Origin of the sequence: Oceanospirillum linum (assembly GCF_001995095.2) — a bacterium.
GTDB lineage: Bacteria > Pseudomonadota > Gammaproteobacteria > Pseudomonadales > Halomonadaceae > Oceanospirillum > Oceanospirillum linum.
Genome location: NZ_MTSD02000006.1, coordinates 1 through 57,330 on the forward strand (window position 1 = coordinate 1; position 57,330 = coordinate 57,330).

Annotated in this window: 53 protein-coding genes and 2 pseudogenes; 35 read left to right on the forward strand and 20 right to left on the reverse strand. The window is 49.2% G+C overall.

Features of this window, described 5'->3' with window-relative positions:
* Positions 1-238: 238 nt before the first annotated feature.
* Positions 239-1,279, reverse strand: a complete 1,041-nt coding sequence (gene epmB / locus BTA35_RS12715; RefSeq protein WP_078320198.1) for an EF-P beta-lysylation protein EpmB — start codon at positions 1,277-1,279, stop codon at positions 239-241.
* 74 nt (positions 1,280-1,353) lie between these two features.
* On the opposite strand from epmB, the gene efp reads away from it, so the two are divergent.
* Positions 1,354-1,920: an elongation factor P gene (gene efp, locus BTA35_RS12720; RefSeq protein ID WP_078320199.1), complete on the forward strand. Its 567-nt coding sequence runs from the start codon at positions 1,354-1,356 to the stop codon at positions 1,918-1,920.
* Positions 1,921-2,002: 82 nt separating this feature from the next.
* Positions 2,003-2,983 carry an elongation factor P--(R)-beta-lysine ligase gene (epmA, locus tag BTA35_RS12725; protein ID WP_078320200.1) on the forward strand — a complete coding sequence of 327 codons (981 nt, stop codon included), beginning with the start codon at positions 2,003-2,005 and terminating at the stop codon, positions 2,981-2,983.
* 85 nt (positions 2,984-3,068) lie between these two features.
* Here the strand turns inward: epmA and asd are convergent, their stop codons facing one another.
* Together asd and BTA35_RS12735 are read right to left on the reverse strand one after the other, a co-directional pair.
* A complete protein-coding gene (asd, locus tag BTA35_RS12730; protein WP_078320201.1) occupies positions 3,069-3,983 on the reverse strand; it encodes an archaetidylserine decarboxylase in 915 nt (304 codons plus the stop codon).
* A gap of 9 nt (positions 3,984-3,992) precedes the next feature.
* Complete coding sequence (locus BTA35_RS12735; RefSeq protein WP_078320202.1) at positions 3,993-4,823, reverse strand: sulfurtransferase; 831 nt, start codon at positions 4,821-4,823, stop codon at positions 3,993-3,995.
* Positions 4,824-5,114: 291 nt separating this feature from the next.
* Between BTA35_RS12735 and motA the strand changes: the two genes are divergently transcribed.
* Together motA and motB are read left to right on the forward strand one after the other, a co-directional pair.
* Positions 5,115-5,966: a flagellar motor stator protein MotA gene (motA, locus tag BTA35_RS12740; protein WP_078320203.1), complete on the forward strand. Its 852-nt coding sequence runs from the start codon at positions 5,115-5,117 to the stop codon at positions 5,964-5,966.
* 11 nt (positions 5,967-5,977) lie between these two features.
* Positions 5,978-7,153: a flagellar motor protein MotB gene (gene motB / locus BTA35_RS12745; protein WP_078320204.1), complete on the forward strand. Its 1,176-nt coding sequence runs from the start codon at positions 5,978-5,980 to the stop codon at positions 7,151-7,153.
* 138 nt (positions 7,154-7,291) lie between these two features.
* Here motB and BTA35_RS12750 read toward each other — a convergent pair whose 3' ends face one another.
* Together BTA35_RS12750 and rsgA are read right to left on the reverse strand one after the other, a co-directional pair.
* Entirely contained in the window at positions 7,292-8,218 is a 927-nt protein-coding gene (locus tag BTA35_RS12750; RefSeq protein WP_078320205.1) for an NAD-dependent protein deacetylase, read from the reverse strand.
* Entirely contained in the window at positions 8,139-9,179 is a 1,041-nt protein-coding gene (gene rsgA / locus BTA35_RS12755; RefSeq protein WP_078320206.1) for a small ribosomal subunit biogenesis GTPase RsgA, read from the reverse strand. Before rsgA ends, BTA35_RS12750 begins: the two co-directional genes overlap by 80 nt.
* Before the next feature lie 325 nt (positions 9,180-9,504).
* Here rsgA and orn point away from each other — a divergent pair, with 325 nt between their 5' ends.
* Positions 9,505-10,062 carry an oligoribonuclease gene (gene orn / locus BTA35_RS12760; protein WP_078320207.1) on the forward strand — a complete coding sequence of 186 codons (558 nt, stop codon included), beginning with the start codon at positions 9,505-9,507 and terminating at the stop codon, positions 10,060-10,062.
* Positions 10,063-10,381: 319 nt separating this feature from the next.
* Here the strand turns inward: orn and BTA35_RS12765 are convergent, their stop codons facing one another.
* The 5 genes from BTA35_RS12765 to BTA35_RS12785 form a co-directional block, all read right to left on the reverse strand.
* Entirely contained in the window at positions 10,382-10,729 is a 348-nt protein-coding gene (locus BTA35_RS12765; RefSeq protein ID WP_078320208.1) for a EutQ-related cupin domain-containing protein, read from the reverse strand.
* A gap of 72 nt (positions 10,730-10,801) precedes the next feature.
* A complete protein-coding gene (locus BTA35_RS12770) occupies positions 10,802-12,091 on the reverse strand; it encodes a TRAP transporter large permease (protein WP_078320209.1) in 1,290 nt (429 codons plus the stop codon).
* Positions 12,092-12,093: 2 nt separating this feature from the next.
* A complete protein-coding gene (locus BTA35_RS12775) occupies positions 12,094-12,603 on the reverse strand; it encodes a TRAP transporter small permease (protein WP_078320210.1) in 510 nt (169 codons plus the stop codon).
* A 78-nt stretch (positions 12,604-12,681) separates the two neighbouring features.
* Positions 12,682-13,692 carry a TRAP transporter substrate-binding protein DctP gene (gene dctP / locus BTA35_RS12780; RefSeq protein ID WP_078320211.1) on the reverse strand — a complete coding sequence of 337 codons (1,011 nt, stop codon included), beginning with the start codon at positions 13,690-13,692 and terminating at the stop codon, positions 12,682-12,684.
* Positions 13,693-13,789: 97 nt separating this feature from the next.
* Positions 13,790-15,097 (reverse strand): NAD(P)/FAD-dependent oxidoreductase, encoded by a 1,308-nt coding sequence (locus BTA35_RS12785; protein ID WP_078320212.1) that lies wholly within the window; start codon positions 15,095-15,097, stop codon positions 13,790-13,792.
* Between the two features lie 157 nt (positions 15,098-15,254).
* On the opposite strand from BTA35_RS12785, the gene BTA35_RS12790 reads away from it, so the two are divergent.
* Both BTA35_RS12790 and trhO read left to right on the forward strand, forming a co-directional pair.
* Complete coding sequence (locus BTA35_RS12790; RefSeq protein ID WP_078320213.1) at positions 15,255-16,235, forward strand: LysR family transcriptional regulator; 981 nt, start codon at positions 15,255-15,257, stop codon at positions 16,233-16,235.
* 241 nt (positions 16,236-16,476) lie between these two features.
* Positions 16,477-17,457, forward strand: a complete 981-nt coding sequence (gene trhO / locus BTA35_RS12795) for an oxygen-dependent tRNA uridine(34) hydroxylase TrhO (RefSeq protein WP_078320214.1) — start codon at positions 16,477-16,479, stop codon at positions 17,455-17,457.
* A 92-nt stretch (positions 17,458-17,549) separates the two neighbouring features.
* Here trhO and BTA35_RS12800 read toward each other — a convergent pair whose 3' ends face one another.
* The 4 genes from BTA35_RS12800 to queG all read right to left on the reverse strand — a co-directional run bounded on the left by BTA35_RS12800 (position 17,550) and on the right by queG (position 20,302).
* Positions 17,550-17,834: a type II toxin-antitoxin system RelE family toxin gene (locus tag BTA35_RS12800; RefSeq protein WP_078320215.1), complete on the reverse strand. Its 285-nt coding sequence runs from the start codon at positions 17,832-17,834 to the stop codon at positions 17,550-17,552.
* Positions 17,824-18,078 (reverse strand): type II toxin-antitoxin system Phd/YefM family antitoxin, encoded by a 255-nt coding sequence (locus BTA35_RS12805; RefSeq protein WP_078320216.1) that lies wholly within the window; start codon positions 18,076-18,078, stop codon positions 17,824-17,826. The genes BTA35_RS12800 and BTA35_RS12805 overlap by 11 nt, the downstream gene beginning before the upstream one ends.
* Positions 18,079-18,230: 152 nt before the next feature.
* Complete coding sequence (locus BTA35_RS12810) at positions 18,231-18,866, reverse strand: DNA-3-methyladenine glycosylase I (RefSeq protein WP_078320217.1); 636 nt, start codon at positions 18,864-18,866, stop codon at positions 18,231-18,233.
* Between the two features lie 323 nt (positions 18,867-19,189).
* Complete coding sequence (gene queG / locus BTA35_RS12815) at positions 19,190-20,302, reverse strand: tRNA epoxyqueuosine(34) reductase QueG (protein WP_103989740.1); 1,113 nt, start codon at positions 20,300-20,302, stop codon at positions 19,190-19,192.
* A gap of 284 nt (positions 20,303-20,586) precedes the next feature.
* Between queG and BTA35_RS12820 the strand changes: the two genes are divergently transcribed.
* The 14 genes and pseudogenes from BTA35_RS12820 to BTA35_RS12885 all read left to right on the forward strand — a co-directional run bounded on the left by BTA35_RS12820 (position 20,587) and on the right by BTA35_RS12885 (position 36,266).
* Positions 20,587-22,107, forward strand: coding sequence for an NAD(P)H-hydrate dehydratase (locus BTA35_RS12820; RefSeq protein ID WP_078320218.1), 1,521 nt, complete (start codon positions 20,587-20,589; stop codon positions 22,105-22,107).
* Complete coding sequence (tsaE, locus tag BTA35_RS12825) at positions 22,097-22,570, forward strand: tRNA (adenosine(37)-N6)-threonylcarbamoyltransferase complex ATPase subunit type 1 TsaE (RefSeq protein ID WP_202931258.1); 474 nt, start codon at positions 22,097-22,099, stop codon at positions 22,568-22,570. The genes BTA35_RS12820 and tsaE overlap by 11 nt, the downstream gene beginning before the upstream one ends.
* 54 nt (positions 22,571-22,624) lie before the next feature.
* On the forward strand, positions 22,625-23,998 hold the full coding sequence (locus BTA35_RS12830; RefSeq protein ID WP_202931259.1) for an N-acetylmuramoyl-L-alanine amidase: 1,374 nt from the start codon (positions 22,625-22,627) through the stop codon (positions 23,996-23,998).
* Between the two features lie 105 nt (positions 23,999-24,103).
* A pseudogene (gene mutL, locus BTA35_RS12835) lies at positions 24,104-26,045 on the forward strand (DNA mismatch repair endonuclease MutL).
* A 56-nt stretch (positions 26,046-26,101) separates the two neighbouring features.
* Positions 26,102-27,070 carry a tRNA (adenosine(37)-N6)-dimethylallyltransferase MiaA gene (gene miaA, locus BTA35_RS12840; RefSeq protein ID WP_078320220.1) on the forward strand — a complete coding sequence of 323 codons (969 nt, stop codon included), beginning with the start codon at positions 26,102-26,104 and terminating at the stop codon, positions 27,068-27,070.
* 165 nt (positions 27,071-27,235) lie between these two features.
* Entirely contained in the window at positions 27,236-27,487 is a 252-nt protein-coding gene (hfq, locus tag BTA35_RS12845) for an RNA chaperone Hfq (protein WP_078320221.1), read from the forward strand.
* A gap of 15 nt (positions 27,488-27,502) precedes the next feature.
* Positions 27,503-28,837 (forward strand): ribosome rescue GTPase HflX, encoded by a 1,335-nt coding sequence (gene hflX, locus BTA35_RS12850; RefSeq protein WP_078320222.1) that lies wholly within the window; start codon positions 27,503-27,505, stop codon positions 28,835-28,837.
* Between the two features lie 134 nt (positions 28,838-28,971).
* Positions 28,972-30,225 (forward strand): FtsH protease activity modulator HflK, encoded by a 1,254-nt coding sequence (gene hflK / locus BTA35_RS12855; RefSeq protein WP_078320223.1) that lies wholly within the window; start codon positions 28,972-28,974, stop codon positions 30,223-30,225.
* The gene (gene hflC, locus BTA35_RS12860) at positions 30,225-31,091 is read left to right on the forward strand and encodes a protease modulator HflC (RefSeq protein WP_078320224.1); all 867 of its coding nucleotides are present in this window, start codon (positions 30,225-30,227) and stop codon (positions 31,089-31,091) included. The genes hflK and hflC overlap by 1 nt, the downstream gene beginning before the upstream one ends.
* Before the next feature lie 249 nt (positions 31,092-31,340).
* The gene (locus BTA35_RS12865; protein ID WP_078320364.1) at positions 31,341-31,532 is read left to right on the forward strand and encodes a DUF2065 domain-containing protein; all 192 of its coding nucleotides are present in this window, start codon (positions 31,341-31,343) and stop codon (positions 31,530-31,532) included.
* A 147-nt stretch (positions 31,533-31,679) separates the two neighbouring features.
* Entirely contained in the window at positions 31,680-32,879 is a 1,200-nt protein-coding gene (locus BTA35_RS12870; protein WP_078320225.1) for an ATP phosphoribosyltransferase regulatory subunit, read from the forward strand.
* A 58-nt stretch (positions 32,880-32,937) separates the two neighbouring features.
* Entirely contained in the window at positions 32,938-34,233 is a 1,296-nt protein-coding gene (locus tag BTA35_RS12875) for an adenylosuccinate synthase (protein ID WP_078320226.1), read from the forward strand.
* Between the two features lie 118 nt (positions 34,234-34,351).
* Positions 34,352-35,284 (forward strand): LysR substrate-binding domain-containing protein, encoded by a 933-nt coding sequence (locus BTA35_RS12880; protein WP_078320227.1) that lies wholly within the window; start codon positions 34,352-34,354, stop codon positions 35,282-35,284.
* Between the two features lie 169 nt (positions 35,285-35,453).
* Complete coding sequence (locus BTA35_RS12885) at positions 35,454-36,266, forward strand: DUF1338 domain-containing protein (RefSeq protein WP_078320228.1); 813 nt, start codon at positions 35,454-35,456, stop codon at positions 36,264-36,266.
* Positions 36,267-36,390: 124 nt separating this feature from the next.
* Here BTA35_RS12885 and BTA35_RS12890 read toward each other — a convergent pair whose 3' ends face one another.
* Positions 36,391-36,783 carry a hypothetical protein gene (locus BTA35_RS12890; protein WP_139363664.1) on the reverse strand — a complete coding sequence of 131 codons (393 nt, stop codon included), beginning with the start codon at positions 36,781-36,783 and terminating at the stop codon, positions 36,391-36,393.
* Between the two features lie 228 nt (positions 36,784-37,011).
* On the opposite strand from BTA35_RS12890, the gene BTA35_RS12895 reads away from it, so the two are divergent.
* Positions 37,012-38,631, forward strand: a complete 1,620-nt coding sequence (locus tag BTA35_RS12895; RefSeq protein ID WP_078320230.1) for a GMC family oxidoreductase — start codon at positions 37,012-37,014, stop codon at positions 38,629-38,631.
* Positions 38,632-38,672: 41 nt separating this feature from the next.
* Here the strand turns inward: BTA35_RS12895 and BTA35_RS12900 are convergent, their stop codons facing one another.
* Both BTA35_RS12900 and BTA35_RS12905 read right to left on the reverse strand, forming a co-directional pair.
* On the reverse strand, positions 38,673-40,322 hold the full coding sequence (locus BTA35_RS12900; RefSeq protein WP_078320231.1) for a leucine-rich repeat domain-containing protein: 1,650 nt from the start codon (positions 40,320-40,322) through the stop codon (positions 38,673-38,675).
* Between the two features lie 126 nt (positions 40,323-40,448).
* Positions 40,449-41,498 carry a GlxA family transcriptional regulator gene (locus tag BTA35_RS12905; RefSeq protein ID WP_238377593.1) on the reverse strand — a complete coding sequence of 350 codons (1,050 nt, stop codon included), beginning with the start codon at positions 41,496-41,498 and terminating at the stop codon, positions 40,449-40,451.
* Between the two features lie 392 nt (positions 41,499-41,890).
* Between BTA35_RS12905 and BTA35_RS12910 the strand changes: the two genes are divergently transcribed.
* The 12 genes and pseudogenes from BTA35_RS12910 to BTA35_RS12960 all read left to right on the forward strand — a co-directional run bounded on the left by BTA35_RS12910 (position 41,891) and on the right by BTA35_RS12960 (position 52,492).
* Entirely contained in the window at positions 41,891-43,114 is a 1,224-nt protein-coding gene (locus BTA35_RS12910) for an aspartate aminotransferase family protein (protein ID WP_078320365.1), read from the forward strand.
* Positions 43,115-43,269: 155 nt separating this feature from the next.
* Positions 43,270-43,914: a hypothetical protein gene (locus tag BTA35_RS12915; protein WP_078320366.1), complete on the forward strand. Its 645-nt coding sequence runs from the start codon at positions 43,270-43,272 to the stop codon at positions 43,912-43,914.
* Positions 43,911-44,618: a hypothetical protein gene (locus BTA35_RS12920; protein ID WP_078320233.1), complete on the forward strand. Its 708-nt coding sequence runs from the start codon at positions 43,911-43,913 to the stop codon at positions 44,616-44,618. The genes BTA35_RS12915 and BTA35_RS12920 overlap by 4 nt, the downstream gene beginning before the upstream one ends.
* Before the next feature lie 2 nt (positions 44,619-44,620).
* Entirely contained in the window at positions 44,621-45,310 is a 690-nt protein-coding gene (locus BTA35_RS12925) for a protein phosphatase 2C domain-containing protein (RefSeq protein ID WP_078320234.1), read from the forward strand.
* A 149-nt stretch (positions 45,311-45,459) separates the two neighbouring features.
* On the forward strand, positions 45,460-46,701 hold the full coding sequence (locus BTA35_RS12930) for a hydrolase (protein WP_078320235.1): 1,242 nt from the start codon (positions 45,460-45,462) through the stop codon (positions 46,699-46,701).
* Positions 46,701-47,507 (forward strand): annotated as a pseudogene (locus BTA35_RS12935) (arginine N-succinyltransferase); the annotation flags it as partial. The gene BTA35_RS12930 and the pseudogene BTA35_RS12935, both read left to right, overlap by 1 nt.
* Positions 47,508-47,540: 33 nt before the next feature.
* Positions 47,541-47,732, forward strand: a complete 192-nt coding sequence (locus tag BTA35_RS19015) for a hypothetical protein (RefSeq protein ID WP_488175227.1) — start codon at positions 47,541-47,543, stop codon at positions 47,730-47,732.
* Between the two features lie 148 nt (positions 47,733-47,880).
* Positions 47,881-48,921: an arginine N-succinyltransferase gene (gene astA, locus BTA35_RS12940; protein ID WP_078320236.1), complete on the forward strand. Its 1,041-nt coding sequence runs from the start codon at positions 47,881-47,883 to the stop codon at positions 48,919-48,921.
* A gap of 1 nt (position 48,922) precedes the next feature.
* On the forward strand, positions 48,923-50,425 hold the full coding sequence (astD, locus tag BTA35_RS12945) for a succinylglutamate-semialdehyde dehydrogenase (protein ID WP_078320237.1): 1,503 nt from the start codon (positions 48,923-48,925) through the stop codon (positions 50,423-50,425).
* A 24-nt stretch (positions 50,426-50,449) separates the two neighbouring features.
* Positions 50,450-51,823 (forward strand): N-succinylarginine dihydrolase, encoded by a 1,374-nt coding sequence (astB, locus tag BTA35_RS12950; RefSeq protein ID WP_078320238.1) that lies wholly within the window; start codon positions 50,450-50,452, stop codon positions 51,821-51,823.
* 155 nt (positions 51,824-51,978) lie between these two features.
* A complete protein-coding gene (locus tag BTA35_RS12955; protein ID WP_078320239.1) occupies positions 51,979-52,218 on the forward strand; it encodes a type II toxin-antitoxin system RelB/DinJ family antitoxin in 240 nt (79 codons plus the stop codon).
* On the forward strand, positions 52,208-52,492 hold the full coding sequence (locus tag BTA35_RS12960) for a type II toxin-antitoxin system RelE family toxin (protein WP_078320240.1): 285 nt from the start codon (positions 52,208-52,210) through the stop codon (positions 52,490-52,492). Before BTA35_RS12955 ends, BTA35_RS12960 begins: the two co-directional genes overlap by 11 nt.
* Before the next feature lie 36 nt (positions 52,493-52,528).
* Here the strand turns inward: BTA35_RS12960 and BTA35_RS12965 are convergent, their stop codons facing one another.
* Together BTA35_RS12965 and BTA35_RS12970 are read right to left on the reverse strand one after the other, a co-directional pair.
* Positions 52,529-52,891 carry an FKBP-type peptidyl-prolyl cis-trans isomerase gene (locus BTA35_RS12965; protein WP_238377594.1) on the reverse strand — a complete coding sequence of 121 codons (363 nt, stop codon included), beginning with the start codon at positions 52,889-52,891 and terminating at the stop codon, positions 52,529-52,531.
* A 92-nt stretch (positions 52,892-52,983) separates the two neighbouring features.
* Positions 52,984-53,466, reverse strand: a complete 483-nt coding sequence (locus tag BTA35_RS12970; protein ID WP_078320241.1) for an Lrp/AsnC family transcriptional regulator — start codon at positions 53,464-53,466, stop codon at positions 52,984-52,986.
* 348 nt (positions 53,467-53,814) lie between these two features.
* On the opposite strand from BTA35_RS12970, the gene BTA35_RS12975 reads away from it, so the two are divergent.
* Positions 53,815-54,882, forward strand: a complete 1,068-nt coding sequence (locus BTA35_RS12975; RefSeq protein ID WP_078320242.1) for an arginine N-succinyltransferase — start codon at positions 53,815-53,817, stop codon at positions 54,880-54,882.
* 231 nt (positions 54,883-55,113) lie between these two features.
* On the opposite strand, the gene BTA35_RS12980 is transcribed toward BTA35_RS12975, so the two are convergent.
* Positions 55,114-57,189 (reverse strand): TonB-dependent receptor family protein, encoded by a 2,076-nt coding sequence (locus BTA35_RS12980; protein WP_103989744.1) that lies wholly within the window; start codon positions 57,187-57,189, stop codon positions 55,114-55,116.
* Between the last annotated feature and the right edge of the window lie 141 nt (positions 57,190-57,330).

Here is a 57,330-nt window from a genome sequence, read left to right on the forward strand (position 1 = left end):
GGGGTCTCCCCATGTGAGAGTAGGACATCGTCAAGCGCCTTATACTGGCTGACTGTGTAAATAGTACACAGACAGCCCAAAAGAACCCCGCTTCATTGAAGCGGGGTTTTTTTATGCCCGGGATTTAGGTCTTGGCATGGGCCGGATATGTCTGGATAAGGGTTGTATGGAGGAGTAAAGAAAGAGTGGGTAAGTAAGGTGGCGGGGCAATGACGCCCCGTGGTAACGGGTGCTGAGCTCAGAACAGCAATGTTTTGGATGCTTTCCCGGGCTCTTCCCGGGTTAGCTTAGGAACGAGAAATCCGGGCAACTCGCTCTGGAGTTCGCGCCAAAGCTTTATAAGCTGATGATCCGGCACGTCAAAGTGACTGGCTCCCTGTACAGGGTCAAACGCATGCAGATAGTAGGGCAAAATACCGGCATCAAAGAGCGACTCGCTCAGGTCAGTGAGAGCCCGGACACTGTCATTGACCCCTTTAAGAATGACGGATTGATTAAGGACACTCATCCGGTTATCCGTGAGTTTTCTGACCGCTGACACCACCTGGTGGTCAATTTCATTACTGTGATTGATATGCAGAACCCAGATGACTTTCAGTCGGCTCTGGCTGAGCAGGCTGACAAGCTGGTCCGTGATACGCTGAGGAATAACGACGGGTAGCCTGGTATGAATTCTGAGTCGTTTAATGTGAGGAACAGCTGATAGCTGCTCTACCAGCTTTTGTAAGCGTCGGTCCGGCGTCGCCAGAGGGTCGCCTCCACTGAGGATTACTTCGTTCACATCCTTTTGATCCAGCAGATACCGGACAACCTGGTCAATGCGTTCATTCGACAGTCCATTATCCTGATAGGGGAAGTGTCGGCGGAAGCAGTAACGGCAATTGATGGCGCAAGCCCCTGACCCTATCAGCAGTACCCGGCTTTTATATTTATGAATAAGGCCCGGAATTGGGTTGCTAACCTTCTCTTCCAGAGGGTCTGTTATGTAGCCAGAAACCTGAAGGGACTCCTGCTGCAGAGGAAGTATTTGGCGTAATAGGGGGTCATCGGGGTTCCCTTTTTCAATACGATCAAGGTAAGGCTTAGGTGCACGGAGTTCAAATAACTGATGACCGTTCTCGGCACCGGGTAAATATGTTTTAGGCAGCTCCAGGTATGAGATCAGCTCGGCCACAGGAATGAGGCTCTCTTTCATAAGAGTCTGCCAATCGCTTTCCGCGGGCTTTTCATGTGTTTTCTTGGCAGGAAACTGCACAGAGGATTCAGAAACAGGTATCATTGGCAACCAGATTTTGTTGATCAGGAAAGGTCGTCTGCCTTTCCGACTAAATTAAGAGATATTGGTGATATTTTATGGCGAACTATTCTACCAACGAATTCAAGTCGGGTCTTAAGGTAATGCTTGAGGGCGACCCCTGCTCCATCCTGGAGAATGAATATGTTAAACCAGGTAAAGGGCAAGCCTTTAACCGTGTGAAGCTGCGTAACCTGAATACTGGTCGCGTATGGGAGCGTACCTTTAAATCAGGGGAAAGCCTGGAAGGTGCGGATGTTATGGAGTACGACATGGAGTACCTCTACACCGATGGTGAGTTTTGGTATTTCATGGCGACTGATGGTTCTTTTGACCAACACCCGGCGGATGAAAAAGCGGTTGGTGAAACGGTTAAATGGTTGAAAGAGCAAGAAAAGTATACAGTAACTCTGTTTAATGGCGCTCCGATCTCAGTAACGCCACCAAACTTTATTGTTCTTGAGGTGACGGAGACTGACCCAGGCCTGAAGGGAGATACGGCTCAGGGTGGCTCTAAACCGGCTACTTTGGTAACCGGAGCGGTTGTCCGTGTCCCGCTTTTTGTTAACATCGGCGATAACCTTAAGATTGATACCCGTACCGGTGATTATGTTAGTCGTGCGTAACGGCTAAGTCGCTTGGCGAGTAAAAGTAAAGAACCGGCTATGGCCGGTTTTTTTGTTTCTGTTATGGGAAACGGGAGACGTTATGTCTATTGATGCTAGCCTCTGGCAGCCTTCAGCAAAGATCAGAAATTTACGCCTGCGGGCTGAGGTTTTAAAGCAGGTTCGGGACTTTTTTGCAGAGTGTAATGTGTTGGAGGTTCAGACGCCGGTACTTGGCCGTGCTGGAAGCACAGATGCTTATCTGAGCTCTATGCAGAGTCGCTGCTCAGGTGGTGGCTTAAGTGAGCCGTTGGATCTTTATCTGCAAACATCCCCTGAGTTCCATATGAAGCGATTATTGGCTGCCGGCAGTGGTGCTATCTGGCAGTTGGCGACCAGCTTCCGTAACGGTGAAGTCAGTGAACGACATAATCCTGAGTTTGCCATGCTGGAGTGGTATCAGCCGGGCTATGATCTGAATGATCTGATGGCGGAGGTCCAGGCGCTGATTTCAGAAGTACTTGAGGTCGACCGCTTTAGCTGCCAAAGCTATCGGTCACTGTTTCGTCAACATCTTGAGGTTGATCCGTTTACCTCTGAGCTGTCTCAATTACAGCGGTTGTCCCATGATAAAACAGGGATCACTGCGGAAGAGCTGGATCGGGATGCTTGCTGTGATCTTTTAATGAGCAGTTGTATTGAGCCTTTGCTGGGACGTGATGAAATAACCTTTGTTATCGATTACCCTGCCTCTCAGGCAGCACTTGCCAAGGTGAAAACCGATGATGAAGGTGATCAGGTGGCGGCCAGATTTGAGTGCTATTACCGGGGTATCGAGTTGGCTAATGGTTATCATGAGCTGACGGATGCTGCAGAACAGGCTCAGCGTTTTGCAGAAGATAACAGGCAGCGCAAGGTACTGGGTTTGCCTGAAGTAACAGTGGATCAGTATCTGGTTGCTGCTCTGGATTCGGGAATACCGGAGTGTGCCGGTGTAGCACTTGGCTTTGACCGGTTGCTTATGCTGAAAGCAGGTGCTGATCGCCTGTCAGATGTGATTAGCTTTAGTATTGATCGGGCTTAGGCCTCAGTTTTGAGCTGCTATTCGGGCATAAAAAAGCGTAGCCAGCAGAGCTACGCTTTTTATTTTAGGCTTGTAAAGCTAAAGACTACTCTGTTTCAGAGGTTCTTGCTTCAGGGGATGGGCTTTCAGGTTTATCTGACTCTGTCAGAAACTGGCCGAAGTACTCGCCCATAAGGGTTGGTGAGCCGGCCTGAAACTGATCCAGAAACTCGACCATTTCCGGGCCATAGAGCATGACAATGGTTGAGCCCAGTTTAAAGCGACCCAGCTCAGCACCTTTCTCCAGGGTGATTGCCTGGGGCTTGTCCGTATAATGAGTGACGGCTACATCGCGATTCAGAGGCGTTACCTGACCGCTCCAGACGGTTTCAATACTGGCAACGATCATGGCCCCAACCAGTACCATCGCCATTGGGCCATACTCGGTATCAAAAATTGCAACAACACGTTCATTACGGGCAAACAACCCATCAACATTTTCAGTTGTTGCAGGGTTAACCGAAAAAAGACGCCCCGGAACATGGACCATCTGGCGCAGCGTGCCTGTTACCGGCATGTGAATGCGGTGATAATCTTTTGGTGACAGGTAGATCGTTGCAAACTGTCCGCCCATGAAAGGTGCGGCACGCTCTACATCTCCACCGAGCAGTTCCAGTACGGAATAGCTGTGTCCCTTCGCCTGAAAAATACGGCCATAATCAATGTCTCCCAGCTGACTTACCGTGCCGTCAACGGGGCAGGCCATGCTGTTCTCCAGAGCAACAAGTGGGCGGACGCCTGTTTTCAGCGGGCGCGTAAAAAATTCATTAAAGCTCCCGTAAGCTTTTGGATTTGGCTGTTCAGCCTCTTCCATATCCACCTTAAATGTTTTTATAAACTGGCGGATCAGGATATTCTTCAGCCAGCCGATACGGCTCTGGGCCAGAAACCCTACCAGCCGGGAGATAAGGTGGTGAGGAAGTGGGTACTGAATTGCTGCAAACAACGTCTTTTTATTCACGTATGAGCCTTAGGTTTCAATCGGTGTATCGGAGCGGTTGCCCCATTCATTCCAGGAACCGTCATAAGCGCGAACCTGCTTAAAGCCCAGTATTTTACCTAATAACCAGGTAAAACCCGAGCGGTGATGAGATTGGCAGTAGGTGGCAATTTCCTGATCTATGGTGAGCCCCTTAGTTTGCAGCTCTGTGATGATCTCAGCCATATCGCGAATGCGGAGTTCGTTCTCCTTATCCATCGCTTCTGTCCACTCATAGTGAACCGCCGTTGGAATATGCCCTGCCCGCTCTGCTTTAGATGATGTTCCCTCATACTCACCGCGGGAACGGGAGTCCCAAACTGCAAAATTTTCGGTACCGATTTTAGATTTCAGTTCATCCAGCTCTATACGTTCATGCAGATTGATATGCTCTGCCTGATAGTGACTGGCTTGCGGTAAAGTTTGCTCTTGTTCCTGGGCTTTGTCATCAGCACGCCAGGCAAGGATGCCACCATTAAGATAGGAGTAACGGGCGTGACCTATAACATCAAGAGTCCAGAGTAAGCGTCCTGCCCAGCCACCACCTTCATCATCATAGGCGACAACATGTGTATCCCGGCTCAGTCCCAGCTCAGAGAAAAGAAGACTGAGTTGTTCCTGCGTTGGTAATTTGTTCGGGACAGGACTATGACCATTGAAAAGGCGTCGATAGTCCAGAAAAACTGCACCGGGGATATGTCCATTATCATAGCTCTCACGGGAGCAGGACACATCAATAACCAGCAGGTTTGTATTACCTAAATTTGCCTCCAGCTGATCGGAGTCAATCAGAAGGCTTAACAGGTTGTCTTCAGAGCTCATTTTCTTCTCTCATTAGAACGTAGTATTAGTGAATTGATACCATTGTGCTTACAAAAAATAAAGTTTCATGAATAATGTTACTTTCTTCGATAGCTTAGAGGGTGCACAATGAAGCAGGGGTATTCAAGGGTTGGCTACCACTTTTAAAAGTGTTTTACAGAGAGTCAAACCCTGTTGCGTTTATTACCTGACCAGACTATTAAAGATATTGTTCTTTTGGACGATAATTGTTCTTCCGGGTGAGAGTGTAAAGCAGATTGCAGCTGTCTTGACAGAGTTAAGGATCCTGACATGTTATTGATTATTGGTACATTAATTGTTCTGGCCAGTGTAGGTGGTGGTTATGTGCTGTCTCATGGTTACCTGCCGATGCTCTGGCAGCCGTATGAGATGATTATTATTTGTGGTGCGGCCTTCGGTGCTTTTGTGATAGCCAACAGCAAGCATACTATCGTCGAAGTGATGAAGAGTGTGCCTAAGCTCATTATGGGTTCCGGTTTTAACCGGGATTTTTATATGGATCTTCTGAGCTTAATGCATGACCTTTTTGCCAAGATTCGCAAAGAGGGCATTATCGCAATTGAAGAGGATATTGAAGACCCTGACAGTAGTGCGGTCTTTAATGGTTATCCCGCAATTATAAAGCATAAAGAATTGGTTGAGTTTGTTTGTGATTATGTACGCCTTATCAGTTCCGGCAATATGCAGCCCCATGAACTGGAAAGTTTAATGGATGCAGAGATCGAAACTCTGCAACATGAAATGTCTGAGCCTGCACATGCAGTAACAAGTGTTGGTGATGCCTTGCCTGGCTTTGGTATTGTGGCGGCGGTTTTAGGTATCACAATTACGATGAAGGACATTGCTGCCCCGCCTGAGGTTCTTGGCTTACACATCGCCGCAGCTCTGGTGGGTACCTTTCTTGGTATTTTGCTTTCTTATGGCTTCGTTAGCCCTATGGCTGCTGCTATGAACAATGAAGTTCATGAAAAGATCAAAGCATTCGAATGTGTAAAGGCTTGCCTGATCGCGAATATGACCGGTCTGGCACCTCAGATGTCTATCGAATTTGGTCGTAAGATGTTGTTCTCCAGTGTTCGTCCCAGCTTTAATGAGCTGGAAGAACATGTACGTTCCCGCTAACGGAGTCCGGCATGGAAGAACAAAATAATATTGTTATTAAGCGTGTTAAGAAAGTTGCTGCCGGCCACCATGGTGGCTCCTGGAAGATTGCCATGGCGGATTTTGCCATTGCGATGATGGCTTTCTTTCTTCTGATGTGGTTATTGGCAAATACGACTGAAGACCAGAAAATTGAATTGGAGCAGTTTTTCTCTGATCCTGTGGGTTATATGGATAAGGTTGGGCGGTTGAATCCCATCGACCTGGGTGGCTCACCTTCAATTATTAAGCAGATTAACACCAGTGCCGATCAGGACCAGATCGAGCAGGCGCAGATGCTGAATAAGGATGACCCGGAACAGCTTGCTGCGAGTATCGAGACCAATACTGAGGTGATGGATTCTCTGCAAAGTGTGTTGATTAAAACAGTCAGTGAAAGTGAGACACTGCAGAAGTTTAAAGATCAGCTTTCTATTGATATACGCCCGGATGGTCTGCATATCCAGATTGTGGATAATAAGCTGCGACCGATGTTTGACCCTGGTAGCGACAAGATCAAAAACTATTTTGCTGAGATTCTGTTGCAGCTGGCACCTGTGATTTCTCAGGTAAACAATAAGATCAGTGTCAGTGGGCACACGGATGCGGCTGCTTTTGGTGATACTGATTACTACAGTAACTGGGAGCTTTCCTCTGAGCGAGCCAACGCCGCCCGTCGTATGCTCATTGAAGGTGGACTGCCTCAGAATAATGTCGCCCAGGTGGTAGGTTGCGCCAGTTCACAGCTCTATAAGCCGGATGATCCTTTAGATCCGATAAACCGGCGTATTGAGATTGTTGTAATGAATAAGCCTGTAGAACGTGAGCTGAGCCCGGATACTATCCCGGAAGGTAATGGAGTAGAGGCTGGCGGTGAAAGTGAGCTGGATGAGGCAGAGCGCTTGTTAAACGAATCGCCCTTTGAAGAGAGCCCGCGCTATAACCCACTGGATACAAATACCGTTATCCGTCCTAACCGGGCAGAAAGTAGTTATGGTACGGAACGGCTTGGGCCTGGTGGAGAACCTCTAGAACAAGCGAGACCGAGCGCATCATCTCAACCTGAGGCAACGCCTGAGCAGATTGCCCCCGAAGAGGTTCTTAATTCTCTGAATGGTCTGCTATCTCAGCCTGACTCCCCTTACATTCCTCCTCCGGAAGTGGAGTAGTCACTAAGGCGGCAGGGACTTGCATATGGGCTAAAAGTGGTCCGTCAAGTCTCTGCCTGCTTTGAAATAAACACCATCAATAGTTGATACCCTGTATTGATAGCATATCAGTCTGGGCTTTTTGGACTCAGAAATGGCTTATAACGACAGGCTGAGCTGCCGCGTCAGGCCTTTTAATGTTGGGCCAATAGCCGCATCTACTTTTAACTGAAGAATATCATCAGCCCGGGTTTTCCCCAGCGTCAGAGCTGCCATAGGTTTATTGCGTTCTTCGGCATAGCGGCAGAAGCGAAAGCCGGAAAACACCATTAATGATGATCCTATGATCAGTAGTCCATCGGCCCGATTCAGTGTCTCTGAAACCTGATTTACCCGCTCTCTGGGTACATTATCGCCAAAGAATACGACATCGGGTTTAAGAATGCCGGAGCATTGCGGGCAGGCGGGAACTTTAAAACCAGAGAAATCCACTTCAAGGTCGGCATCGCCATCCGGTGCCGTATCGGCGGAGTAACCGGTAAATTCAGGATTGAGCTGGGCGCTCTGGCTATGAATCTGGTCTCTTTTAGCTCTGTAATTACAGTCCATACAGATGACTTCATCGGAGCGCCCGTGAAGGTCTATCACATTCTGACTTCCTGCCTGCTGGTGCAACCGGTCAACATTTTGTGTGACCAGGAGCTCAACATGTCCCATGGTTTCCAGCATAGCTAATGCGTTGTGTGCTGCATTTGGCTGGGCATCTCTGATAACAGGCCAGCCAATCAGGCTACGTCCCCAATATCGCTGACGAACCGACTCACTTTTCATAAAGTCGCCATGTTGCACAGGTTGTTTGCGTTTCCATTGGCCTTTCTGATCCCGGTAATCGGGAATACCGGAATCGGTGCTGATTCCGGCTCCGGTAAGAATTAACAGGCGAGGATGCTTCTGTATAAACTCAAACAATGGTTCATAAGACATGGTGTTATCCGTTTTAGCCTGATTAGAATTCGTCCAGAGATGCAATAATGCGGTGATAGCTTTCAAAGCGTTCAGGGCTGATTTTACCGGCCTCCAAAGCATCCCGGAGAGCACAACCCGGTTCCTGGCGGTGAGTGCAATCACGGAACTTACAGCCCCCCAACAGGCCATCGAACTCTCTGAAACCTTCCGCGACCTGGCGCTCATCAATGTGCCAAAGACCAAACTCACGAATTCCCGGTGAGTCGATCAGGTCGCCTCCATCCGGTAAATGGAACAGCATAGCCGTCGTTGTGGTATGCATTCCTTTGCGGGTTTGCTCTGAGAGTTCACCAACACGCAGATTGATGCCGGGTAGCAGAACATTCACCAGCGACGATTTACCCACACCGGACTGGCCAACGAAAACACTGACGCGATTATCCAGTAATTGATTCAGTACCGTCAGGCCATCTTCGTCGACAGTGGATGCTGTCAGTACCTTATAACCGATATTCTGATAACGCTCGGCCATCTCAAGTAGGCGAGGTGCATTATCAGCATTTAAAAGATCCGTTTTATTTAACAGCAGAACGGGCTCAATACCGGTACTTTCAGCGGCGACAATATAACGGTCGATCAGGTTCGCATGGGCATAAGGCTCAGGGGCAAATACAATGACGATGTAATCTATATTGGCTGCTACGGGTTTTAGCTGACCACGGGTGTCCGGTCGCATCAGAGCATTCTCTCGCTCAAGACGTGCCACAACAACGCCATCGCCATCAGGCCCTGGTCGCCAGACAACTTTATCGCCGGTCACCAGTGCATCGATATTGGCACGCATGTAGCAGCGGTGAACCTTCCCCTGATACTGCTTATCATGGTCTGCGCCGGTTGTGCCTTCAACATCAACCTGGCGGCCATAATGAGCGATGATCTGGCCTTCCTGTTCCGTACCCAGCTCTCCGGCACTCAGCTTCTCATCAATCTCCTGATCTTTACGACTGACCCGGGATGCCCGCTCTTTTTGGATTTTCTCAACACGCCATTGCTGACGGCGGTTTAATTTACGTTTACTCATGGATGTGGGTTATCACTATTTGATAAGGCGCTGCTGAATGAGATTCTGATTCTAACATAATCGACAAAAACCCCCTTATTTTTAGCCTAAGCTAAAAGCGCTACCGGAAGGATGGTACCCGGTGGCAGGTCCCAACAGTGAAGGATAAGGATTAACACTGAAAATAATGGGCGCAACATTGGGTTTGTCTGATAAATATCCTTATACTTTGCAACAACATAAACATTAACGCTAAATTGACTAATATTCTCTCTGATCGACGAGCCAGGCTCAGGTGTTGCCTGTGGTGTCGGTTGACCGTTAAGAGAAAGGAGCCCCGGGCACTATGGCACAGGCAGCAGAATCGAAAAAGAACAGCAATCTGATCTGGATTGACCTGGAGATGACAGGCCTTGAGCCAGAACGCGATACTATTATTGAGATCGCCACCGTTGTCACCGACCCTGAATTAAATATCATCGCCGAAGGCCCGACTTTTGCGATTGCCAAACCAAAGGCTGTCATGGATGAAATGGGCGAGTGGTGCACTAAACAGCATGGTTCTTCAGGGCTTACTCAGCGAGTGCTTGAAAGTACAACCAGCATGCAGGAAGCAGAGCAGAAAACGATAGAGTTTCTGCTGCAGTATGTTGAGCCTGGTAAATCCCCCATGTGTGGCAACAGCATTCAGCAAGATCGCCGTTTTCTTGTGAAAGAGATGCCGCGTCTGGAGAAGTTGTTTAACTACCGGCATCTGGATGTAAGCTCTTTAAAAGTTCTCGCGAAGAACTGGTATCCGGAGGTAGCAAAAAGTGTTCAGAAAGGCGGCTCTCATTTGGCGATGGACGATATAAAAGACTCTATCAATGAGCTTAAGCATTACCGTGAGCATATGCTGAAATAAGTTAACCGCTTACTTTGATATAAAAAAAGCGAGCCCGACACGGGACTCGCTTTGTTGCCATAGACAACCGTTTACCAACACTTTTTAAACTGTGGCGAAAGCCGTTAGGGCTATCTTAGTGGGTAAAAAATGGCATGACATGATATATCAGAAGGCTTATAAACCCTGCTCATCTGCCATTTTTCGGGCGATCTGAGAGGCAGTCCAAAGTGAGGGCTGTAATACTAGACTGCGTGAGATGGCCCGGATTTTTAGAAGAATCCAGGCCTTTGGGTCATTAGGAGGCTGAGCTGTCTTTTTCAGTCATGGTAGATGATAGCTACTGCTCTAACAGTTCTTTCCAGTTGCCCGGATATACAGCATAGAAAATCTCAGCATTGTCGCCCTGATATTCAAGCTCTGTGCCATTGGGAATCCAAAGTACGTCTCCAGCCTTACCCTCAAATACACCTTCGGGCGTTTTTAGGCGGAAGATGCCACTGACCACATACACAATTTCATCGTAAAGAACGGTCCACGCAATAGAGCACTGATCAAAACGGGCGACACCGGCAGCCATCGATCGGCTGATATCGGTGCTGACTGCGCGAGCTACCTCGCCATGGCCTGGAGGCCCACCGCGGTGGTTAAACTGAAGGCTTGCTGATTTAATGAGTTTTACAGGCATAACAACCTCGTCAGAAAAAAAGCCAGGCAGGGCCTGGCTAAATAGTAAGTAGGAGTTACTGGAAGGAAAGAGTCAGAGCACGCCGAGCAGTCTTGGTATGTAAAGGGAAAGCTCGGGGATGAACGTTACCATCAGCATTACGGGTATACCTACGAAGCCAATCAGATAGAGTGCTGGCATGATGGATTTATGAATTGAAACTTTTCCGATACGACAGGCCATGTAGAGAATAGGTGCCACTGGAGGACTGTTTGCGCCGATCACTACAGAGCAGGCCACAATAGATGCAAAGTGCACCGGATCAACACCAACTTCAATCATCAGTGGCATAAATAAAGGGGCTATCACCACGGTCACTGAAAGGTCATCCATTATGGCTCCGGCAAATATTAGAAAGACATTGACCAGTAGCAGGATCATCATCGGATTCTGAACCAGAGTCGTCATTGCTTCGGTAAGCTCCTGAGGAACTCGCTCAGCGGTCAGGATCCGGCCAATCATAAATGAGAAGAGCAGAATCAGAATAATAGTGCCTGTTGTTTCTGCTGCATTAACCACACTCTCTTTCAGGTTAGACAGAGTCAGGTCTTTATAAATAAAGAAACCGATAATAATGGCAGCGACAACGGCAACTGATGCGGCTTCTGTCGGAGTAAATATGCCGCCATAGATCCCTCCCAGGATAATGAAGGGCATAGATAGTGCCGGTAATGCTGACAGCGTGATACTTCGCGCACTACGGCCTTTACCGGTCTTAAAGTTTGCCATCTCCTCTTTGAACAGTCGGCCGGCACAGATACGGTTAAATAGAATCAGGCCGATAATGAGTAATAACCCCGGGCCAATTGTGGCAGCAAAAAGCGCGGTGATTGATTGGCGTGTTACTACGCCAAACAGTATCAGAGTAATTGAGGGTGGGATCAGAATTCCCAGCAGTGAAGACATACCTAAAAGTGCACTGGAGTAGCCGCGGGGGTAACCACGCTTTGCCAGCGGGCCGATCATAATGGTGCCAATGGAGGCTACAGCTGCTGTAGCTGTGCCTGAAATGGCACCAAAAACACCTGAGGCCAGAACCATAGATGCGCCCATACCGCCTTTGCGTCCCATCACAATCAACTCGATAAAATCTACCAGCCGCCGGGCGATACCTCCACTTTTCATCAGGTAGCCGGTTAGCACGAACAGAGGGAGCGCCAGCAAAATAATATGATCCAGGGAGCGGAAACCCTGAAGAAGGAGTGTTGTGGTGCGTACATCAAACACCATAACCAGGTAACCTAAAACAGCGGCAAAAGACCAAGCGATGGGTACACCGATCGCCATCAACAGAATTAAGAGAAAAACTGCAAGAAGTGCCATGATTAATCTTCCTCTTTTTCTTTGGGATTATGGCAGGGGTTACCGGTAATCAGGTCGCGGACGACATAGAGTGTACAGCCTACTGCAGCAACGAGAATGGCGCTTTGTGACGCCAGCTGTGGCATATCCAGGCCCTCCGTATATTGAGGGAGCCGCAGTGCAAATTTGAGTAATTTCCAGCCTAAGAAAAGAAAGAATAAAGTCGTACCCAACATAATAAGAGCTATTACGCGCTGATGAATTTTCAGCAAAAGTGGTGACCGCAGTTTCTGAGGCAGAAAATCAACCACAAGATGTTCTGAACGACGGCTGGCGATCAGGGCTCCAGCCATGTAGAGCCACATGGCGGCGAGCAGAGATAGCTCATCAAGTCCTATGATTGACCATTCAAATACATAGCGACTGATAACCTGAAAAAAGACCAACCCTGCGACTGCGATACTGGCGACAATCACAATCAGGTGGAGCAGCCGGGCTGTCCAGTTATCGATTGCTTGAAAAAAGTTTTGCATATTGATACTCCAAAAAGAAGCGCCCGTTGTCGGGCGCTCATTACCATGAACCGTAAGTAGGTGGTTCAGTAGTAAGGTTTACAGTTTTGGGGCTTTTTGCTTGATCTGATCAACGATCTCTTTACCTAGTTCGGATTCCATTTTAGGCCAAACTTGCTCCCGGGCTGCTTGTGCTAACGCTTTCAGTTCTTCTTTGCTGGGCTCTATATATTGCATACCAGAATCAATCGCTTTTTGAACATAAGATTGATCCAGTTTTCGCGCTTCTTTGAATTGTTGGTTCATTACGGATTGTGCTGCATCTGCGACAATTGCTTGCTGCTGAGTCGAAAGACTGTCCCAGCTTTCCATGTTCATAGAAAGAGAACCGGTTACAAAGGTGTGTTTAGTACGCACATAGTAGTCCAGTACATCACGGAAGTACTCGTAATCCCAATAGATGATATTCCCGGCATCACCATCGACAACCCCTGTCTGGATAGAGGTATAAACTTCGCCCCAGGTGATGGCTGTTGCCTGATAACCGAGTGCCTGCATTGTTTGTGGGTTTGGAAAGTTTGATGGCACACGCACTTTCATACCTTTGGCATCTTCGATGGTTGTAGCATAACGGCCACGGGTTGCTACACCAGAGAAGCCTTCAGGCCAGGCACCAAAATATTTGAGGCCAAGGTTTCCATGAATGTCAGAATAGATGGTATTTAGCCAGCCGCCTGGTTTATATGCGTCATAGGCTTGCTCCCAGGAGAGGAAAAGATAAGGAGTATTACGCAATCCCATTTTTTTATCATATGAAGTCAGAGGCCAGTTCAGCATCAGGTCAACTTCACCAACGACCAGAAGGTCAAAGACTTCTTTTTGATCTCCTAACTCATCCTGATAAAAGATATCGACCTCAATCTCATCACCAATAAAGGCCGATTTTTCCTCTATCGCCTTAGCCCAGCTTTCGATAGCAGCCCCCGCAGGTGAGCCTTTGGCGCCAGAGTCGGTTGCAATTCTCAATTCTGTTGCTGCTATTGTGCTGGCGGAAGCGGCAATCAAAGCTGTAGTCAGCAGAGTCTGTTTACAGAAACGGGAAAAAGTCATGGGAGTTCCTCAATTGTTGTTATATAGGTTGTTAGTTTTTATGAATAAAAAGCCTGGCTGGGTAATGCACGCGTGAGCCCGCCAGGGATCGAACAGGTTAGAATTCAGAGCGGCTGATAAAGCGCTCAAACTCCAGGCGTAACGGCACACCAATTCTCAGCAGTGGTTTTGGTGGCAGCCAGGATGGTCGTCCGGAAACGGCTTCCATCATTTTCAGCTCTTCTGACAGATGACTGGCGACCTTGTCAGCAAGCATCATTCCTGAGATGGTCCCCCGGGCTGCCCCAACACTTTGATCACAGTTGGAGGAAAAAATACCCGGCTCCAGTTCGCCAAAATAAGTTTCAAAGTTACGGGACAGTGCACTGGCACCACCCCATGTATATTCAAACTCTACGCCCTTAAGGTCGGGGTACCGGGCTGAAAAACTTTTCCGGTGACGCTCTTTTACCACTGGAATCATCGCGTCCGGGGTGTTGTAGTCATGGGCATAACGATATGAATTCCGGACGATCAAACGACGATCCTGAGTCATTCTTAGGGTTGTGCCACCATGGTCAGCAGGTGTGATGCCCCAATCCAGCTGACCGCCAAAGTGCTTCATTTCGGCCTCATTCAGAGGCCGGGTCATACTGGCAAAGGTCATAATCGGTAGGATACGATCTTTCAGGTAACCAAACTCTGAGGTGAAAATATTGGTCGCAAGAATAATGTTCTGGCAGTAAATATTGGCATTGCCGGCCCGAACAACAAAACCTTCACTGTCTCGGACCAGAGACTTAACGGGTGTTTTTTCATATACGCTAACATTTTCTGGCAAGTTATCTGCTAATCCCTGCATTAAGGCTGCAGGCTGCATTAGCGTGCCTCCGGGTGTGAAAATCGCAGCATTATAATAGCTTGTGCCAAAGACATCTTGCCGTTCCTGCTCGCTCAGGCGCAGATAGTGCTCACCGGATGCTTTGAGTAGTTCTTCATAGTGGTTTAAGAAACCTTCACCTCGGGCTCCTACGGCGGCCTGATACTTACCTGCGTGGGACCACTGACACTGGATGCTGTATTGATCTATCTGTTTTTCCAGATAATTTATAGCTGTGCGGTTAAGGTGAACTAATTGCCGTTTCCTTTCTTCTGATGCAAGCTCAAGATCACGTTTATGGGGCTGGTCAATGACGAACCCCGAGTTTCTGCCGGAGGCGCCCTGGCCTATCTTCAGAGCGTCAAGAAGAACAAAGGATTTGTCCGGCAGGTTTTCCGCCAGGCGACGGGCAGCAGCCATACCAACAAAACCACCACCTACAATAGCTGTATGTACATGGATATCATTTGTCAGGCTTGGAAATTCTGAGACGCTGGGTAGCATTTCATACCATCCGCACCGCCCATCGTATTGTGGAAAGATCATAAATTCCTCTGTCACTCACTTTGCTCGTTGAAATATCACTTGTTATGAACGTGAGCATGTCATGCTTAATTGAGGATTCTTGATCTTAACTTTAGTAAAATCTATAAAATCATGTATTTTTTAGCAAATCTAATTATCAGTATAAGTTGAACTTATTATGAGATGGCGATTACCTGATACTTCTGCTTTGGAGACCTTTGTAGCTCTGGCGGAATCCGACTCAATGACAGATGTTGCTCAGCGCCTGGGTGTGACGCAATCCGCTATTTCACAGTGTTTACAACAGCTGGAGAAACACATGGGGGTTGTGCTGGTGATCCGACGTAAGAAGCCGGTACAACTGACACCTGCTGGCCGGGTTCTAAAACAAAGAGCGGATATGATCCTTGGGGAGTTACGCAGACTGAAAAGTAGTGTCAGAGAGGCTGCAAACCAAGGTGCGATCCAATGCCGCTTAGGTCTTGTGACATCCTGCTCTGAAGTTTTTGGCAGTCGTTTAATTGGCCGATTGGAGCAGTCCACAGAACATGTTTCTTTGAAAAGTGGTCTGACACCCGGCTTAGTTGAGCTTTTTATGCACCGTGAGATTGACCTGTTGATTTCAGATAACCCTATGCAGGAAGTGCCTGGGGTTGAGGTGTTTGAGTTGTTTCATGATCCTATAGTTGTTGCTATTCCAGAGCATTTTTTAGGTGGGCAAGGTATGCAAAGCCGAGATACTCTGGATCTGGCGGAGCTTTCTGAGCACTTTTCGCTGATCAAATATGGACGCAACACGAATATTGGTACTTACAGCGAGGTTGTGATGCGTCGTCTTAAGCTACTACCTCAGGTTCGCTATGAAACAGATGATAGTCATACACTGATGAACTTTGTTTGCGATGGTCTTGGTTGGGGGATGCTCAGCGCGCTTTGTGCGGCACAATGCATTCATAGGCTGGATAAAGTAAGCATCTTTGAACTCGACAAGAGCCGGCATTATCGTAGTATTTATTTGGTCGCCCGCGCTGGAGAGCTGGGCGATATACCTGAGAGAGTTGCGGAAACAATTCGACAGATTATGCAGGAAGATGTTGTTCCCAGGTTGAAGTTTAAAGCTCCCTGGATAAAAAAATCCTTTTTTGAGCTGAAACCATAAAGTTTGGTTCGGATGCCAGTTTTAGTAAACGGGCAATCTTTGACCTGATTTATCTTCAATGGGTGACGATGACGGAGGCTGGGAAGCCTGCTAACGGATTAAACTCAGGGCTTCCAGTTTTAGTGCAGATCATTACAATGGCTCCCTGTTAATATACCTGACTAAAGCCATAGGTTTTTAGTGGGTATTGCCTGATCAATATGATGCGGCGGATTTACGATTCGTTTAGCAGGAGAAATCGATGATTACTGTTTGTGCGCTCTATAAGTTTGTTCGTCTCGACCACTTTGAATCCTTGCGAGAACCTCTGCATCAGGTGATGTTGGATCATGAGGTAAAAGGCACTTTGCTGCTGGCAGCTGAGGGCATTAACGGCACGATTGCCGGTCCAGCTGAAGGTATCAAAGCGGTTCTGAACTGGCTGGCGCAACAACCTGATCTGGCCGATATTGTCACGAAAGAATCCTTCCATGAAGAGAACCCATTTAATCGTACTAAGGTGAAACTCAAAAAAGAGATCGTCACCATGGGTGTTGAAGGTATTGATCCTCGCCACGTAGTAGGTACTTACGTTAAGCCGAAAGACTGGAACGCGCTAATCTCTGATCCTGAGGTTTTACTGGTGGACACCCGTAATGACTATGAGGTTGAGATCGGGACATTTAAGGATGCGCTGAATCCGGATACTGAGACCTTCCGTGAGTTTCCGGATTATGTCAGAGAGAACCTGGATCCCGGGAAACATAAAAAGGTCGCCATGTTCTGTACCGGTGGCATCCGTTGTGAAAAATCCACGGCTTATATGAAAGAACAGGGCTTTGATGAGGTCTATCATCTGGAAGGCGGTATCCTGAAGTATCTGGAAGAGGTACCGGAAGAAGAGTCACTTTGGCAGGGTGAGTGTTATGTTTTTGACGGTCGCGTATCGGTGAATCATCAGCTGGAGAAAGGCCAGTACGATATGTGCAATGCCTGCCGTCTGCCGATTACCGAAGAAGACAAAGTGTCTGATAAATATGAGGCCGGTGTTAGCTGTCCAAAATGTTATGGCACCCATACTGAAGAGCAGCTGAAACGTTTCCGTGATCGAGAAAAGCAGATCCAGCTGGCCCGAGCCCGCGGCATTGAACATGTGGGGGGCGAAGCGAAAACCCATGCCGAGCTGAACCGGGAACTGAAGCTGAAACAAAAGCAGCAGCAAAAAGCAGCTCAGCGTCGTTAGGTATAGAGTTGAGTAGCATCATTCGCTTTTTTAAAAGGCGAATGGTGGTTCTTCATGATAGAGGTGCTAGTGGGCTGTATCTGTCTGCTTGCTCAAACACGTTTCAATGCGATGTTGTACACTTGATTTCGTTCACGCTTTCCTACGGCTACAACTGACACGACGATTTCTTCATCACGCACCTGGTACACCAGTCGATAGCCTGCACTTCGGAGTTTGATCTTGTAGCAGTCTTTCATGCCATTCAGGCGGGCAGCTTCAATCCTGGGTTCTTTCAATCTATCAATAAGTTTTTTCTTAAACTGCAGGCGTATTGTTGCGTCTAATTTTCTCCACTCTTTTTCTGCGTCACGTTTAAAGACAAGCTTATAGGTCATCAATGCTGATCTCTATTTCTTCCTGACACTCACGATCTTGTACGATTTGAGCAAGCTCCATATCTTCTAATTTATCCATCAGAGCTTCGTATGCTTCTGCTGGGATACAGTAGAATGCTGGTTGGTTACGATTTAGCACTGCAACCGGAAAGCCGTCAGCTTCGTTAACGACAGCCATAGGATTCTTTTTTAATTCAGAAATACTGGTCGTGTTGTCGGCCAGTATTGGGCGAATGGTGTTCATGGATTGAGCCCCTTAGATGCCTTAAAACTAATTTTTATCTTAGGTCATTCGCTTTAATTTAGCTATCAATATGACCTTTTAAGAGTGCTGTAATTAGGTTTTATGGTGAAGCGTAGCAGTTTGAGTCGATATAGGTGGTTCTGACTCATAGTTTATGATGGTTTTTTTAGTTTGGCGCGCGCCGCAAGTACCGCTTCCCGTTTAAAACAACCCTCTAAGTGATCATTTACTAAGCCCATAGCCTGCATAAAAGCGTAACAGGTCGTCGGGCCGACAAATTTCCAGCCACGTTTTTTCAGATCTTTACTCATCTGTTTGGAGAGATCCGTCTGAGCTATCTGGCTTAGTGTGCTGTAGTCCAGTTGATCCGGGCGCTGTTCAGGGCCAGGTTCGAAGTGCCAGAAATAAGCCGCCAGTGATCCCCATTCCTTTTGCAGCTCGATTGCCCGTTTGGCGTTATTAATTGTTGCCTCAATTTTACCGCGATGGCGAATAATCCCTGCATCCAACAGTAAGTTATCCACATCCAGCTCCGTGAATTGAGCGACTTTATGGAAATCAAAGCCTGCAAACGCGGCCCGGAAATTCTCCCGTTTACGCAGAATCGTAATCCAGCTTAAACCGGCCTGAAAACCCTCCAGGCAGATCTTCTCAAACAGGCGGATATCATCTGTGACCGGAAAGCCCCATTCGGTGTCGTGGTAGTTGCGGTAGAGTTCATCATCTTCGCCGCACCACCAGCAGCGCTTCACGCCTTGGGTATCCGTTATGAGCCCTGTGTTTGCCATCTTGAATTCTCTGTATGGATTAATCAGACAAGAGAATGCATCGGAATGGATGAGTTATCCAGCGAAACAGAGCCTTTTACCACTTAGCAGGCCTGAGTATGAGAAAAATCATGTGCACCTCTTGCTCTCTTCTTTCTTCTGATATGAGTAGAAGAGGAAGAGAGAAGAGACAACATGGACTCAGGCTTTTTTGAGGCGCACAGATGCTCTCCAGCAGGCTTTTAGCGTCGGATACAGGCTTTCTTAGGTCTCTATCGCAGGAGTCGTGCCAGCGATTACTGAGCGGAGGGCGCTGATTAAAAATACGGAACAGAAGCTGATGGTTATTCCACTGTGTGTTGACGCAAGGCCCACGTCACATGCTCACAGACCATCTCGGAGGGGGCATTTTCCCGATGCTTCAACGCCGCGATCACCGCGGGGGTTGTCGGAGCGTTGCCCAGGGCAACGGCGATGTTTCTCAGCCAGCGCTCGTAGCCGGCGCGGCGGATAGGCGTGCCTTCGGTTTTACTGAGGAAGGTGCTTTCATCCCACAAAAAGAGATCCACTAAATCTGCGCTGTCGAGACTGTGTCTGGGTGTGAAGTCGGATTCCTGAGTGGGTTTGGTAAAGCGGTTCCAGGGGCAGACCAACTGGCAGTCATCGCAACCGAAAATACGGTTGCCAATACCGGGGCGGAGCGCTTCAGGGATGGAACCTTTCAGCTCGATGGTCAGATAGGAGATGCAGCGGCGACCATCGACAATTTTGTCGCCGACAATGGCCTGGGTGGGGCAGGCAACCTGACAGGCGTTGCAGGAGCCGCAGTGATCCTTTGGGTAGGCGGGGTCTTTAGGCAGATCCAGTTCGACCATGACCTCCCCCAGAAAGAAGAAGGACCCGGCTTTGGGGTGAATCACCATGGTATTTTTACCAACCCAACCAAGGCCCGAGCGCATTGCCAGCGCCCGCTCCAGAACCGGAGCGCTGTCGACAAAAGCCCGGTAGCCGTAGGCACCGATTTCCGCTTCGATCTTTTTCGCCAGTTGAGTCAGACGCTTGCGAATAAGCTTGTGGTAATCACGCCCCAGGGCGTAGCGGGAGATATAGGCTTTCTCTCCCTGGCTCAGCAATCGTGTGGTTTCCACATCGGCGGGCAGATAATCCATACGGGCGGTGATCACGGTGCGGGTGCCCTCCACCAGCTCCTCCGGTCGACTGCGCTTGGTGCCGTGGCTCGCCATATAGTCCATCTCACCGTGATAACCAGCGTCCAGCCAGTCCTGCAGATGTTGCTCATGCTCACCCAGATCCGGATCGGCAAAGCCAATCTGCTGAAAGCCGAGTTCACGACCCCAGACCTTAATCTGCTCTCTGAGTTGCTGGCGCACTGGAGATGGTAGCGCACTGTTTGTGGGCAATAATTTAAGATCGGATTGAGAGATTGGATCGGACATGAGGGAACCGTTTGGTGCTATCTGCAGTGTGAGGCCTTGTAAGCTTCCCCTGAGAAAAATATCTTAATATGAACCGGGAAACGACTATGGCAGAGATTGCGCTCAGGCTATAATTTAATCATTATTCAGGGCGTCTTTTTCGGCGCTAAGCTTAACGTATCCCCCCGGCAAAACAAGCCGGCACTCTGATATCGAAGAAACCGGAATTCTGACATCGCAGAAATAAACCAGATGTTGGCGCTAATATCTGAAACCACTCACCAACGTTACAGGAATATCGCTAAATGATCGTTTGGCCCTCCCATGAACGTCTTTATCGTGCAGAACAGGTTCGTGAACTGGATCGTTTAACCATTGCTGCCGGAACCACGGGATTCGATCTGATGCAGCAAGCAGGGCGAACCGCTTTTCGTCACTTGACCCGCCAGTGGCCTGATACCCGTACCATTACGGTGGTTTGTGGTGGAGGTAATAATGGTGGGGATGGCTATGTGATCGCAGCTCTCGCACAGCGCACGATGCGGGTTCAGGTGTTGGCGGTAACGGACCCGGAAACCTTATCCGGTGAAGCTGAGGAGGCCTACCAGTGGGCGCTTCAACGTGGTGTGGTGGTTACACGCTGGCAGCCTGAATCAGTGATAACCGGCCAGGTTGTTGTTGATGCACTGTTGGGTATTGGCCTGTCCGGTGAGGTTAAGGCACCTTTTGATACGGTCATTGATCAGATCAACAGCTCCGGAAAGCCGGTGCTGTCGGTGGATGTACCCTCTGGCCTGTGTGCGGATCGGGGAATCCCTCTGGGCTGTGCGGTTCAGGCAGATCTGACGGTAACCTTTATCGGCAAAAAGATCGGGCTTTGGACCGGAGAGGGGCCTGCTCTGGCGGGCATCCGTCGTTTTGAACCGCTTCTGGTTCCTGAGTTGGTGCGAGCCCAGGTCAGCGAAACAGCTGAGATGATCTCACAGGAAGATATTGCCCGATTGATCAAGCCCCGGCATCGCACGGCCCATAAAGGTGATTGCGGACGTATTCTTTTGGTGGGCGGTGACCTGGGGTTTGCCGGTGCCATTATGCTGGCATCACAGACTGCAGCCCGATCCGGGGCCGGGCTGGTCAAGGTGATGACGCGCCCGGAGCATGTTGCTGCGCTGATCAGCCGTCAGCCAGAATTGATGGTGAGCGGTTTAACGTCAATGCACCAGCTGGATGAGTGGCTTGAGTGGTGTGATGTGGTTGTGTTGGGCCCGGGGCTTGGTCAGGGGGGCTGGGGGCAGCAACTGTGGCAGAAAGTGATGTTGGCGACATGTGCCAAAATTATTGATGCAGATGCTCTGAATCTGATGGCAACTAAGCCTGCTTTTATGCAGCAACTGTCTGAAAGCGCTAAAAACTGGGTGCTGACACCTCATCCCGGCGAGGCTGCCCGACTTCTGGAGTGCTCTGTGGCTGAGGTTGAACAGGATCGTCCGGGTGCTGTGCGAAGGATTCAGCAAAAATTTGGCGGGTCTGTTCTGTTAAAGGGTGCGGGTACTCTGATCTTTGATGGCAATCTACTGTCGGTAAACAATAGTGGTAACCCAGGCATGGCAAGTGGCGGTATGGGTGATGTTCTGGCGGGGTTGATTGGTGCACTTCGGGCTCAGGGACTATCCGGTTATGATGCGGCTTGTGTGGGGACCCAGGTTCATGGGTTGGCAGCGGATCAGTTAGCGACTCAGTTTGGTGAACGGGGGCTGCTGGCTGCAGATCTGATCCGTCCAATACGGGTGTTACTGAATCCGGAGTGTACAAAAAATGAGTTCTGATATGCTTGATATTCTGCTGCCGAATGAGCAGGCACAGGTGATGTTTGGTGAAAAGCTTGGCCAGGCATGCGCCGGGAGTGGTGTTATCTTTTTGCAAGGAACTCTGGGTATGGGAAAGACCACCATGACCCGGGGGATTTTAGCGGCCTACGGCCATCAGGGAGCGGTAAAAAGCCCTACCTACACTCTGGTGGAACCTTACGAGACTGACATGGCTCAGGTTTACCATTTTGATCTTTACCGCCTTGCGGACCCCGAAGAGCTTGAATATATGGGGATTCGCGACTATTTCGATGAGCAGGCATTGTGTGTCATCGAGTGGCCGGATAAAGGAGAAGGCATACTGCCTGTACCTGATATTGAGTTGACACTGACAAAGGAGGGTGATGGCAGAGCTGGGGCACTTGAAGCCTATACGGCAAAAGGGGCTGAAATTTTGGCTCAGCTCCGTACAATGCTGTAATCATCTTTCCGATAGAGACTCTATGAAACCATCATCACTGCCTGGCAAATATTTATGACTGCTTGGAAAAACAGCCCGATACTACTAAAAAACAGCCAGATACTACTCAGAGTGCAGACCTTTATTTTGCTACTGGTCTGCATGATGACGACTGTCTTCGCCCATGCCGCGAAGATTGAAAATGTGCGTATTTGGCCAGCCCCTGATCATACGCGTATTGTTTTTGATTTGGATCAGCCTGTCGGACATAAAGTTTTTAGCCTCAGTGGGCCTGATCGTTTGGTGGTAGATCTGGATAATGTATCCACAAAGGCGAATCTTGAGACGCTATCACTTAAAGATACGCCGATTGGAAAAATTCGCACTGCAGTAAAAAACCGTACCGGCATGCGGGTGGTTCTGGATCTGAATAGCAAGGTTCAGCCACGAAGTTTTCTGCTTAAACCTAACAAGCAATATGGCGACCGTTTGGTAATTGACCTGGTTCACAGGAAAAAGGTTAAACGAACTAAAGTCGTTCGTCAGCTCGCGGAAAACCCTTCTGGTGGCCGCGATATTATTATCGCCATTGATGCTGGCCACGGCGGTGAAGATCCCGGAGCAATAGGTCCTGGCCGGGTGCGTGAAAAAACGGTTGTTTTGGCCATTTCGAAAAAAGTTGAATCTCTACTGAAAAAAGAGCGTGGTTATACGCCGGCTATGATTCGAACTGGGGACTATTATGTAGGCTTGCGTGCCCGTACAGAGAGGGCACGTAAATTCCGCTCGGACCTTCTTGTTTCTATACATGCAGATGCCTTTAAAGATCACCGTCCCCGGGGGTCTTCTGTTTTTGCGCTGTCGCAGCGGGGAGCGACTTCGGAAACCGCTCGTTGGTTGGCGGACTCTGAAAACAGTGCTGACCTGATCGGCGGTGTTGAAGGTTCTCTGAAGCTGGATGATAAAGACAAAGTGTTGGCCGAGGTGCTACTTGACCTGACCATGACCGCGACCTTATCCGATAGCCTGAAGGTTGGCCAAAGTGTACTGCGCTCCATGGGGACTGTTAATAAACTTCATAAACGGGATGTTGAGCAAGCTGGCTTTGTGGTGCTGAAGTCACCGGATATCCCCTCTATTCTGATTGAAACCGGCTTTATCTCTAACCCCAGTGAAGCGAAGAAACTGCAAAGTTCCAGTTATCAGTGGAAAATGGCACGCTCAATCGTTAAGGGTGTAAAAGAACACTTCAGTAAGAACCCGCCACCGGGAACATTACTGGCCCATGAAAAAAGCAAACGGGATCGCCTTTATGTTGTCAGCCGAGGCGATACACTCTCCGGGATTGCGTCCCGGAACAAGATTTCAGTAGGTAGTTTGCGCAAAGCCAATAAGCTGAGCTCGGACACCTTATATGTAGGGCAACGATTGCAGATTCCACGCTCCTGATAGCCCGAGACACAAGCCGAGTATACCTGGCCTGAACCGAATCCTGGTTCAGGCTGTTTTTTTATAGCCCCGGCATGTTGGATCAGCAGATAGAAAAGAGTTTATATGAGTAAAATCCATGTCCTGAGCCCTCGGCTTGCGAACCAGATTGCAGCAGGTGAAGTTGTTGAGCGCCCTTCATCCGTTATCAAAGAGTTAGTGGAGAATGCCATTGATGCGGGTGCAACCCGTATTGATATTGATGTGGAAAAAGGGGGCAGTAAGCTTATTCGGATTCGGGATAACGGCTCGGGTATTGCACCGGATGATCTGCCGCTGGCTTTGAGCCGGCATGCCACCAGCAAAATTATTACGCTTGATGATCTTGAAGGTGTTCACAGTCTGGGGTTTCGTGGTGAAGCTCTGGCGTCCATCAGCTCAGTTTCCCGGCTGGATCTGACGTCAAGCACTCAGGATACCGGTGAAGGGTGGCGTGTTATTGCTGAGGGGCGTGACATGGCGACCCAGGTAACCCCGGCTCCGCATCCAAAAGGAACCAGTGTTCAGGTTAAGGATCTGTTTTTTAATACACCGGCCCGTCGCAAATTCATGCGTACCGAAAAAACTGAGTTTGGCCATATCGAAGAGACGTTCCGGCGTTTAGCCTTAAGCCGACCGGATATAGCCCTGAGTTTGCGGCACAATCAGAAAGCGATTCACCAGCTGCCAGCGGGAACCCGTCAGGCGGAGCAGGAGAAGCGTCTGGCTTCTCTGCTGGGTAAGAATCTGATGAATCAGTCGTTATATATTGATGTCGAAGCGACCGGGCTTAGACTCTGGGGCTGGGTTGGGTTACCAACGCACTCCAGAAGCCAGGCAGATCAGCAGTACTTTTTTGTAAACCGCCGTGTGGTCAAGGATCGCCTGGTGGTTCACGCGATTCGTCAGGCGTACCGGGATGTATTGTTCCATGGCCGTCATCCGGTGTTTGTGCTTTATCTTGAACTGGACCCGGCGGTAGTGGATGTGAATGTGCATCCGACCAAGCATGAAGTTCGTTTTCGTGATGGCCGGTTGGTGCATGACTTTTTGTTCCGCACTCTGCACCGGGCTCTGGCGGAGGTTCGTCCGGAAGCGGATGGTTCAACCGCGCCTACGAATATGACCCATGCCGGAGTGGCCGGTCAGGAGGCCGCGACAGAACAGCCGATGCAGGATCAGACTGCTATCGCTTTTAGTGACGGTTCAGCTTCCGGCAGTTCTGATCGAAGTGGCGTTTCAGATGAGCACTCTGTTTTGCCGTATCGCTCTCAGGCTCAGAGTAGCCCTGGTGGTATTTCAGATTACCTGAACAGCTATCAGCAGATCTCTCGTCAGGCTGGCGCGATGCAGACTGAGAGCGTGGCGGATTCAGGTGCAGCTATTGAGCCCTGGAATACAGGCGCTGCTCCACAGGGACTACCGGAAGATGACCCCACCGGTGCCCCGCCTCTTGGTTTTGCGGTCGCACAACTGCATGGTGTGTATATCCTGTCTGAAGCGAAAGATGGCCTGATTCTGGTGGATATGCATGCTGCCCATGAGCGCATCATCTATGAGCGCCTGAAAACCTCTTATCAGGAAGGGGGGGCTGAAATCTCAACCGATGCTGGTTCCTCTGTCGATGGCCGTGAGTCGTAAAGAAACGGATTGCGCGGAACAGCATCAGCATGTTTTTCAGCAACTTGGCGTTGAGCTACAGGTGATGGGGCCTGAGTCCCTGGTGGTTCGTCAGCTGCCTGTCATGCTGATGGAATCGGATGTGGAACCTTTACTGCGGGATATGCTGTCGGATCTTTTGCAATATGGTTCCAGTGACCGGATTCAGGCGCATATTAATGAAATATTTGCGACGATGGCCTGCCATGGCTCCGTACGTGCCAACCGTAAACTAACCTTACCTGAAATGAACGCATTACTGCGTGATATGGAGCGAACGGAGCGGAGCGGTCAATGTAATCATGGGCGTCCAACCTGGACTCGCCTGACCATGAATGAGCTGGATAAGCTGTTTTTGCGCGGTCAATAAAGACCTTTGCGCCCGACGGACCTGTCCCCGAATAACTCATAATAAGTAGAGTTTTTATGCAACACGATTCTGATACCTCGTCGTTTAGGCAAAAGCCATTGGCCGTATTTCTGATGGGGCCAACAGCCGCAGGGAAAACAGACTTAGCTGTGCATCTGAGTGAAGAACATAATTGCGATATTATCAGTGTCGATTCTGCACTTATTTATCAGGGGATGGATATCGGCACAGCAAAACCGGATGCTGAAACACTGGCCCGGGCCCCTCATCGACTGATTGATATTAGAGACCCTGCTGAGTCTTACTCGGCAGCAGAGTTCCGGGAGGATGCTTTACGGGAAATGTCTGACATTCAGGCGTCAGGAAAAATTCCGTTGTTAACCGGCGGAACTATGATGTATTACAAGCGTCTATACGATGGCGTTGCAGACCTGCCCTCTGCTGATGCAGAGATTCGGGCACAGCTGGATGCCTGGGCAGAAAAAGATGGTCTCAAAGCACTGCATGATCGCCTTAAAGAGATTGACCCGGTTTCTGCTGAACGGATTCATCCCAATGACCCTCAACGCCTGCAGCGCGCTTTAGAGGTGTATGAGCTTAGTGGTAAGAGTCTGACTCAGCATTGGCAGGAGCAAAAGCAAAACCGGGATAGTTTCCCGTTTCGGGTGTTATCCCTGGCGGTCAATCCGGCAGATCGTAAACTGTTGCACCAGCGCATCGAGCAGCGATTTAATTTGATGCTGAAACAGAATTTTATCGCGGAAGTTCAGGCGTTCAGAGCCAGAGATGATCTGGATCTTACACTACCCTCTATGCGCTCTGTCGGCTATCGTCAGGTCTGGGAGTACCTGGATGGACTGTATGATTACGACACTATGGTTCATAAAGGTGTCGTAGCAACCCGCCAGTTAGCCAAGCGGCAGGTGACTTGGTTAAGAAGCTGGCCGGACTTGAATTGGTTGCCGACGGAAGCCCCGAATTTGCGGGATTTAGCGTTGAAAAAATTAGAGTCAAGCCTTATTTAAACTGGTATGATAAAAATTGCTGCAAGTACCCCTCCAGGCAGGTGCTCTGTTCTGTCCAAAGCGGATTGTGGTAATTGGTGGTTTGTTAAGGCTTAGCTGTAAAGCTGTTGTTGATCACCTCAAAATTAAATCTAATAATCAAAAATTAAAATTAGGGAGAGCGGTATGTCAAAAGGGCAGTCTCTACAAGACCCTTACCTGAACATCCTTCGTAAAGAACGTGTGCCGGTATCTATCTTTTTGGTCAACGGTATTAAGTTGCAGGGCCAGATTGAGTCTTTTGATCAGTTTGTTATTCTGCTGCGTAATACGGTAAGCCAAATGGTTTACAAACACGCAATTTCAACTGTTGTACCTTCCCGTAATGTTCGTCTGCCGGCGCAGGAAAAAGCCCCGGGCGAAGCGGGTACTGAATAATCTTCGGAGTAATACTTGTTTTTCGAACGTCCTGATTCTGGTGAAGTAGCTGTTCTTGTCCATATCCATTTACCGGATGAGAAAGACCGGGAAGACCCGGGTGAATTTCTGGAGCTGGTGCGTTCAGCAGGTGCAGATCCGGTTGCCTTAATTGAAGGTAGCCGGTCTCAGCCCAGCCCGAAATATTTTGTTGGTGATGGCAAGCTCGAAGAAATTCGTGATGCTGTGACCTCCCATGAAGCTGAAGTTGTTCTTTTCAACCACGCCTTATCCCCATCCCAGCAACGTAATGTTGAGCAGGCACTGCAGTGTAGGGTGCTGGATCGTACTGGTCTGATTTTGGATATTTTTGCCCAGCGTGCCCGTACCCACGAAGGGAAGCTTCAGGTTGAGCTCGCTCAGCTTGAGTATATGTCTACCCGCCTGGTTCGTGGCTGGACCCACCTTGAACGTCAGAAAGGTGGTATTGGCCTTCGCGGGCCTGGTGAAACTCAGCTGGAAACAGATCGCCGATTGTTGCGGGAGCGCATCCGCCAGATCAATAAGCGTCTGGACAAAGTCCGTAAACAGCGGGATCAGAACCGTCGCTCCCGGCGTCGGGCTGATATTCCATCTGTTTCATTGGTGGGGTATACCAATGCGGGTAAATCAACGCTCTTTAATGCACTGACAGAGTCTGATGTTTATGCTGCAGACCAGTTGTTTGCAACGCTTGACCCGACTCTGCGTCGTATTGTGATGCCGGATATCGGGCCTGTTGTTTTGGCGGATACTGTTGGCTTTATTCGACACTTACCCCATAAACTGGTGGAAGCTTTCCGGGCGACCCTGCAGGAAGCACAGGAAGCGACGCTGCTGGTGCATGTGATCGATGCCGCAGATGATGATCGCGATGGCAATATTCGCGAAGTGAACAAAGTTCTGGAGGAGATTCAGGCTGACGATATCCCCTGCCTTTTGGTCTATAACAAGATTGACCGTATGCCAGGTTATGAACCTCGTATCGAGCGTAATGATCAGGGAGAACCTGAACGGGTTTGGATTTCTGCGGTCAATGGTGAAGGGCTTGACCTGGTTTTGCAGGCGGTTGGTGAGCGCCTGTGTGATGATATTTTCAAAGGTGAGCTGACGCTTGAGCCGTCTGAGGGCCGTTTGCGCGCGCTTTTATATCAGCAGGGCGCTATTATCGACGAAAACGTCAGCGATCAGGGGCAGTTTGTGCTTGAGGTGCGTTTACCGGAAGCAGACTTTATCCAGATGCTTTGTCGTGTGGGCGTTGATCCTAAGCGCTATTTTCCAAACTATGGTGTTGAGGATTTTATGCTGGATTCTGATGCAGAGCTTTCCTGAGTCTGTATGGAGCCTGCATAGACAGTAAGCCATTTTGCGCAGTGGGGGCTGATCTGAGTTTCCCGCTGCGCCAGAAAACAATTCGTAACTTTAACGGAAGCTGTTGTCAGTTTTCTCGGAGAGTGGAGATAGATATGGCTTGGAATGAGCCGGGTGGCAATAAAGATGATAATCGTGATCCCTGGGGTAACGATAATAAAAATGGTGGCCGCAACGACCAGGGACCACCGGATCTTGATGAAGCCCTGAAGAAGTTTAATGACCGCCTGGGTGGTATTCTTGGCGGTAAAAAAGGTGGTAGCGGTGGCAACGGCGGAAGCAGTAGTGGTGGCAATAGTCCATCTCCGTCTGCCAGCTTCGGCCTGCTTGGTATCATTCTGGTGGTTGCTGCATCTGTTTGGGCTGTGGCAGGTTTCTATCGTGTAGATCAGGCAGAGCGTGCAGTTGTTTTACGCTTTGGTGAATATTATGAAACCGTGGGTGCGGGTCTGAACTGGAATCCGGCTTTGATCGATACCGTACAGACTGTAAACGTGACGAAGGTTCGTTCCCTGAGTCGTCGTGCACTGATGCTGACTGAAGATGAAAATATCGTACAGGTCAATCTGTCGGTTCAGTACCGTGTTGGCAGCCCCAGAGACTTTCTGCTTAATGTGCGTAATCCGGAGCAGAGTCTTGAAAATGCGACAGATTCTGCCCTGCGTCATGAAGTCGGTTCTTCAGAAATGAATGATATCCTGACCGAAGGGCGTGAAGCTTTAGGTCAGGGTGTGAGAGCACGACTGCAGCAGTACCTGGATAGCTATGATGTGGGCCTTGAAGTGCGTTCGGTTAACGTTGAAAGCACATCTGCACCGGATGAAGTTCAGGCTGCTTTTGATGATGTAATTAAAGCACGTGAGGATGAGCAGCGTGTGAAAAATCAGGCTGAAGCTTATGCCAATGGCATCATCCCTGAAGCGCGCGGTAAAGCTCAACGTGTTATCGAAGAGGCTAACGGTTACAAAGAAGAGATCATAGCCCGGGCCGAGGGTGAAGCCGATCGCTTTGTGCAGCTTCTGACTGAGTATGAAAAAGCACCGGAAGTAACCCGCGATCGTTTGTATCTGCAAACGATGGAAGAGGTAATGGCCAACTCCAGTAAGGTTCTTGTTGATGTTGATGGTGGCAACAACATGATGTACATCCCTCTGGATAAAATGGTCGGAGGCAGTGCTTCATCCCGTAGTGCGGGTATGAGCTCAACCGATCAGAGTCGCTTCTCCGGAGCAGCCCCGTCTCTGAGTTCTGACACTGAAATTGATGAACTGGCTGATCGCGTTCTGCAGCGTCTGCGCGAAAAAAGTGCTAATTCCAATGCCACTTCAACTCGTAGGGAGGGTCGCTAATGCAATCTAAGTCTTTTCCGGCACTTATCCTGATTGCCATTCTGGCTTTAGTCGGTTCGAACAGTCTTTATATCGTTAATGAAACTGAGCGCGCCATTAAACTGAAGTTTGGTGAAATCATCGACTCAGATATCAAGCCCGGTCTGCATTTTAAGCTGCCGGTTCTTCATACAATCCGTAAATTTGATGCCCGGATTCTTACTATGGACTCCCGTCCTCAGCGTTATCTGACGCTGGAGAAGAAAGCGGTTATTGTTGATTCCTTCATTAAATGGCGTATTGCTGACGTGCAACAATACTACGAAGCCACTTCCGGTGATGAGTTAGTTGCAGCCCGTCTGCTGGCACCTCGTATGGATGAAGGTCTGCGTAACCAGTTTGGTGAGCGCACCATGTATGAAGTGATCTCCGGTGAGCGCGATGAGTTAATGGATGAGCTGACGGTCAGGTTGAATACCATTACTCAGGATGAACTGGGTATCGAGATTCGTGATATACGTGTGAAACGTATCGACCTGCCACCAGAAGTAAGTCATGCCGTATTTGAGCGAATGAATACTGAACGTCAGCGTGAGGCTCGTGAGCACCGCTCTGAAGGTAAAGAGATTGCCGAAGGTATCCGTGCGGATGCAGATCGTCAGCGTCAGGTGGTTTTGGCAGAGGCGTTCCGTGAGTCTGAGCGTATTCGTGGTGAAGGCGATGCGATTGCTGCTGCAACCTATGCCAATGCTTATACCAAAAACCCTGAGTTTTATTCGTTTATCCGTAGCCTGGAGGCATACCGTAATAGTTTCTCCAGTAAGAGCGATGTGATGGTGCTTAAGCCTGAAAGTGAATTTTTCAACTATATGAAAAAATCGCAATAAGGTTTAATCACGATTAGAAATACCCTGTAGTTTTTTGGCTGCGGGGTATTTTTTTGTCTGCCGGAAGGCTATGCCTGTTGTACTTTTTTAATAAAAGCCACTGGCAAACCATGGTTGTAAATCCTAATCGTGGTAGAATGTGTCGAACCGGGTTCGCCCCGGTTTTTTTGTGTGCAGATTCCGGCAAAAGGGTGGATTAGCAGTGATAGGCTGCCCCTTAAATTAGCCCGCCTTTGTGGAGATACTCTGTTGGATTGGCAAGTTTTGGTTACTGCGTTGGCCCTGGTGTTTGTTATAGAGGGGATTATTCCCTTTGCAAACCCTTCCCGTTGGCGCAGATTGGTTGCAACAATCGCTGAGGTGCCGGATCAACATCTTCGTATGATGGGGGCGATCAGCATGTTGATCGGCCTGATCATACTGTACCTGGTGCGGAGTTGATCAGGCATCAGTATCCGCTTTAATGACCATCGGGTACCGAAAAAATAACGGGTAAGTCATTGCTTTAGACCCGGATAGATCTGGGTTGGAAAGGCTGTCTAGTCTGACCGGTGATGGATAGATACAGATAAAAAAACAGGCTGAATTATGACCATTGCAGATCGTTGGTTACTTCCAGATGGCATGGAAGAGGTGCTGCCGCCTCAGGCACGGCAGATTGAAGAGCTTCGTCGTGAATTATTGGATCTGTTCCATAGCTGGGGCTATGACCTTGTTTTCCCGCCTCCGGCTGAATATCTTGAGTCTCTGTTGACCGGCAGTGGTAACGATCTGGATCTGCAAACCTTCAAAGTGACCGACCAAATGACGGGACGGATGATGGGGATTGCTGCGGATATCACCCCACAGGTTGCCCGGATGGATGCTCATTCCATGAAGCGGCAAGGTGCAGCTCGTTTCTGCTATTGTGCTAATGTACTGCGGACAAAAGCCGGCAGTATGCTGGGTTCACGCAGTCCTATGCAGCTTGGGGCTGAGCTTTTTGGTCATGAGGGGCTGGAGAGTGATAGCGAGATTCTGGGGTTGATGATCTCGGCGCTTATCGCAGCTGGTGCCGGAAAGATTTATCTGGATATGGGCCATGTTGGTATTTATCGGGCGCTTATTCGTGAAGCACACCTTAGTTCAGATCAGGAAAAAACACTGTTTGATGCCATTTTACATAAAGCTTATGGCGAAATTGATCAAATAGTGGCAAGAGATATTGCTAATGAGTCTGTGAGAGGTATGATTTCACGTCTTGCGCGTTTGAACGGTGGTGCAGATATTTTGGCCCAGGCTCAGATTGAGCTGGCTGATGCTCCGGCATCTGTTAAAGAGGCCCTGACCAGTTTGGAACAGACGGCTAATGTTATTAAAAACCAGTATCCAAATGTTGAGATCAACTTTGATCTTGCGGAACTGCGTGGTTATAACTACCACACAGGGATGGTATTTGCGGCATATATTCCAGGCTATTCACATGCGGTTGCCCAAGGTGGCCGGTATGATGAAACCGGAAAAGTATTTGGACGCGCACGGCCTGCAACAGGCTTTAGTGCTGACCTGAAAATTCTGGCAAAACTCTTACAAAAAAATGATCCCGTATCCGGTGTGTATGCGCCGGCAGGTTACAGCGATGATCAGGAGCTTCTCTCTACGATTCGGGCTTTGCGCAGTGAAGGCACCCGGGTAGTGAGTGGTTTACCTGATCAGAATGTCAGTGCACTTGAGATGGGTTGCGACAGTGAGCTGGTCCTTAAAGATGATGGCCAGTGGGTTGTTGAACCAATTAACCGAATTTTTTAATCAGCCTGCATGGGCGAGACTGTTTACAGTCTGAGTTCGAGTGAATGAGAAAGCAGTAATGGGTAAAAACGTCGTAGTACTAGGCACCCAATGGGGTGACGAAGGTAAGGGTAAAGTAGTTGATCTGTTAACAGAATCCGCTGCTGCAGTTGTCCGTTTTCAGGGCGGCCATAATGCCGGCCACACTCTGGTGGTTAATGGCGAAAAAACAGCGCTGCACCTGATTCCTTCAGGCATTCTGCGCGACAACGTGAATTGTATAATTGGCAATGGCGTTGTACTGGCTCCTGATGCTCTGTTAGAAGAGATTCGTATGCTGGAAGAGCGGGGTGTACCGGTACGTGATCGTTTACGTCTGAGTGCGTCATGCCCATTAATTCTGGAATACCATGTGCGTTTGGATCAGGCCCGTGAGCGTGCCCGCGGTGCTGATAAAATCGGCACAACAGGTCGGGGTATCGGTCCTGCATACGAAGATAAAGTTGCTCGTCGTGGCCTGCGTCTTGGTGACATGATGAATGCGGAAGTATTTGACGCGAAAGTGCGTGAGATCGTTTCCTATCACAACTTTATGCTGGAAAACTTCTATAAAGAAGAGCCGGTAGATGCGGAAAAAGTGATCGCAGATTGCACGGAAATGGCAAAAGAGCTGCGCCCGATGGTTTGCGATGCCACCAGCGAGCTGCATGCCTACCGTAAGAACGGTGATAATGTCATGTTTGAGGGTGCCCAGGGCTCCCTTCTGGATATCGACCATGGTACTTACCCGTTTGTAACCAGCTCCAACACTACCGCTGGTGGTGCTGCGACAGGTTCCGGTTTTGGTCCTTTGTATCTGGATTATATTCTGGGCATTACTAAGGCTTATACCACTCGCGTAGGTTCCGGCCCCTTCCCGACGGAGCTGTTTGATAGCTGTGGTGAGCATCTGGCAACAAAAGGCCATGAGTTTGGCACTACGACAGGGCGTTCACGTCGCTGTGGTTGGTTTGATGCTGTTGCCTTGCGTTACTCTGTTCAGGTTAACTCTATCTCTGGTATCTGTCTGACAAAACTGGATGTACTGGATGGCCTGGAAACGATCAAGATTTGCACACACTATAAGCTGAAAGATGGCACCTTACTGGATCTGCCTGTTGATGCATCTGCTTTTGGTGACGTTGAGCCGGTTTATGTTGAGATGCCGGGCTGGACTGAGTCCACGGTTGGTGCAAAAACTATGGATGAGCTTCCTCAGGCTGCCCGTGGTTACGTAGCCTTCCTGGAAGAGCAGGTTGGCGCTCCGGTTGATATCGTATCCACTGGCCCGGACCGTGAAGAAACCATCGTATTGCGTGATCCGTACAAAGCTTAACCCTAAGTGAAGTACCCACGGTTACGTTAAGAAAACCCGATGTGAAAGCATCGGGTTTTTACGTTCAGGCAGGAGTTGGAAAACTCACACCTGCCGAGCCCTATCAGGTTAGTCCGCTATGTCTAAATATCTTCCATCACTGCGTGCCCTTCAGATCTTTGCGGTTGCTGCCCGGTTAGGCAGCTTTAAACAGGCGTCCGAGCAACTCTGCATTACGCCTCAGGCGGTAAGCTTACAGATTAAATCCCTTGAAGATCAGCTGGGCCTGAAGTTGTTTGAGCGGAAACCGTCCGGTATCGTCATTACGGCTTCCGGTCAGCAACTGCTGGATTATGTGGAGCGAGGCCTGGCACTGATGCAGCGTGGTGTGGATGAAGTTTGCGGTCAGCATCATAGGCCTGTCATTCGAGTCAGTTCATCGCCCTGGTTTGCGGTGAACTGCCTGTTACCACGCTTGTCCGAGTTTGAATCCGCTTACCCTGATTGCCTCGTTCAGGTATCAACCTCTGTACCCTTCCCCGATTTTGAAGCTCAACGTCTGGACCTTGCCATTCAGTGGGGTTTTGGCGAGTGGGGTTTTGAGTCACAGCAGCTGCTGTTAACGGATGACAAGCTGATTGTCTGCGCACCGGAGCTACCGGAGCGTATTTCCCTGACTCAGGCGAGTGATCTGATCTATCACCGGCTGCTGTGCACTCCTCTATCTGTTCCGCTATGGGGGCGTGTGTTGGATATACTCAAGGTTGATGCTGCAGTAGATCAGCAGGTTCTTCCTTTAGACAGTCATGCCGGGCTTCTTGAGGCGGCAAACCGGGGATTGGGCGTCGCCATGATATCAACAGGTGATGCACTGGATGGTATTGCTGCAGGGCGACTTGTTGCGCCATTAGGAGAGCAGCCAATCAGTCGATTAAATCCTGCGCTGATGCCGGGGTACTGGTTGGTTCATAAAGAGATCGCGCCTGAAAATGCCAGAGTTAAAGCTTTTATTGATTGGATGCAGGACTGGCTGAAAGATCACCCCAGAGCGGTAAGGATAAATTTATATTGATCATGGGGTTAAGTTTTTTTGTTTGTTGATGAGTTTATTTGTTATCAGAATAAAGGCGTAGATCGTTGTGAACAGCCCGTTCTGCTAACAGGCTATGTTTAAGCGGCAGCTATGTTTAAAACGGCATTTAAAACAAAAAGACTATCAGTCGTATCATCCCAGGTGACTTATGAATCCGGTTCAGTTTTTTGACAATCTTTGGCAGGACTATATTGCTATCACACCTCAGGCAGAGGTGATCCGTAAGGTTTTTGAAGGCACGGATGGTGAAGTGATTAATGATCATGTTGCTTTTCGTACTTTTGCTCATACACCGTTGCAGCTGGAGAGTCTGGAGCCTCTGGTGTTGGCGATGGGATACAGCCTGCAGGATGAGTATCAGTTTAAAGCAAAGAAACTGCGTGCTCGTAGTTATATCCACCCAGACGCCTCTGTACCGAAAATTTTTATCTCTGAGCTACTCACCGGGCAACTGAGTGAGTCCGCACAAAAGATCCTGGCGAAATACATTGCAGAGATCACCGCAGGGCCGGTTGATCAGAGCGTATTCTGGTCCGGGCGTCACTGGAGCGCCCCAAGTTTTGAAGATTACAAAGAACTGATGCAGGAGACAGAATACGGAGCCTGGCTGCTGGCAATCGGTATCCGTGTGAATCACTTTACGGTTAGTATCAATCATCTGAATAGTGTGGCGGACTTTAGCGCAACGGCCCAGATTCAACATGTCCTCGGCTGCGTTAAAGCAGCAGGCTATGCTGTGAATACTGTGGGTGGTGAAGTGAAAGGCTCACCTGCTGCGCTATTGGAGCAGGGATCAACTATGGCTGACCGTCAGCAGATCGAGTTTTCCGGCGGTGAGAAACACGAAATTCCGACCTGCTTCTATGAGTTTGCCCTGCGTTATCCAGACTCAGATGGTGTGGTATATCAAGGCTTTGTTGAAGCGAATGCGGATAAGATTTTCGAATCAACCAATAGCTGATATAGCCACTTCCTCCGAAAGCACGGGATACCTGGTTTCATAGGGATCGCTCTTTCGGGGGCGTTGCTGCCTGTATACCTGGGTGTCTGATCTTGGTGTTTTGCGAAGCTCAAGCCTTGTGCACTCAGGGTTGCAGAATCAGGGTTGGCCTTACATCCTTGTTACCTTTCAGCGCACAAAACTCTCTTTTCTGTCCGTCTGCGTAGAATACCTGAACATTAAATCCAGCCCCCGGGGGATGGTTCAGAAATAGTGTCCGAAACTCTCCGGAAGCAAGGCGGAATGTTTGCAGGCTAGACTGGCCGTCAGCACTGCCAAAGTCCAGCTTGATAGCTGTGATCATTTGTGCACTTCGGTTTTCAAAACGCACGCCAAAACCCTCATCCGGTGCCAGAGCATATCCGATAACACCTCCTGCTATCAGTAATAGCAGCAGGGTCTTACGGCTCATCGTTTTTAATTCAATAAAGAGGGTCATGGAGGTATTCGCCGATGGTGTTTGCAGAAACTTTAGCACTTTCTCATGGATGCTTGCTGAGGCAAGTTGTCGCGCAGACTAGGGTAAACAGGCGTCTCTTGTGATGCATGCCCAGAATCGGGTTGCCGATGATGAAATTTATAAATCGAACGTATGTTTGATTGTTTCCATGGCATTGATTACTCTGATCTGACGCTGATCGTTGATGACCTCAGGTGTAAATAAAACGGACTATAGCGATAACAATAACAAGAGACAGAAAAAACCATGATGGATTATGTGATTGTAGGCGGCGGTGCGGCAGGCTGCCTTCTCGCTGAACGTTTAAGCCGTAACCCGGATTGCCAGGTTACGCTTTTGGAGGCAGGGGCAGCTGATACAAGTCCTCTGATTCATATTCCGGCTGGAATTCTTGCATTAATGCGTAGCAAACGGCTGAACTGGGCGTTTTATACTGAACCCCAGCAAGGGCTGAATCAGCGCAGGCTATTCTGGCCCAGAGGCAAAACGCTGGGCGGTAGCAGCTCTATTAATGCGATGTGCTATACGCGGGGGCAGCCGGAAGATTTTGATCTTTGGGCAGAAAGTTTTAATCCTGACATCCGGCATGACTGGCACTACCAGGGGCTTTTACCTCATTTTAAGCGGGTAGAGGATTTTGAACGAGGTGCCGACCCCTGGCACGGTGAAGGCGGTGAGCTATCGGTACAGGCATTACGGCATTTTAACCCTTTATCTGAAGCTTATCTTAGAGCTGGGCAGCAACTGGGGTTGCCTTTGAATCATGATTTTAATGGTCAGGATCAGTGGGGTGTCGGCCCTTATCAGGTGATGCAGCGTGATGGTAGCCGCTGCAGTAGCGCTAAAGCTTTTTTGACGCCAGCTTCTGAGCGTCGTAATTTGACGGTGATTACAGGGGCCTGTGTGCAGCGTTTAAAAATACGGAATAAGCGTGTTTGCGGTCTTCATTATCAGGTTGCGGGTCATGAATTATATCTTCCGGTCAGCGGAGAGATTATTCTTTCAGCTGGTGCCTTGCATACACCTCAGCTTCTGATGTTATCAGGTATCGGGCCGGAGCAGATGTTAGCTACCCAGGGGATTACGGTGCGGCATAAGCTGGAAGGTGTCGGGAAAAATCTTCAGGATCATCTGGATATCAGTGTGAGTTGGCTGGAGAAAGGCTGTCGGTCGGTCTCTCTGAATCCTATTTTTTGGCCAAAGGGAATTAAAGGCGTACTGGACTACCCGAAACGCAAAGGTGTGCTAACTTCGAATTTTGCAGAAGCCGGAGCCTTTCTGGCGACAGATCCCCAAACATCCAGAACAGATGTTCAACATCATTTTTTACCTGCCCTGGAAGTAGAGCATGGTTTGAATCTTGCGCCAACGATACGTTATTTCGGTTATACCCTGAGAGCCTGTTTACTGCGGCCTAAAAGCCGGGGCTATGTCGGATTGCGCTCTGATCGGTATCAGGATGCGCCGCTGTTACAGCCTGACTACCTGAGTGATGAGGGAAGTGAGGATATAAAAGGTATGGTGCGGGCATTGGACAGCGCCCGGGAATTACTGAATCAGCCGGAAATAAGGCGTTTTGGTAAAAGAGAGTGGCGGCCAGGCAAGGCCTGTCAGACCCAAAAGGAAAAAGAAGCTTATATTCGGCAGTTTGCTGAAAGCATTTATCACCCGGTTGGTACCTGTAAAATGGGTAGCGAAGGCGATGCGGTTGTTGATCACCAGCTGAAAGTTCACGGTATGGATAACCTGAGAGTGGTTGACGCATCTGTGATGCCAAATCTGGTTAGTGGTAATACCACTGCTGCAACTCTGGCGATTGCGAGTAAAGCAGCAGATCTTATTCTGTCAGAGGCGTCAGCCTGTTGAAGCGCTTATCCTCTGAAGGTTCCTATAGGTGAAATGGTATTTCAGTTCGAGGCAATCGGTGGCGGTGAGAGAGGATAGTGACCTGCTTCATTTTTTGTCGGTGTCAGTGACATTTTTGTGGCAGGACTTATCTGCATCTCCTCTTTTTTCAGATTAGGATTCCAGCGCAGATCCAGCTCTTTTAACTCGGGCAGATCCAGCTTTAGTTTTTCAAATTTCCCTTTACTCAAAACCAGTTTTTTAAGCTTAGGCTGGTTGGTAAGCTGCAGTTTTTTTATCGCTGTCTGATTGATAAACAGGGCTTCCAGATTAGGCTGAGCTGCGAACTGCGCATGTTTCAACGGGTTTCCAGTGAGCCTCAGCTGTTTGAGTTGAGGCTGGGCTGATAACTTGAATCCAGTCAGATTATTCTCCCGCAGATTTAGCTTTTGCAATTTAGGGAGTGTTGGCAACGTAATGCTTTTCAGCAGATTGTTACTCAGATCAATATTGGCCAGATAACGACTGGAAGGCAGAAGTACCTTTTTTAATGCTTGCTTCTGACTATGGATAACCAGAGATTCAAGACCGGAAAGATGGCTCAGGTTAAGCTGTTCAACACCCGGAGAAAGACGAAGCTTCAGGCTGCGAATATTGCTGAGTACTTTAAACGCATGAGGTTCTATATCACGCCCTACACGGCAGTCCAGGCTGAAAACCTCAACGGTGTAATCCAGCTGGTTTGCATCAATACAATACAGAAATAAACTGCTGTTACCCAGAGCCTTGTACAGGTCCGGCAAAGGGTTGTTTTTTACATTCAGACGATTCAGTTGTCGCAAGCCGTTTAAATCCAACGCGGTCAGACGGTTGTTATTCAGCTCCAGCTCGCGGATATTGGGGGCCTGACTCAGGTCAATCGCCTTCAGTTGTTGATGACGGATAGCCAGTTGCTTCAGTTTTGGGGTTGACCCTAGCTCAATGGTTGTCAGATTACCTTCCTGTAACCAGAGCTTTTCCAGGTCTGGCTGTGTATCCAGCGTGAGCTTCTGTAAAGGTGTCTTTCGAATCTCCAGGTTGACCAGTTTCTGAGTGCTGGAAAAGTCCAGCCAGTTAAGCTGGGACCGGTCGCTGTAGAAGTCTTCCAGAGACGGCGTGTTAAGGATCAGTTTGTTCAGAGATTTACTGTTGAGAAGGCTAAGTGAGCGCAGTTCAGATTGATGGATTTTCAGCTTTGTCATGTCTTCGAAACCCAGGGTCAGCTCTTCCAGTGCAGGCATCGCTTGCAGGGCATCTTCCGCAATTTCTCCATCTCTGCCGTCAAGAGCCAGAGTTCTGAGCTGAGGGTAATGGCTGAACTTCATTGCCTTCAGGTGGTTTGACGGGAAAAGCTTCAGACTCTCAAGTTGACTGTTTGCCCGAATATCCAGCCAGCTGATCTCATTAAGGCTCAGATCCAGTTTCTGAAGGTTTGGAAAGTAAAAAAGCTCATCTGCGGATTGAATATTGCGCAGGCTACAGTCTAGCTCAGTGATTTCTGCCGGGTCGGAAATCTTCTGTTCAAGTACACAGGCTTTAAAATTTTCATCCCGAAAAGGAATCTGTTCAATACTGACAGACTGCTTACCTGTTGACTGTATGCCAGCGCAACCGTTCAGCAATACCGTCGTAAAAAAAGTGAAAAAAAGAACAGAGCGAGTAGACCGGGACACGGCAGATCCTTCTAAGGTTGATGGGACTGATATTCGGGCGTAATAGAGGCCAAATGTAGAGGATCACAGCCACTCTGTCGAGATATCAGGAGGCTGCTGATCAATACGGAGCTATGAAGGCTTTTATCAGATGAGCTGAGAGCGCTGAGTTACCACGGGGTGTGGGTTTATATTTTCCTCCTGATCCTGCAGGCGTTTACGCTCTTCTCTAGGGGTCAGACCGTAGTGATTTCGGTATGCCGTGCTGAAATAAGAGGCACTGGCAAAACCACAGGACAGGCCCACCTGAAGCACGGGCTTGTCGGTTTGGCGCAGTAATTTCCGAGCATGTTCAAGCCGCAACTCAAGATAGTGTTTGGAAGGCACTGTTTGCAGGTGTTTCTTAAACAGGCGTTCCAGATGGCGACGGGAAACACCTACATGTCGAGCCAGATCATCGGCACTTAAAGGTTCTTCAATATTGGCTTCGATCAGCTGCACAGCCTCGATCAGCTTGGGCTGGCTGGCACCAATCCGGGTTTTCAGTGGGATTCTTTGGGGGTCATCTCCCGTGCGCATACGTTCGCAAACAAACTGCTCTGAAATAGATGCAGCCAGATCCATCCCGTGCTGCTGGCGGATCAGAAACAGCATCATATCCATAGCCGCCGTGCCACCACTACAGGTGTAGCGTTTATCATCGATCTCAAACAGGTTATTGGTGACCTGAGTATGGGGGAAATCTTCCCGGAGACTGTCGATATCCCACCAGTGAATCGTCGCTTTATGATTGTTTAAAAGACCCGCACAGGCCAGAATATAAGAACCGGTTCCTATGCCTCCGATAGCCATTTGGTTGTCCCTTTGCTGACGTAGCCAAGCGATAATGGCATCATTACCAGTTCGGGCTATCGGACTGGCGCCGCAGACAAAAATAGCATCCAGCTCCGGCAGGTCATTCAGGCTGTGATTAACGAGTGTTTGTACTCCAAAGCTACTGGCGACCGCTTCACCGTCATGACTGATCAGCGTTGTTTCGTAGAAATCGTCACCGGTTATCCAGTTTGCCATGCGTAACGGCTCAATCGCTGATGAAAAAGCGATCAGAGAGTAGTTGGGCACAAGCAAAAAGCCATAGCGCTTAGGCCGGGCTTTAGCGGTGAAATTCTTGGTTCGTCCTGACTGACTGGCTTGCAACGGATATCTCCTGAATGATCGTCTCAGACAGCGTACTTGGATGAGCGTATTTGGCATATTGGGTTCAAACCAACTGTAGAATACCGTTTTACGGAACTGATAGCCGCTGACAGATTAACAAATGTCAGCTTAGAGCAAGTTTGTGTCGCGCTATAACAAATCCGACTATGTTATCCCAGCCCGCTTTTACCGATACTGTAAACAGAAGATTTTCTGGTTTTATCTGGAAGGCATAGTCGTTTCAGACTCAATCGGAAGGCACGCAATACTAACCACGTGCTTTACAATAACTCAGCGCAGAGCCAGGCTGCCATTTTCACCTCAAAGTGGCTGCGCTGAAAATGATAAAACAGCTCGATTATGGCATTCGAGCTAACAAGGTAAAGATTGATATGACTACACAGCAAGTGAACCGCGCTCTTTTTGATGATGTTATGGTGCCGAACTACAACCCTCAGCAGATGGTGCCGGTTCGCGGAGCAGGCTCTCGCGTATGGGATCAGGATAACAACGAATATATCGATTTTGCCGGTGGTATTGCGGTAAATGCTTTGGGTCACTGTCACCCTGAGTTGGTGGCGGTTCTGAAAGAACAGGCCGATACGCTGTGGCATCTGAGCAACGTCTTCACCAATGAGCCTGCGCTGCGACTGGCGAAGAAACTGACCGATGCCACCTTTGCGGACAAGGTTTTCTTCTGTAACTCCGGTGCAGAAGCTAACGAAGCCGCTTTCAAGCTGGTACGTAAGTATTCTTACGACAACTTTGGTGCTGAGAAGAACGAGATCATCTCGTTCAAACAGGGCTTCCATGGCCGTACGCTGTTTACTGTTTCTGTGGGTGGCCAGCCTAAATACCGTGAAGGCTTTGAACCGGCTCCGGGTGCGATTGAGCACGCTGAGTTTAATAATCTGGACTCACTTAAAGCCCTTATCTCCGATAAAACCTGTGGTGTCGTGCTTGAGCCAACGCAAGGTGAAGGCGGTGTGATTCCGGGGAATGCTGAATTCCTGAAAGGGGTTCGTGAGCTGTGTGATGAGCATAATGCCCTGTTAGTCTTTGATGAAGTGCAAACCGGCGTAGGTCGTACGGGTCATCTGTATGCCTATATGGAAAGTGGCGTAGTACCGGATGTACTGACTACGGCTAAATCCCTGGGTGGCGGCTTTCCTATCGGCGCGATGTTGTGCAGCGATAAAGTGGCTCCAAGCCTTGGCTTTGGTACTCACGGCAGCACCTACGGTGGTAATCCATTGGCCTGTGCGGTCGCTGAGAAAGTGTTGGATATCATCAACACCCCTGAAGTGCTGTCCGGTGTCGCCACCCGTAATGCGATTTTCAATGAAGAGCTGAATAAACTGAATGAACGTTTCGGCATCTTCAAAGAAGTCCGCGGCAGCGGCCTGCTGATTGGCGCAGAACTGATCGAAGCGTGGCACGGTAAAGCCGGTGAATTCTTAGCTGCAGCCCGTGAGCAAGGCCTGATGATGCTGGTTGCCGGCCCTAACGTACTGCGTTTTGCACCGTCTCTGATTATCCCGGAAGCAGATATCCGCGAAGGTATGGCAAAACTGGCTGACGCCATTGCCAAGGTAGTGGAAACCGCTAAGGCGTAATAGCCCGACCTGACAGCTCTGATAAATCTAAAACGGCCATAGGTGAAAACCTCTGGCCGTTTTTTTTGTGTCTGTTTAGGTCTTGCTTTTTTCTGTGCTACAGGTAATTGTTGTCCTGTGTCCCGGTTTTAAGGACATTGGTCTTTGGAGGGATGATGAAAAGTCAAGATGTTGTTCTGATGCTGAAGCTGATTTCTTTGCAAAAACAAGAAGTGCCGCGGTCAAGTTTTGATGGGGTTCGTAATGCTTGGCCAGTAGATTGGTGCGATTGGGATGAGGAATTAGAAAATAGAGGTTTTTTAGATAGCGTAAATGCAGAGCAATTCAGAGCAGCGGTATATACCGCTCGTTCTTTAGAGTTGGAAACAGGGATTAGTAAGACGCAAGTTAATGAATCGTTGAAGCGTTGCATTGATATTGGGCTCGTCAAAAAAGATAGGAAATATGGTGTCCCGCGCTGTAATTATGTAGCTCTGGAAGAGGTTTTGATCTCGGGGGCTAAGTATTTTTTTCATGTAAAACCCGGGACTCTAGTAAGGGGGATAGGAACCGCATTTGCTGCTCCGGTTTTGCATGAAATGCTTATTAGCGCAGGTGATTTAATTCCTGTATGGCCAGATGCATCTGGTCATAGTAAGGGACTTGCTATTGAACCTTTGCATAAGTCGGTTACCTTTGCTGTTCGAAAAGATCCTGAACTATATGCTCTATTAGCACTTGTTGATGCTATTAGAGTTGGTCAGCCTAGAGAGGCTAATTTGGCAAAAGACATGCTGAAAAAGAGGATGAGGCCATTATGAGTGAGCGGATCACACAGAAGCAAATGTTGATTCAAGTTGCAGAGGCGTTAGGAAGCGACTTACGGAAAGAGGTGGCCTTTGTCGGTGGTTGTACAACGGCCTTATTCATCAGTGATGAAGTGACACTGGAAAGTATACGAAGTACAGACGATGTCGATCTGATTATTCATGTAATTGGGTATAACGGTTTCGATAAACTTCAGCGTCAACTTCAGGTGAATGGCTTTAGAAATTCCATGCCTGAACCTGGGGATGAGAATGAGCCCATTTGTGCGATGAAGCTAGGGCAATTGAGAGTTGATTTTATGCCTGATGATGAGGCTGTGTTGGGTTTTACAAATCGTTGGTATCGGGCAGCGCTAGAAAACTCGGAAAGCTATGCTTTGACGGCTGAGTTGGTTATTCGCCTAGTTGACCCAGTATATTTTATTGCCACTAAGTTAGAGGCCTGGAAAGGAAGGGGTGGTGGCGATGTTCTGGGGAGCCGCGATCTTGAGGATATTCTGAATGTTGTTGATGGGCGCCCAGAACTTACTGATGAAATTCATCAAGGTCCTGAAGATGTAAGAGCGTATATAGAAGAAGAGTTCAGAGCTTTGCTTGAAAACAGTATGTTTGAATATGCTATTTCCAGTCAGGCTGACGGCTATGATGAGCGTGAAAACATTCTGTTTCAGCGTATTGAAAAAATGGCTGGAGTCTAAAAATGCACATGGAGTGGCGCAGTAAGAAGGGACAGGGAAGGTTAAGCAACTCTGATGCAGCGGCAATAGTTGCATTTGGATCTGTGATTGGCATTGTTGTTGTGGATGCGGCTGAAAGCCGACAAAGTTGTGAATTTGCAAATTTGTGGGCTAAGCGCTGTGTTGAGCTTGTTGAACCGGAGGATCTTTTCTCCTCAGAATCCTTGATACTGAAAATCCAGAGTCAATGGCGATCCCTTCGTTTGCAATGTCTTCATGAAAAAGCCAGCTATTCTCTAGTGATTGTAGATACAAAGAATCGGAATGGTTTGCTGCTGTTTGTAGGAGATGTCAGGGCAGGCTTGCTAGAAGAAAATGGGGATATAAAGTGGATCAATGATCCTCACACAATGGAGTTTCAGCAGCTTGAATATCAGACGGGCATGGCCCTATCAGAAGACTCGCGGCACCAGCTCACTCGCTGTTATAAAGCACAGCGTTTTGCTAAGCCCGAAAGTGTTTCTTTTCAGCTGGGTGAAGACTCTGATTTTATATTGTGCTCAGATGGCTACTGGCGCGAACATCTTCAGGATCAAGTGATGCTATCTGATGTAAACGATGACTGCAGCGTTTTGCTATTACTAAAAGACCTTTCTGCTTTGAGTGTTAGATCAGATACTGATAATTTTTATCTAAGAGAAAAGCTTTCATAACGCCGAGCTGGCCTTGTTGTTAGAATTCTATTTTAGAGCATTCAGGCCTCCCCCCCATGTCCCCAATCTAAAAAAAAGGTCGCATCCCGGACAGAAACTCTTGCGTGCTTCAACAATAATGGAGACAACGCAAAAAAGGATGTCTTGAGATGAGTAACGACTTTACCCCATGGCTTGAGTGGATCGATTCACAGCACGACACCATGCTGGCCAATACCATTGCCCTTTCTGAAATCAACTCAGGCAGTCTGAATGCTGACGGTGTTAACCGTGTCGGTGATGCTCTGATCCGAATTTGTGAGCCTTTAGGTGGAGAGGTTGAGCGCATTAAGGTGGCTCCCTTCCAAAGCGTTAATAATCAAGGCGTTGTTGAAGAGTTTCCCCTGGGCGATGCGATCCGTATTCGCAAGCGTCCGGAAGCGCCGCTACAGATTTTTTTCTGCGGCCATATGGATACCGTATTTGCTATTGACCATCATTTTCAGACGATCACTTGGTTGGATGATGACACTCTGAATGGCCCCGGTGTTGCTGATCTTAAAGGCGGTTTGATGGTGATGCTGACGGCTATTCAGGCCCTGGAACGCAGCCCGTTTGCTGAACGTATCGGTTGGGAGATTCTGTTTAATCCTGATGAGGAGATAGGTTCAGCGGCAAGTGCGCCTCTGATTGCCGAGGCAGCTCAGCGCGTTAATCTGGGTCTTATCTACGAACCCAGCTTCCCGGATGGCAATCTGGCCGGTGAGCGTAAAGGCAGTGGTAACTTCAGTGTCGTCATTCGTGGCCGGGCTGCCCATGCCGGTCGTGAACACCATCTGGGCCGAAACGCTATTCGCGCCATGGCGGACTTTATCGCGATGCTGGATGACCTCAATGGTCAGCGTGATGGCGTAACGATCAATCCTGGCTTTATCGAAGGCGGCGGTGCGGTCAATATTGTGCCGGATCTGTGCGTTTCTAAATTTAATATTCGCCTGGAACAGCCGGAAGATGAGCGCTGGTGCCAGAACCGCTTAGCTGAGATTGTTGCAGCGATCCATGCCCGTGAAGGTATTCTGATTGAGCTGCATGGTGGCTTTACCCGCAAGCCTAAAGTCTTAACACCTGCTAACGAAAGGCTGTTCCGACTGGCGAAAGATTGCGGGGCTGACCTGGGTATGCAGATTCAGTGGCTGCCAACGGGGGGCTGTTGCGACGGCAATAATCTGGCGGCGGCGGGTATTCCCAATATCGACACTTTGGGTGTTCAGGGCGGCAAGATTCACTCCGCTGATGAATATGTCAAAGTATCCAGCTTTACCAAACGGGCTAAGCTGAGTGCACTGATGCTGATGAAACTGGCCACGTCAGATGATCTGAGCTGGCTGGGTGTTCAGAAGGAGAAAGGTTGATGCTGGTACTGCGCCCTTTAGCGTTTCACGATCTGGCGGGGCTTGAGCGCCTGGCCGTGATCTCTGGTGGCCGTATGACGACCCTGCCGGATAACCGTGACCATTTGAGTCAGCTCATCAATAATACCCAGCAGTCACTGCGTAAAGAGGTAGAGCGTCCGGCAGGTGAGAGTTATCACTTTGTACTGGAAGATACTGACAGTGGTGAAGTGGTTGGTGTTTCCGGTATTGAGGCGGCGGTGGGGATTGCGTCGCCGTTTTACAGCTACCGTATTGATGATGTGGTGCATGCTTCTAGTGAGCTACAGATCCATAACCGAGTACCGGCGCTGCATCTTTGCCAGGATTACACGGGAGCGTCCCGCCTTTATACCCTGTTTATGGATGATCAGCTTTTAGGTAAAGCGTATCGTCAGCCTGAGAATATTCATCTGCTTTCCCGTGCCCGTATGCTGTTTATTGCTGCTCATCCTGAGCGCTTTTCTCCCCGGCTGATTGTCGAACTACAGGGTGTGGCGGATGAGAAAAATCAGTCGCCGTTCTAGGAGTGTCTGGGGCGACATTTCTTCAATATGGATTTCAACAAAGCCAATTATCTCACCGGCATTAACTCCAAAGGCTTTATTGCGGATCTGATGCCGCATTATCCGGTTTATGTTCCTATGCTCAACCCTGATGCTCAGGCTGTTTTGGGTAAGTCCCGTGAAGATATGCGTGATGTGCAGAAGCTGCTGGAAGAAGAGGGGTTTGAGTATCGCCGTTATGTGGATATTTTTGATGCAGGCCCTACGTTAGAAGCCCGAACCGAATATGTTCGCTCTGTTAGCCAAAGTCGCTGCATGCCTGTGGTTGTTGGCGTGGGAGATGACGGCGATAGCAATCATTCTCTGGCTCTGATCAGCAATAATCAACTGAATCATTATCGTTGCATTATGGCATCTATTAACCCAGAGCAGCCGACGCTGAGTGAAGCTCAGGCTGAGGCGCTTCAGCTGGCTTCCGGCGATAGTGCCCGGTTGCTTTGGCTGTAAAGCAGAGCTTGTTCGGTGCGAATCGAAATATGTCTGCACCAGGCTGAAGAACAGGGAAGCATTCAGGCAGGAAGCTGAAAATGATAATAAACGTCAGTACGGCATAACTGGCAAACAACCTTTCTGAGACTTTGAGGAGCAATCCGCCATGATGGTGGTTCGTCCAATTCAGGCTGATGACTATACAGCCTTGCGAGAACTTGCTCGCAAAACCGGCCCAGGCTTTACCTCCCTGCAAGATAATGACGAGCAGGTCGCTGGTAAAATTGAGGCTGCACTAGAGGCATTTAAACCCAGTAGTTTGCCTGATGAAGCGCTCTATCTGTTTGTCATGGAGGAAACCGATACAGGCGACGTGGTGGGCATTTGCGGTATTGAAGCGGCAGTCGGCCTGAGCGAACCCTGGTACAACTATCGGGTGGGTACTTTGGTACATGCTTCTCGCGAGCTGAATGTTTATAACCAGATTCATACCCTGACCATCTCCAACGACCACACTGGGTATTCGGAGTTGTGTACATTATTTTTAAGCCCTGAAGCACGGCACAGTAAAAATGGAGCCCTGCTTTCCAAGTCCCGCTTTATGTTTTTGGCGGAGTTCCCCCAACGTTTTAATGAATACCTGATTGCCGAGATGCGCGGTTATTCCGATGATAAAGGTGTGTCTCCATTTTGGGAGGGGTTGGGTCGTCACTTCTTTTCTCTGGACTTTGCCGAAGCTGACACACTCTCTTCTATGGATAAGGTATTTATTGCTGAGTTGATGCCAAAGAACACCATCTATACCAACTTGCTGCCAAAAGATGCGCAGGAAGCGATCGGTAAAACCCATGAGGCAACAACACCGGCCCGTAAACTGCTGGAAGCAGAAGGTATGCGCTATACCGGTTACATCGATATGTTCGATGGCGGGCCAACTCTGGTATCCCGCACCAATGATCTTCGGGCGGTGCAGGATAGTCGCTACGTAAAAGCCCATGTAATGAATGATAAAACTGAGCATCAGCCGGAAGGTGAGTTTTATCTGGTCAGTACCACTGATTTTGCCAGTTTTCGCTGCTGTATGACGGCGGTGGATATTGTTGGTAACCATGTTGTCGGCCTGCCACAAGCCGTGGCTGACGCACTTCAGATTACAGAAGGCACCACGGTACGTATTGTACCGATGGCGTCTGGAAGGAGATTCTAAAATGACTGCAAGTACTTCAAGTAGCAATACCGGGCAATGTTTTATCAATGGAGTCTGGCAAGCGGGTGAAGGTTCTGAATTTACCTCTCTGAATCCCGCCACCGGCGAGGTGATTTGGCAGGGTAAAGAGGCCTCTGCGGCCCAGGTTGAGCTGGCGGTCAACGCCGCCCGTGAAGCTTCTGTAGAGTGGGCGATGATGCCTTTTGCTGACCGTGAAGCGATTGCGCGTCGCTTTGCTGAGCTGCTGGGTGATAACAAAGAAGAGATGGCGACGATTATCGCCACGGAAACCGGTAAACCGGTCTGGGAAACCCGCACCGAAGTGGGGGCGATGGTTGGAAAAATCGCGATCTCGGTAAACGCTTATAACGAACGTACCGGCAGCCGTGTCAGTGACGTTGCCGGTGCCCGTGCGGTTCTGCGCCATAAGCCACACGGTGTGGTTGCGGTGTTTGGCCCCTATAACTTCCCCGGTCATCTGCCCAATGGTCATATCGTACCGTCACTGCTGGCGGGTAATACCGTGCTGTTAAAGCCAAGTGAACTGACGCCGCATGTTGCCGAATTTATGGTGCAGCTGTGGGAGAAAGCCGGTCTGCCAGCGGGGGTTCTTAACCTGCTGCAGGGCCAGAAAGATACCGGTATCGCACTGGCCGGTCACGACCGTATTGATGGCTTGTTCTTCACCGGCAGCTCCCGCACCGGTCATATTTTGCATGAGCAGTTTGCCGGTCATCCGGGCAAGATTCTGGCACTGGAGATGGGCGGCAACAATCCGCTGATTATCGATGAAGTTGCCGATATGAAAGCGGCGGTACATGAAACGATTCAGTCCGCCTATATCACCAGTGGTCAGCGCTGCACCTGCGCCCGCCGCCTGTTTGTTCCTGTAGGCGAGTGGGGCGACCAGTTTATTGCTCAGTTGCAGGAAGCGGTTAGCCGGATCAAAGTGGGCGGTCAGTTTGATGAAGACGCACCTTTCATGGGCAGTCTGATCTCGGAAGCTGCGGCTGATGGCATCGCGGCAGCTCAGGATAACCTGATCGGTCTGGGCGCAAGCCCTCTGGTGAAACTGGAGAAACTGAAGCCGGGTACCGGCTTTCTCTCGCCGGGTCTGATCGATGTGACCGCTCTGGTTGAAGCGGACAAGCTGCCGGATGACGAGTACTTTGGCCCGCTGCTGCAGGTGATCCGTTTCAGCGATTTTGATGAGGCGATCCGTCAGGCCAACAACACCCAATACGGTCTGTCTGCCGGACTGTTCAGTGACAGTGAAGCGCGCTTTAATTACTTCTATGACCGCATTCGCGCAGGCATCGTGAACTGGAACAAGCAGCTGACCGGCGCAGCAAGCAGTGCTCCGTTTGGTGGTGTTGGTGCCAGTGGTAACCACCGCGCAAGTGCTTACTATGCGGCAGATTACTGCTCGTATCCTGTTGCGGGGATGGAAGCGGATCATCTGGTATTGCCGGAGAATTTATCTCCGGGTCTGACCATCAAATAAAACGTATTCAATAGCAGGTGGATAATGAAAGCATTTGAAGCAAACTTTGATGGTCTGGTGGGGCCAACTCATAACTACAGTGGCTTGTCGTTTGGAAACGTTGCCTCCCAGAGTAACGGAGCCCATGCATCTAACCCAAAACTGGCGGCGTTGCAGGGCTTACAAAAAATGAAAGCTCTGCACGATATGGGTATGGTTCAGGGGGTACTGGCACCCCAGGAGCGTCCTGATCTGTTTACCCTGCGCCGTTTGGGTTTTACCGGTTCCGATGCTGATGTGCTGGCGCAGGCGGCAAAAGAAGCCCCACGTATTCTGGCAGCCTGCTGTTCTGCATCCAGTATGTGGACGGCTAACGCCGCTACGGTCTCCCCCAGTGCGGACACGTCAGATGGCAAGGTGCATTTTACACCCGCTAATCTGACCAATAAGTTTCATCGCTCGATTGAGCATGAAACCACAGGCCGTATTTTGCAGGCGACCTTTGCCGACCAGAATTACTTTGCCCACCATCCGGCGCTACCGGGTGTGGAGCACTTTGGTGATGAAGGTGCGGCGAACCATACCCGTTTCTGCCACGGGTATGGCGAGCAGGGGGTGGAGTTTTTTGTTTTCGGTCGTAGTGCTTTCGGCAGCCGTTATCCAGAACCCAAGAACTGTCCAGAACCCAAGATCTGTCTAGAACCTAAAAAGTACCCGGCCCGTCATACGCTGGAAGCTTCTCAGGCCGTGGCCCGCCTGCACGGTCTGAGTGATCGCCATGTGGTTTATGCACAGCAGCACCCGGATGTGATCGATGCCGGTGTTTTCCACAATGACGTCATCGCGGTGGGTAATCGTGACACCTTGTTTTGCCATGAGCAGGCGTTTCTGAATCAGGCGGCGGTTAAACAGCAACTGACCGAGGCTATGGGTGGCCACTTTAATATTATTGAAGTTCCGGCTAACCATGTATCCGTAGAGGATGCGGTTCAGAGCTATCTGTTTAACAGTCAACTCCTGAGCCTGCCGAATGGTCGCACCCTGCTGGTGATACCGGAAGAGTGTAAGAGCAACGAGCGGGTTTGGAGCTATCTGTCTGAGCTGGTCAATGGCAGCAGCCCGATCGATGAACTCAAAGTGTTCGATCTGAAACAGAGCATGAGCAACGGCGGCGGCCCCGCTTGCTTACGTCTGCGCGTGGCGATGAATGAAGCGGAACTGGCGGCATTCAACCCCGCCACCCGTATGAGTGATAAGCTGTTCACCACGCTGAACGACTGGGTCGAGCGCCACTACCGTGACCGCATCGTGGACGCCGATCTGGCAGATCCTCAGCTGCTGATCGAATCCCGTACGGCTCTGGACGAACTGACTCAGATCCTGCAACTGGGTTCTGTGTACCCGTTCCAGCGGGTTTGATCGGTTTTACTCGAGAGAGCCCTTCTAACCCGAACGGTTGACCTTCTCTTTTTGTATGTTCTTACCCCTGATCAGAAATGGTCAGGTTTTTTTGTCGTTAAAATAAATAGCTTGCACTACAATTGTCATTACATTCGTAGTGCGAGGTATAAGAAATGGGCAATGTCACGTTCCGTGTTGATGATGAGCTTAAAGAGCGTTCCTATCAGGCGCTACAAGAGCTGGGCGTCACCCCTTCAGAACTGTTACGGCAAACTTTGGAATATGTCGCGGAAACCGGTCGCTTGCCATTTAAAAAAACACTGGTGACCGATGAGGATGAGCAGATTCTGAACGAAGTGCGCGAACGCCTGAATAATCCACAACCTGTGAGGGTCAGTCTGGATGACTTATAACCTCGACTTTGATCGTCGGGCGCTAAAGGAGTGGCACAAGTTAGGTGATAGTGTTCGCCAACAGTTTAAGAAGAAGTTAGCAGAAGTACTCGAAAACCCTCATGTGGCTGCGAACCAGCTCCGAGAGCTGGATCACTGCTATAAAATCAAATTGCGTGCTTCGGGTTATCGCCTTATTTATCAGGTTATCGATGATACGGTGACGGTCTTTGTTGTCGCGATTGGAAAACGGGAAAAAGACGAAGTCTATCAACGAGCCTCGAAGCGGCTTTAGAGTCGTTGCATCAGTCTCTTCCAATTCTTCCGCATATCACTCCCGATTCAACGCTTCCAGCAGCTCAATCTCAAAAATCAGATTACTGTTAGGTGGAATCTTGTCACCAAAGCCCCGTTCGCCATAACCCATCTCGGCAGGCACCTGTAGTTTACGTTTGCCGCCGACTTTCATACCTTTTAAGCCTTCTACCCAGGCGGCGATCACTTTTTTACGACTCAGCACCACCTGGAATGGTTGGCCTTTGTCGTAGGGGTTATCAAACTCGGTGCCATCTTCCAGCCAGCCTCTGTAGTGAGCCGTCACTAAAGCTCCGCCTTTTTTTACTTCAGTGCCAGTGCCTTCAATAAGGTCTTCGATTAACAGGTGCTCGGTCATCGGCTGTTCAAGTTCCGTCATGGAGGTTCCCATATACTATCTGTTTTAAAAGTGTTCGCAGTTTATGTCTCTGCCGGTTTTAAGCTTGCGGGTGATTTTCCTGAAATCAATGACTAACAATGTTCATCCATCAGGGCATTCAGTGGATACCCCCGGAAAGGTTTAACCGTTGTTAATACCACATGGCTGCTTAGGTTCACCATACCGGGTAATACATCCAACAGCTGATCGTTGATTTCGTTATAGCGCATCATATCCGGTGCCACGATGCGTAGAAAAAAATCAAAGCTGCCGCTAACGGTATAACATTCCACCACTTCAGGATGGCTTTGGGCTGCGGCCTGAAATGTTCTGAATGCCTCTGTGCTTTGGTCTTTCAGGCTGACGGTGACAATGACCTCTACACTTCGGCAGATTTTTGGCAGATTGATAGTGCTCAGGTAAGGGCCGATCAGGCCGGCTTCTTCCAGCTTTCTGACTCGGTTAAGACAGGAACTGGGCGACAATCCCACGCGGTCAGCCAGTTCCTGGTTAGTAATTCTGGCTTCTTTTTGCAAGATCGAAAGAATATTTCGACTTATCTTATCCAGTTGCATTTTATAGGTTCTTTTAGCAGCTATTACAGTTGTTTTTATTACCAGCTATACACTTTAGGTACTGATATTACCAGCTCTGTAGCGGTGATGGCGTAGTTTGCGTTTCTACTGTAGGCGGTGCAAGCTTTTTTAATAATGCCGAATTTTATTTTGTGACCTGGAAGTTATTCTGCAATATCTGCATTTTTTTCCTGAAATCAAACAACTCATTTCGTCACTTCGAAACTAAAATTAGGGTCATAGAAGTGGCTCTTTTTATTGGGGTGCCAGCATATAACAATAGATTAAGAAACACTGTTGCCGGATCTGCTCTACCGGACAGCAGAGCTGAGAAGGAAGGGTAGGTTTATGTTAATTATTCGTCCATGCCAAATGAAAGATCTTGAAGATCTGATGGCACTGTCCAAAACTGTAGGACGGGGAATGACCTCTATGCCAGCAGATCGTGAGGCTTGGCTGAAAAAGATTGAAGCCACCGAGCGCGCTTTTTCTGATCAGGGTAAAAAAGATCCGATGAGCACCTACTTTATGGTGTTGGAAGATCCGGAATCAGGTCATGTGATCGGCTCAACAGCGATCTATACGGGTATCGGTCTGGATCGCCCTTTCTACTCTTACAAAATCTCTACACTGGTCAGTAGCTGTAATGATCTGGCTGTAACCCGTCAGGCTCGTGTATTGAGCATGGTGAATGATTATACCGGGGCGACTGAAGTGGGTTCGCTGTTTGTATCTCCTGAATTCCGCAAACCCGGCATGGGGCAGTTTTTATCCCGTGCACGTTTTCTGGCGATGGCAGACTTTCCCGAGCGTTTTAGTGAAACGGTTATGGCTGAGCTTAGGGGCTGGCAGGACAAAGACGGTAATTCACCTCTTTGGGAGAATCTGGGGCGTCAGTTTTTTGGTATTGATTTTCAGGAAGCGGTCAATACCGTTGCTTTGAAAGGCACGCAGTTTATTTCTGATCTTATGCCGAAATATCCGATCTATATCGATCTTCTGCCTCAGGACGCCCGTGAGGTGATTGGAAAACCTAATGACTCTTCTGCACCTGCGTTGCATATGCTGAAAAAAGAAGGATTCCAGTTTGCCGGTTACGTAGACCTGTTTGATGGCGGCCCATCAGTTCAGTGTGCCCGTGATGAGATCCATACCGTGCGTGAAAGTGTCAAAGGCGATGTGCGTGTCAGCGGTCACGTTCAAGATGATGATGCACGCTTTATGCTGAGTAACGGTAGTGAGCAGGATTATCGTGTTGTACTGGCTCCGGCTCGCCTGGCAGCTGATGGTACTCTGCTGATTCAGCAAGCCGCAGCAGATGCGCTGTTAATGGATACGAGCCATGACTTCAGTTCTTTACCAGTGCGCTTTATGCCGTTTGTCCAGAACCCGCATTCAGCAGCTTATGCTGCGTGATGGAACCTGAACGTTGGCAGAGGCAGAGCCTAGCGTGACAGACGGTTTGATATTTTGTTAATAATGGCAACGGTTACTTAATTGTTGTTCTGATGCGGTGATTATTCCAGATATGGATTAAGCCGTAGAGTGGGTGTTGTGCTGGGTCAAAGCATTGAAGGGGCTATTGTCTTTCAATCAATAAATGAAATCAGCCCATGGTGGGCTGACTTCATTTAAGGGCACGCTATATCAGAAGTCGAGTTGAGTACTCACGATAAAAGCGCGACCGCTACCCGGAATACGCCCGACCGGACTTACGTCTGCGCCTCGGAAGTAGTAGTCCTCGTCCAGCAGGTTATTGATAGAAAGAGCAAGCTCAAGATCGGTACTTGTTCCAAGGTCGATGTCTCGAGCAATACGGGCATTAACCAGAGTATAAGCCGGTAGTTTGCCGGCACTTCCGTTACTGGTCTCGCTTTCTGTGTTAGCTGCGTCACTGTAGCTTGCGTTGACGTGGGAGGCTGTCAGGCTGCCTTGCCACTGGTTTTGCTGATAAACAGCCTCTGCGCCCACTTTATGCTTGGGGGCGTTCGGAAATTCATTACCTTTGTTATCACCGCTGAGTTGTTCGGTATCCAGGTACGAGTAGCTAATACCAACTTTAAACTGTTGAGATGCCTGCCAGTCACCGGTCAGCTCGATACCTTGTGACCGTGCTTTACCAAGATTGATATAGCTGTCGCTGGGTTTGTCATATTGAATAAGGTCTTCATGATCAATCCGGAACAGGGTTATACCTGCAGCCAGGTCACGGGTTGCCTGAACTCTGGCGCCTAGTTCATAGTTCCAGGCGAGTTCATTATCAACTTCTCCGTCTTTAGTGACCTGAGCGGTTTGAACGGGAACCAGGGACCGTTGAGCATTACTGAAAATAAACAGCTTTTGCGTTGCCTGGTAGCCTACAGTCAGTCCCGGTAGCCATTCACTGACATTGTTCTCATTTTTACTCCCCGATATGCCATCTTCATAATCCGTTTTAACAGTTTCAAAGCGAATACCGGGAGTGATTGCGAGATCACCCTGCATCAAGGTGATGGTATCACTGACGTAGGCCGCCCAAGCCTTGGTTTCGAAGTGCCAGTCCCGTACATTAGATGTACTACCTGTAGCCAGTTCCTGACGGTTGACATCGAAGTCAACGGTTTCACTCATGTAGCGTGCGCCTAAGGTAATCGCATGATTATCTTTATGCAGTGTCAGCCGTGGCTCGGTGCCAAATACTTTAAACAGGCGGGGTGAATCTGCAATATGAGTAGAGTCCAGGGCTGGGTCCGCCCAATGGTCATCCGTACCTAGACGTTGGCCAAAGAAGAAGGTTCTGTCGGCGCTATGGGCAAAGTTACGCCACTGCAGCTCCAGTGAATCGCTGGGTGTATATGTCCAGGCCAGAGTGCCTCGCTGCATGTCTGCGTTGTAGTCATCATAGGGACGTTGAGATTGGGTGATATCATTTTTATAGGCTGAGGGGCTTAATGCTCCTGGCAGTTCAGCATCAACATCATAATACTGAAGTTGAGCTGATATCTCGTGATTCATGCTTGGAGTGTATCGGGCATCCAGAATCAGATTTTTTACATCTGTGTCGGAGTGTTCTCTAGCGCCTTCACCGCTTTGCGCATTTACTTGCACTTGCATTGCCAGATCTTCGTTTACAGCGCCACCGGCACGGTAGTAAAAATCATTTAGCAGATTACCGCTATCTTCGCTGATTGTAATTTGTTCACGGATGGTTTGGGATAGCTCCTGTGGGATTTCACGTGTATGCAGGTTGATAACACCACCCAAGTTGTTTGGGCCGTAATGAACGGCTGCGCCGCCGCGAACAACATCAATACTTTCAATGCTTGGGAAGGTTACCGGAAAAAGGGAAACGCCGACATTCGTGTATGGGCCAATCGCAATGGGGTAGCCATCGACTAAAAACTGTACCCGTTCACTGCGCAGTGGATTCATGCCTCTGACGCTGATGTTCGGCAATATGCCGGTGCCTGTTTCGTCCAGCACCTGTATTCCGGGTGTGTTGCGTAGAGCATCCTCTATATTGAGGGCGCCCCGTTCATGCAGCTCTTCTTTACTGACCAGATCCCTTGAGCCCGGATAAACCTTTACTTCTTCCTTACTTGCATTGCCCAGCCAGTCGCTGGTAATCACCAGGGGAGCCAGAGTTTCACTGGCTTGGGTGGTAGAGGCCAGAGAGGCTATAAGGCACCCCGTGTATAGTGCGGTGCGTTGAAAGCGAGGCGCAAAAGATCTTTTCAGAGTCATCAGATTTTTCCCGTGTTCAGTGGGTTTTGTACCGTGGACCAGGCTGGAAGCGGGGTTGGGTTGCACCCGTACGTTAACGGTCCTGTGCCCGATACGATGAGGTTGTGGATGGTAGTGTCATATTGGCGCCAATGCAATCAC

Excerpts from the sequence above, each read along its gene's own strand:
- epmB (WP_078320198.1), bottom strand. The coding sequence starts at position 1,279 with ATGATACCTGTTTCTGAATCCTCTGTGCAGTTTCCTGCCAAGAAAACA.
- efp (WP_078320199.1), top strand. The coding sequence starts at position 1,354 with ATGGCGAACTATTCTACCAACGAATTCAAGTCGGGTCTTAAGGTAATG.
- epmA (WP_078320200.1), top strand. The coding sequence starts at position 2,003 with ATGTCTATTGATGCTAGCCTCTGGCAGCCTTCAGCAAAGATCAGAAAT.
- BTA35_RS12735 (WP_078320202.1), bottom strand. The coding sequence starts at position 4,823 with ATGAGCTCTGAAGACAACCTGTTAAGCCTTCTGATTGACTCCGATCAG.
- motA (WP_078320203.1), top strand. The coding sequence starts at position 5,115 with ATGTTATTGATTATTGGTACATTAATTGTTCTGGCCAGTGTAGGTGGT.
- motB (WP_078320204.1), top strand. The coding sequence starts at position 5,978 with ATGGAAGAACAAAATAATATTGTTATTAAGCGTGTTAAGAAAGTTGCT.
- BTA35_RS12750 (WP_078320205.1), bottom strand. The coding sequence starts at position 8,218 with ATGCTTTGGAGGCCGGTAAAATCAGCCCTGAACGCTTTGAAAGCTATC.
- rsgA (WP_078320206.1), bottom strand. The coding sequence starts at position 9,179 with ATGAGTAAACGTAAATTAAACCGCCGTCAGCAATGGCGTGTTGAGAAA.
- orn (WP_078320207.1), top strand. The coding sequence starts at position 9,505 with ATGGCACAGGCAGCAGAATCGAAAAAGAACAGCAATCTGATCTGGATT.
- BTA35_RS12765 (WP_078320208.1), bottom strand. The coding sequence starts at position 10,729 with ATGCCTGTAAAACTCATTAAATCAGCAAGCCTTCAGTTTAACCACCGC.
- BTA35_RS12770 (WP_078320209.1), bottom strand. The coding sequence starts at position 12,091 with ATGGCACTTCTTGCAGTTTTTCTCTTAATTCTGTTGATGGCGATCGGT.
- BTA35_RS12775 (WP_078320210.1), bottom strand. The coding sequence starts at position 12,603 with ATGCAAAACTTTTTTCAAGCAATCGATAACTGGACAGCCCGGCTGCTC.
- dctP (WP_078320211.1), bottom strand. The coding sequence starts at position 13,692 with ATGACTTTTTCCCGTTTCTGTAAACAGACTCTGCTGACTACAGCTTTG.
- BTA35_RS12785 (WP_078320212.1), bottom strand. The coding sequence starts at position 15,097 with ATGATCTTTCCACAATACGATGGGCGGTGCGGATGGTATGAAATGCTA.
- BTA35_RS12790 (WP_078320213.1), top strand. The coding sequence starts at position 15,255 with ATGAGATGGCGATTACCTGATACTTCTGCTTTGGAGACCTTTGTAGCT.
- trhO (WP_078320214.1), top strand. The coding sequence starts at position 16,477 with ATGATTACTGTTTGTGCGCTCTATAAGTTTGTTCGTCTCGACCACTTT.
- BTA35_RS12800 (WP_078320215.1), bottom strand. The coding sequence starts at position 17,834 with ATGACCTATAAGCTTGTCTTTAAACGTGACGCAGAAAAAGAGTGGAGA.
- BTA35_RS12805 (WP_078320216.1), bottom strand. The coding sequence starts at position 18,078 with ATGAACACCATTCGCCCAATACTGGCCGACAACACGACCAGTATTTCT.
- BTA35_RS12810 (WP_078320217.1), bottom strand. The coding sequence starts at position 18,866 with ATGGCAAACACAGGGCTCATAACGGATACCCAAGGCGTGAAGCGCTGC.
- queG (WP_103989740.1), bottom strand. The coding sequence starts at position 20,302 with ATGTCCGATCCAATCTCTCAATCCGATCTTAAATTATTGCCCACAAAC.
- BTA35_RS12820 (WP_078320218.1), top strand. The coding sequence starts at position 20,587 with ATGATCGTTTGGCCCTCCCATGAACGTCTTTATCGTGCAGAACAGGTT.
- tsaE (WP_202931258.1), top strand. The coding sequence starts at position 22,097 with ATGAGTTCTGATATGCTTGATATTCTGCTGCCGAATGAGCAGGCACAG.
- BTA35_RS12830 (WP_202931259.1), top strand. The coding sequence starts at position 22,625 with ATGACTGCTTGGAAAAACAGCCCGATACTACTAAAAAACAGCCAGATA.
- miaA (WP_078320220.1), top strand. The coding sequence starts at position 26,102 with ATGCAACACGATTCTGATACCTCGTCGTTTAGGCAAAAGCCATTGGCC.
- hfq (WP_078320221.1), top strand. The coding sequence starts at position 27,236 with ATGTCAAAAGGGCAGTCTCTACAAGACCCTTACCTGAACATCCTTCGT.
- hflK (WP_078320223.1), top strand. The coding sequence starts at position 28,972 with ATGGCTTGGAATGAGCCGGGTGGCAATAAAGATGATAATCGTGATCCC.
- hflC (WP_078320224.1), top strand. The coding sequence starts at position 30,225 with ATGCAATCTAAGTCTTTTCCGGCACTTATCCTGATTGCCATTCTGGCT.
- BTA35_RS12870 (WP_078320225.1), top strand. The coding sequence starts at position 31,680 with ATGACCATTGCAGATCGTTGGTTACTTCCAGATGGCATGGAAGAGGTG.
- BTA35_RS12875 (WP_078320226.1), top strand. The coding sequence starts at position 32,938 with ATGGGTAAAAACGTCGTAGTACTAGGCACCCAATGGGGTGACGAAGGT.
- BTA35_RS12880 (WP_078320227.1), top strand. The coding sequence starts at position 34,352 with ATGTCTAAATATCTTCCATCACTGCGTGCCCTTCAGATCTTTGCGGTT.
- BTA35_RS12885 (WP_078320228.1), top strand. The coding sequence starts at position 35,454 with ATGAATCCGGTTCAGTTTTTTGACAATCTTTGGCAGGACTATATTGCT.
- BTA35_RS12895 (WP_078320230.1), top strand. The coding sequence starts at position 37,012 with ATGATGGATTATGTGATTGTAGGCGGCGGTGCGGCAGGCTGCCTTCTC.
- BTA35_RS12910 (WP_078320365.1), top strand. The coding sequence starts at position 41,891 with ATGACTACACAGCAAGTGAACCGCGCTCTTTTTGATGATGTTATGGTG.
- BTA35_RS12915 (WP_078320366.1), top strand. The coding sequence starts at position 43,270 with ATGAAAAGTCAAGATGTTGTTCTGATGCTGAAGCTGATTTCTTTGCAA.
- BTA35_RS12920 (WP_078320233.1), top strand. The coding sequence starts at position 43,911 with ATGAGTGAGCGGATCACACAGAAGCAAATGTTGATTCAAGTTGCAGAG.
- BTA35_RS12925 (WP_078320234.1), top strand. The coding sequence starts at position 44,621 with ATGCACATGGAGTGGCGCAGTAAGAAGGGACAGGGAAGGTTAAGCAAC.
- BTA35_RS12930 (WP_078320235.1), top strand. The coding sequence starts at position 45,460 with ATGAGTAACGACTTTACCCCATGGCTTGAGTGGATCGATTCACAGCAC.
- BTA35_RS19015 (WP_488175227.1), top strand. The coding sequence starts at position 47,541 with ATGCCTGTGGTTGTTGGCGTGGGAGATGACGGCGATAGCAATCATTCT.
- astA (WP_078320236.1), top strand. The coding sequence starts at position 47,881 with ATGATGGTGGTTCGTCCAATTCAGGCTGATGACTATACAGCCTTGCGA.
- astD (WP_078320237.1), top strand. The coding sequence starts at position 48,923 with ATGACTGCAAGTACTTCAAGTAGCAATACCGGGCAATGTTTTATCAAT.
- astB (WP_078320238.1), top strand. The coding sequence starts at position 50,450 with ATGAAAGCATTTGAAGCAAACTTTGATGGTCTGGTGGGGCCAACTCAT.
- BTA35_RS12955 (WP_078320239.1), top strand. The coding sequence starts at position 51,979 with ATGGGCAATGTCACGTTCCGTGTTGATGATGAGCTTAAAGAGCGTTCC.
- BTA35_RS12960 (WP_078320240.1), top strand. The coding sequence starts at position 52,208 with ATGACTTATAACCTCGACTTTGATCGTCGGGCGCTAAAGGAGTGGCAC.
- BTA35_RS12965 (WP_238377594.1), bottom strand. The coding sequence starts at position 52,891 with ATGACGGAACTTGAACAGCCGATGACCGAGCACCTGTTAATCGAAGAC.
- BTA35_RS12970 (WP_078320241.1), bottom strand. The coding sequence starts at position 53,466 with ATGCAACTGGATAAGATAAGTCGAAATATTCTTTCGATCTTGCAAAAA.
- BTA35_RS12975 (WP_078320242.1), top strand. The coding sequence starts at position 53,815 with ATGTTAATTATTCGTCCATGCCAAATGAAAGATCTTGAAGATCTGATG.
- BTA35_RS12980 (WP_103989744.1), bottom strand. The coding sequence starts at position 57,189 with ATGACTCTGAAAAGATCTTTTGCGCCTCGCTTTCAACGCACCGCACTA.